Source organism: Aeromonas sp. s10 (genome assembly GCF_040907975.1).
GTDB lineage: Bacteria > Pseudomonadota > Gammaproteobacteria > Enterobacterales > Aeromonadaceae > Aeromonas > Aeromonas caviae.
Genome location: NZ_JBFOCV010000038.1, coordinates 56945 through 113852, shown reverse-complemented (window position 1 = coordinate 113852; position 56908 = coordinate 56945). Strand labels below are relative to the sequence as shown.

Here is a 56908-nt window from a genome sequence, read left to right as displayed (position 1 = left end):
AGTGGCACATGCGCCAGAATCCTGCCCGTTCCCGACGATAAAGCCCCGTTTTGCGGCGACAAGCCTCTCCTGCGAAACGGACGACGACCCAAAGGGAAATAGATCGAAATCAACATCCGACCTCCTCTTCTTGCCTAGAATGCCCCGGACGACGCAGCAGATGGCGGCTCACCGGTGGACGGCAAAACCCCAAAGCCTTGTCAGCACAGGCAAAGGCTCTTATTCTACTGCGACCAAAGAGTAAGGAATGGCAAGCTTGGCAACTTGCCTGGACGCCCAGTCCATAAAAATGACACTACAGAGGAAGTCTCATGATCATTGGCAAACCGCAAAGCGATCCCACCCTTGAGTGGTTCTTGTCGCATTGCCACATTCATAAGTATCCCGCCAAGAGCACCCTGATCCACGCCGGTGAAAAAGCGGAAACCCTCTACTACATCGTCAAGGGCACCGTCGCCGTCCTGATCAAGGATGACGAAGGCAAGGAGATGATCCTTTCCTACCTGAATCAGGGGGATTTCCTGGGCGAGATGGGGATGTTCGAAGAGAACGAGAATCCGGAGCGTTCCGCCTGGGTACGTGCCAAAGGCGCCTGTGAAGTCGCCGAGATCTCCTACAAGAAGTTCCGCCAGCTGATCCAGGTCAACCCGGACATCCTGATGCGCCTCTCCGGTCAAATGGCCAAGCGCCTGCAGCACACCAGCCAGAAGGTCGGCAACCTCGCCTTCCTGGACGTGACCGGCCGCATTGCCCAGACCCTGCTCAACCTGGCCAAACAGCCGGATGCCATGACCCACCCGGATGGCATGCAGATCAAGATCACCCGCCAGGAGATCGGCCAGATCGTCGGCTGCTCCCGTGAAACCGTCGGCCGCATCCTCAAGATGCTGGAAGAGCAGGAGCTCATCTCCGCCCACGGCAAGACCATAGTGGTGTTTGGTACCCGCTGACCGGGTTCCGCCGGCGGCGCCCGCACAGCGCCGTTGGATAAAAAGGCTGCCCATGGCAGCCTTTTCCGATCCTCTCCCCTATAATCCCGAGCGCCCCGCCGTCATGGCCTTCGCCAAGAGAACTCCTATGCACCTTCAATGCCCCCTTTGCCGCAGCCCCCTGCACCTTCATGCCGCCTCCCGCGGGGTCTATTGCGACAACAAGCACCACTTCGATCCCGCACCGGAAGGCTATCTGGACCTCATCCCCGGCAAGAAGAACCCCAAGGACAGCGACAGCCGGGCCCTGCTGCGCGCCAAGCGCCGCTTCCTGGAACAAGGCCACCAGCTGCCTCTGGTGGACGCCATGGCGAACCTGCTCGCTCCTCTTGGCGAGCGCGAGCTTGTCCACCTCGGCTGTGGCGAGGGGTACTACTGCCGTGCCCTGGCTGAGCGGCTGCCCGGCTGGCAGGTCGGCGGTTTCGATCTGGCCAAGAATGCCATCTTCGCTGCCAACAAGGCGCAACCGGAAGGCCAGTTCGTCATCGCCGACCCGGCGCGCGCCCCGCTGCTGCCTGGCACGGCCCAGGTGCTGCTGGTCAACGACCTCAAGGTCAAGACGGAACTCCTGGTCAGCTGGCTGGCGCCGGGCGGCTATCTGCTCCACGTGCAGCCAGGCCCTCGCCATCAGTGGCAATTGCGCGTCAGCCTCAATCCGGTGAGCATGGAACATCCCCTGAGTTGGCCCGCCCTCACCGGGCTTGTCAATGTTGCCCAGCAACGCGCCCAGTTCAGTACGGCGCTGGATCAGGGCCTGCGCGAGCACATTCTGGAGACCAGTCGCCTCGGCTGGCGTGCCAGCGGCGAGCAGCGTCACGCCTTCACCCATCAGGGGCCCGACGCCCTCGAGCAGGATCTGCTGCTCAGCCTGTGGCAAAAACCGCTGTGAACCGGTGACATACCATGAAAAAAGGCCCTGACGGACCTTTTTGACAAAGCGAGTGCGCCTTTCCCCTGACAGGGAAGAGACACCCGACCACGCAGCAAGACAAAAATGGGGCCCTCGGCCCCATTATTCATCACGGCAGATCAGTTGCAGCTCGCCGCGCCCTGATCGACCCAGACAGCGGCCTTGCCGGGCTCATCGCCCTTGGTCCAGTACTGAGCCTTCCACTTGCGGCCGTTGTGGCTGGTGACATCACCGCCGTTGTAGACCACTCCGGCATCCCAACCCAGTTGCACCTGGCTCACCAGTTTCCACTGATCGGCGGTGCGGCTCGGCTCGTTGCCCTGGGTCCAATACTTGGCCTGCCACACCAGTTGCTTGTGGCTCACCTTGTCATTGGTGTTGTAGACGGTACCAGCACTCCAGGCAGGATGGTTGGCCGCATCCGGATCGCTGGCCTCGCAGCCACCACCTGTACTGGCCGGCTTGACGGTCAGGCGGGTAACGGCTGTGGCATCCAGCGCCCCGTCGGTGACCACCAGGGTCAGATCGTAGGCCGTGTCACTGGTCACGTTCGAGCCCGTGACCACCAGGGTCGCGCTGTCCAGACCGGTGGCGCTGAGCCCGGCCGGCACTGTCCACTGATAGCTCAGGGCATCACCATTGGGGTCGGAAGCGGTGGCCTTGATGCTCACCTGCTTGCCGGCCTCGACGGTCGCACTGGACGGTACGCTGACCACGGGGGGCAGGTTCGGCTGCGGCGCCTTGTTGGTGACCACCACCTGATCCTTGGCCGAGAGCCCCTGATCGTCGGTCACGGTCAGCTCGAACACCAGATTGATGTCGCTGCTGACGGCATCCAGTACCGCACGGGCCTTGGCCTGGGTGGCATCCAGCAGGCTGGCCTGGGGTCCGGAGACCTGTTTCCAGCTGTAGGTCAGCGCCCCGTTTTCCGGATCATGGGAGGCGCTGCCGTTGAGGGTCACCTCGGCCGGACCGGTGGCACTCAGATCGCTGCCGGCATTGGCAACCGGCGGCTTGTTGACCGGCGGCAGCGTACCCTCGCCGTGGCCCAGCCCCTCGTGCATGGCGTTGAGGATGTCGCCGTTGTCCGCATCAATTTCCCAGGCGAACAGACCGCCGAGCTGGTTCGCCAGCACGTACTGCCCCTTGGCCTTGACCGAGCGGTCGTTGTCGAAGGTAATGAGGTCGCCACTGCTGGCCTTGAAGACATAGGGGGCCTCGGCCGACTCGTCATAGCCCTGCTCCCAGCCTGCGCCCATGCGGTTGTTGACGATGTCACGGTAATCCACCACGCCATTTTCCCAGGTACCGCTCACCGGTCCGGTGGCGGTGCCGGTGAAGGGGTTGCCGGCCTGGTAGTTCTTCACTCCGGTCCAGCCACGGCCATACATGGCCGCCCCTACCACAATCTTGCCCGGTGTCACCCCCTGACCCAGCAGCGCCTTGACGCCCTTGTCGGTGGTGTACTTGGTGGCCGGATCCCAGCTGGAGGCAAAGAGGTTGGTCTGGTGGGCCAGATTCGTCAGGTCGAAGGCGCCGCTGAAGTCGTAGCTCATCAGGAAGATGTGGTCCATGTACTGCTGGGCCGCCTGATAATCCACCTTGGCAATCTTGTCACCGCCGGCGCTGATGGCCGAGGTCAGCTCATACTGGCGGCCGGTCTCGGCTTCCAGTTCATCGAGCATGGCTCGCAACTCCTTCATCAGCACCACATAGGTAGCGCCGTCATTCGGGCCGCCCAGGCTGGGGTTGGCCCCCTGTCCGCCCGGGAACTCCCAGTCGATGTCCACGCCGTCGAAGAATTTCCAGGTCTGCAGGAACTCTTTGACCGAGGCGACGAAGGTATCGCGCTTGGTCTTGTCACCCAGGAAATAGAAGGGATCGGAGAGGGTCCATCCGCCGACAGACGGCAGGATCTTGAGGTCCGGGTGGGCCTGTTTGAGGGCCATCAGGTTACCGAAGTTGCCCTTGTAGGGCTCATCCCAGGCGCTGAGGTTGCCCTGGGACATCTGGATCGCCGCCCAGGGATCATGGATGGAGACCTTGAAGTCTTCGCGGCCCGCACAGGAGCGCTGCAACGCCTCGAAGCTGCCGGAGATCTCTTTGAGGCTGTCGTTGATGCCGTTGCCACCGCAGATGGGGGTGAAGCCGTAGAGGATATGGGTCAGGTTCTGGGCCGGGATCTTGTCCACGGTGAACTTGCGACCATAGACCCCCCACTCCACGTAGTAGGCCCCCACCACCTTGCCGGACTTGTTGGCGTAGGGCTTGTTGTTCTCCTTGAGGGGCGCATTGAGCGGCGCCAGGTGGCTGCCGTCGGTATCGGCGACCATCAGCTCCTTCTTGTCGGAGAGGGTGCAGCCATCGGCGTTGCACAGGGCCACCTGCATCTGGTAACGCCCCCCCTTGGTGACCTTGAAGTTGGCAGTACCCGCGGCGGAGGCCGGGCCTGACCACACCTCCTTGCCGTCGAGCAGTACCTTGGCGGTCTGTCCGACGTCACCGGACCAGAGGTTCCAGGTCACGCTGACGGGAGCGCCATCCTTGTGGACGGTCACCAGCTGGTTGTAGGCCGAAGCGGCCTGATTGACTTCAACGATGGCAAACTTGGTGGGGCCGGAGCCAATGGTGGGTTTGCCCGGGGCAGCGGCGAAGGCGGAGGTAGTGCAAAGCCCCCCGACCAGAAGCGCCAGCAGGGAAAGTTTTGGACTTAACATATTTGAACTTCCTTATTTCGTTATTGGAATTAACAACGAAAAAGGCAACGCAACCTGCCAGGTAACGCAGACAACATCGCAACCATGGCTTGGCCCATGGACGATACAACCTGTGGTGGCCCCGCTATCCTAGGTACGCAGACCCTTAGACCGGAAGCTTTGCGTCCCGGACTTTCATCCGGTTTGCCTTTTTGCACAACTTGATTTGCGACAAAAATAATCGCCGAATGACTATAGAGGAGAGTCGCCCGGGTGCCACCTGCCAAAAGTGACACCCAACAAGACTCAATTATCACCAAACTCGGCAAATGGCGACGAAAGAGGCGCCATCATCGGCGATCATGGCACCTGGATGGCATCCAGAAAATGTTCAGCCAATGCTCGATTCTGTGAGACCAGTCACTGAACCGGCATCAGCAGGCTGTTCATCAGGGCGCGCAGCTTGAGAGGTTTGACCGGTTTGCTCACGTAGCCGAAGCCGTGCTCACGGATCTGTGCCTGCAACTCGCTCTTGCGATCCGCACTGATGATGATGCCGCCGATACCGTTGCCGTGGGCCAGCCTGATCATGTGCAGCGCCTGCAACCCGGTCTTGCCGTCATCCAGGTGATAATCCGACAGCACCAGCGCAGGCAGGAAGCCGCCGTCGATGATCTCTTCCGCCTGCTCCAGGCTCTGGACACAGCGCACCTCGCAGCCCCAGCGTCCCAACAGCGAGGCCATGGCGATGAGGATATCCTCCTCGTTGTCGATGCAGAGGATCCTGACCCCTTCCAGCTGACTGTCTCGCAGGGCCGGGGTCGTCACCTGGCTGGGGATGACGGGCCGGGTCGCGAGGTTCAGGGTGATGGCAAAGACGGACCCCGCTCCGGGCCAGCTGCGCAGGGAGAGCTGATGACCCAGCACCAGCGAGATGCCGCGGGCGATGGCGAGCCCGAGGCCAAGCCCCTGCTCCCTGGCGGTGCGGGAGTGATCGAGGCGGGAAAACTCGTCGAAGATCGCCTCCTGCTTGCCCTCCGGGATGCCGGGGCCGTTGTCCCACACCTCGATGCGCACCTTATCCCCCATGCGGCGACAGCCGAGCAGCACCCGACCGCCGGGGTTGTAGCGAAATGCGTTGGTGAGGAAGTTCTGCAACACCCGCCGCAGCAAGCGCACATCGCTGTAGACCGCAAGGCGGCTCTCCACCACGGAGAACTGGATCCCCCCGGCCTGGGCCAGCACGCCGAATTCCGCCTTGAGATTGTCCAGCACATCGCTCAGGGCGAAATCGAGCTTCTTCGCCTTGAACTTGCCCGCCTCGAGGCGCGAGATGTCCAGCAGATCCGTGATGAGATCCTCGGTCGCCCCCAGGGCGTCGTCGATGTGGCGAGCGATGCGGGCCGGTTCGTCCTCCGGGGGCAGCATTTCCAGCAAGGAGGAGGTGAAGAGCTTGGCCGCGTTCAGTGGCTGGGTCAGGTCGTGGCTCACCGCCGCAAGGAACCGGCTCTTGGACTGGTTGGCCCGCTCCACCTGCTGGTTTACCAGCAGAAGTTGGCGGTTGAGTTCGGAGAGCTCGTGGGTGCGCTCGGCCACCCGCGCCTCCAGGTGCTCGTTCGCTTCCCGCAGCACCCGCTCCGCCGCCCTGAACGGGGTGATGTCGGTGAAGGTCATTACAAAGCCCCCCGCAGGCATGGGGTTGCCCTGCATCTCGATGACCCGGCCATCGGGACGCTCCCGCGCCGAGACATGGGGGCTGCCACGCTTCATGAAGGCAACCCGCCGCGCCACCTGGGCCTCGATGTCTCCCTGGCCGCACAGCCCCTGTCCGGCGTTGTAGCGGATGATCTCCTCGATGGAACGGCCCACCTGAATGAGACCGGGGGGATAGGAGAACAGCTCGATGTAGCGTCGGTTCCAGGCCACCAGCCTGAGCTCCCTGTCCACCACGGAGATCCCCTGCCCCATGTGTTCGATTGCCCCCTGCAACAGGCCGCGGTTGAAGCGGAACATGTCGGAGGCCTCGTCCACTATGGTGGCGATCTCCTCGAGCTGCATGTTGCGTCCCTGCAGGGCGGAGGCCAGCACCAGGCGGGCGGACGAGGTACCGAATACCCCCGCCAGCAGTCGCTCCGTGTGGGCGATGAGCTCGGCGGAGGCCTGCATCTGGGGCGCCAGGGTGCCTCCCCGCTCGCCGGCGAAGCGACCGAAGGCCCGCTTGACGCGGCTGGAACCGACGAAGCGGGCCGCCAGCATCTCCAGCTCCTTCACCGAGACCCGCGCCTGATAGAGCGCCGAGGTATCCCGGCTCGTCTTGCCGACGAAGTTGGCTGCCTGCAGCCGCTCGCTCACCGCCGCCCGTGACAGCAGGGAGCCCGCCACATAGCCGGCGAGGTTGAGTAGAAGACTCAGGAAGAGGCACCAGGCCCCCAGGCTCAGATCCCGCACCGCCGGCCAGTCTGGGGGCGCCAGCAGGGCTTCGAGGGGGGAGCCAGCCAGCAGTCCGCTCTCCGCCAGCAGGGTCACGAACCAGAGGCTGACCCCGAGGGCGAGCCCGAGATAGACGCCCTTGCGATTGCCATGACGCCAGTACAGGCCGAGCAGCAGGGCTGGCGCGAACTGGGCCACGGCCCCGAACGAAAGATAACCGATGCGCGACAGACTGGTGAGATCCCCGAGCCAGAGATAGAGCGCCCAGGCCGCCAGCAAAATCAGCAAGATGGCGCCCCGACGCACCTGCAGCAGCAACCGCATCAGGCGCTCGTCCCGCCCCTGTTGCCAGACCCGGCGCAGCAGGACCGGCAACACCAGATCGTTGCTCACCATGATGGCCAGGGCGATGGTGCAGACGATCACCATGCCGGTGGCCGCCGAGGTACCGCCGAGAAATGCCAGCATCGCCATGCCGTCGAATCCGAGGGACATAGGGAGGCTTATCACATAGGTGTCCGAGGCCATGTCTGCCCCGACCCACTGCTTGCCTGCCAGCGCCAGCGGCCAGATGAAGAGCCCCATCAGGAAGAGATAGAGGGGGAAGATCCAGCGGGCCCAGTGCAGATCCTGCCCCTGGTTGTTCTCCACCACGGTCACGTGAAACTGGCGCGGCAGGCAGATGACGGCGCACATGGCGATCAGGGTGTAGATGGCGAGCTCCAGCAGACTGCCCGGCGTCACCGCCACCACCGCATCGAGGAAGTCGCCCGCCACCAGGGTCCGCGCCTCGCTCGGTCTGGCGATGATGAGCCAGAGCGCAAAGCCCCCCACCGCCATGAAGGCGAGCAGCTTGACAACGGACTCGAAGGCGATGGCCACCACCATGCCCCTGTGGTGCTCGGTGGCATCCAGGTTGCGGGTGCCGAACAGAATGCTGAACAGGGCCAGCAGCAGGGTGACCCCCAGCGCCAGCTCCGCCATGTTGCTGGTGGGGCTGACCCCCGTGCTGTTGGCCATCAGCAGATCGAGCCCGGTGACGATCGCCTTGAGCTGCAGCACCAGATAGGGAAGTATCCCCATGACGGCGATGAGGCTGATCACCATGGCCAGGCGCTGGGACTTGCCATAACGGGCGGCAATGAAATCGGCGATGGAAGTGATGTGCTCACGCTTGGCCACCAGGATGAGGCGGGCCAGCAAGCGCCAGCCAAACAGGAACACCAGCATGGGGCCCAGGTAGATGGGCACTGGCGACCAGGGGGATTCGCTGGCCTGGCCCACTGTGCCGAAGAAGGTCCAGGAGGTGCAATAGACCGCCAGCGACAGGCTGTAGAGCAGAGGCTGCCCCTTGGGGCGACGGCGCTTGTTCTTGTCCGCCACATAGGCGATGAGGAACAGCAAGCCCAGATAGGCGAGCGACAACCCGATCAGCAGCCATCCTTGGTGCATCTCTCTACTTCCCTTTTCCAGATAAGTCGGAGGCCTGCCGCGCCAGAGACCGGCAGACCAGTGTCATCGGCCCTGTTCAGAGCTCTCTTCGCGCAGCCGCAACACAAAGACCGGCAGCACTACCAGCACCATGATAAAGAAGATGCCGCCCCCCAGCGGCTCGAACAGCACGCCGCAGATCGCCATCAGGGCCGCCACCGTCATGCCAAGGCCCAGGGCCGCATAGAGCGCCTGGGTGGGGATCTGCTGCTCCGCGGGCAACTGGCGGGTCATGAAGCGGATGGCGCCGAGGTGACTGACGCAGAAGGTGACCCCGTGCAGCAGCTGGCCGAGCACCAGCACCGCCAGGTCGGTAGAACTGCCGAGCAGCACCCAGCGCACCACGCAGCCAAGGGCCCCCACCAGAAACAGGGTCTGGGCGCCGAAGCGCTGGAGGAAGCGCTTGTCCGCGGCGAACATGGCGATCTCCGCCACCACTCCCAGAGCCCAGAGATACCCGATCAGGGTGCCGCTGTAGCCGGCGCTCTTCCAGTAGATGGCGCTGAAACCGTAGTAGGCCGCGTGGCTCCCCTGCAGCAGGGCGGTGATGAGCAGGAAGCGGCGCACCGGGGCCGACCTGAGCGTGACGAGCAGCGAGGCCTTGGCCCGCTCCCCTTGCAGCTCCCGGGGGGCGGGTCGCAGCGGCAGCAGGCTGAGCCCCAGCATGATCAGCAGCCCGGCCACCATGGTGTGCAGCACCCAGTCGCTGCCAAAGTTGCCCACCAGGGCCCCCACCAGGGTGGAGGCGACGATAAAAGCAAAGGAGCCGCACAGCCGCACCTTGCCGTAGTCGAGGTGGGTCTGAACCACCATGCGGGTGGCAAGCGCCTCTCCCATGGGCATCAGGGTCGGGTAGATGAAGTTGGCCGCGAGGGTCAGCACCACCAGCCACCAGAGGCTGTGGCCCAGATAGAAACCGAGGAAGGCCAGCAGACTCAGCAGACAGAGCAGCCGGGTGACGGGCAGCAACTGGCCGGCCCCCTTGACTCGCCCCATCACCATCAGGTTGCCGGCAAAGCGGATGGCCATGCCCACCCCCAGCAACAGCCCTATCTGTTCAGTACTCACCCCGATGCCTTCCAGCCAGAGCGACCAGAACGGCAGATAGGCGCCATAAACGAAGTAGAAGGCGCCAAAAAACAGGGCTAACCAGGAGAACGCGGGCATAGAGGCTCGGGCTGCATGACAAGGGGCACAAATGATAACCGATTTCGGGACGGGGATCCCCAGGCGGCATGACAGATAAAAACGATAAATATCAATAAAGTTGAACCTTTGTCACATCCCCCTGTCTATTGGGTAACACCGCTTCCTGATGAGTGTTGCAATCCTTCCACCCGCCCCTGGCGGGTTTCTTTTTTGCAGACGCCGACCTTCATGACAAAAGGGGCCCGAGGGCCCCTTTTCCTTCATGCTGGTCGACGACCATCAGAACACGTACTTGACCCGTGCACTGAGGTTGCGGCCAGGCTCGGTCTGCTTGCTGGTATCCGCGGTGGCGGCAAGGCCGGTGATGCTCTCGTAGCTCACGTACTCCTTGTCAAACAGGTTGAACACCCCCACGTTGAGCTGCAGGTCCTGCACCGGCTTGAACTGGGCATAGAGATCCACCACTCCCCAGCCTGCGCTCTTGATGTTGTCGTTGCCTCGCGCATCCTTGCCCACCTTGTCCATGTCGTCGGCAAAGCGCAATGCGGTGTTGATGTTCCAGTTCGGCTGCTCCAGACGCACCCCGACGCTGCCGTTCAGGGGGCTCAGGCTGTTGATGTAGTTGCCCTCGCCATCCTTGCCCTCGATGTAGGCCAGGTTGCCCCAGACGTTGACCAGCTCGTTCAACCAGTAGTCCGCCTTGGCCTCGGCCCCCTTGGTGGTCGCCTTGTCCAGGTTCTGGTACTGATAGAGGGCGGTACGGCCTTCGGTGCCCACGGCCGTCAGCTCGATGAAGTCGTCGAACTTGTTGTAGAAGGTGGCCACCTCATAGCTGAACCCGCCACGGCTGCCGCGCACCCCCAGATCGATGCCGTCGCTGCTCTCTGGCTTGAGGTTCGGGTTGGGCTCGATGCGATAGCCATACGCCTGGTGGTTCAGGGTGGAGAAGGCGTTGTCATACATGGGCGCCTTGAAGCCGTGGCTGTACTGGGCGAACAGGTTCGCCGCCTCGTGCGCCTTGAACACCAGCCCCAGCTTGGGAGAGAACTCCCCTTCGGAGATCTTCTTCATGTTCTCGCCCGTGTAGGCGGGATCCTCGTCCGGGGTCATCTTGTAGTAGTCGTAACGCACGCCCGGGGTCAGCACCCAACGCTCGCCGAACTTGATCTCGTCAAAGGCCCAGAGCGCACTGCGCTCGCTGGTGGTGGAGGGGAAGCTCAGCTCGTTGTAGCCGACGAAGTCACCCGGAACGGTCGGCCCCTTGAAGCGGGTGCGCTCGTTGTCGGTATGCTCGTATTCCAGGCCCCAGGCCAGACGCTGGCTGGCGAGCGCCTTGTTGAACTTCACCTGGGCGCCCAGGCTCTCCTGCTCGAAACCGTTGTGATCCAGGGAGTTCTTGGTCACATAGGGGTTGCCCGGCATGACCGGATACTTGGACGAAGCGTACTGATCCAGGGTCTGCTTGGCGCGGCTGTAGTAGATCTTGCTGTCCACGCGATCCGCCCAGGGGGCGTTCAGGGCGAGCCCATGATCCAGTACCAGGGAGAGGTTGTCGGTCTCCTTGTCGGTAATGGGCTGGTTGAAGACGGAGCCCGCCTTGGTCAGATCGATGGCATCCGGATCCTGCCCCTCGGTGAAGTAATCCACCGTCAGTTTCAGGAACTGATCATCGGAGAGATTCCACTTGCTCTTGAACAGCACGGCCTGGCTGACGATGTCGAACTCGTTCTTGTCGCCGTCATAATTCTGGGTGACACCGCCATCGCGCCAGGTGTAGCGCAGCAGGTTCTCGACTTCCCCGGTGCGCAGCGCCCCCGTGATGCCGGCCATTCTCTGGTGGCTGCTGGAGGCATAACCCGTGGTCGCATCCAGATAGCTGTCGCGGCCCTTGAGGAAGTCGCCTGCATCCTTGGTGGTGATGGCAATGACGCCTCCCAGAGCATCGGAACCGTAAGCGGCGGAGGCCGGCCCTTTGGCCACTTCCACCTGCTTGATCATGTCGGTGTCGAAGTAGGTCTGACCCACGCCGCCGTTCTTGTAGGCATCGTTCTGGCGCACACCGTCCTGCACCACCTTGACCCGGTTTTCGCTCATGCCGCGAATGGTGAAGGTCTGGGCATCTCCTGCTCCTCCCTGCACGCTCACCCCGGGCTCATAGCGGAACAGATCGGCGACGTTGCTGACGACCTGCTCTTCAATCTGCTCCGAGGTAATGACAGCGATGGGACCGGAAACATCTTCCAGCTTCTGTTCCATCCGTGAGCCGCTGACGACCATGACTTCATTGGCTTTCTTGTCTGCGGCGAAAGCGGGGGAGATCAGCCCGGCCGCCACGGCGAGGGCTATCAGGGAGGGGGTGTTGTTGTGCGCCACTGCAAAGTCCTTATTGAGAATTATTATCAAACGGAAGGCATATTACCCCGCCATAGACAAAGATCAATAATAAAGTTAATCATTCTCATTTCACTTTATCATCATTCCCCCTTACACTGGCGCCACTTTTTGCTCGCCATGCCGCCATCCCATGGTGCAGCCTTTTCCCATCCCCTGTTTCTTGAGTGAGTAACCATGATCCGACGACTCCCCCTGCTCGCCCTGCCCCTGCTGCTGGCCGCCTGCGCCACCACGTCGCAGAACACCCCACCCGAGACCCTCTATCACGCACGGCTCGATACGGCCCAGGGGCAGGCGCTGACCTTCGAGCAGGCGGTGGCGCGGGTGGCGGATGCCGACATCGTGCTGGTGGGGGAGCTTCACACTCACCCGGCCATCCATCTGTTGCAGGCACGTCTGCTGGCGGGGCTTGACGAGATGTCGCAAGCCGATGGCCGGGCCCTGGTACTCTCCATGGAGCAGTTCAGCCGCGTCGATCAGCCGGTGCTGGATGCCTACCTGGCCGGACGCATCGGCGAATCGGCCCTCATTCGAGATGGCCATGCCTGGCCCAACTACCAGAGTGATTACCGCCCTCTGGTGGAGTTCGCCAAGGCGCAGCACCTGCCAGTGATTGCCGCCAATGCCCCCAAACCTCTGGTGAGCTGCGTCGGTCAGGAGGGACCGGCCTGGCTCGACAAGCTGCCGGCCAATCGCCGCAGCCAGCTTGCCCGCGAGCTGACTCTGGGGGATGACGGCTACCGCCAGAAGTTCATGGCCTCCATGCACCATGGGGATGCGGACGGCAACGCCCGTCGCTTCGCCGCCCAGACCAGCTGGGACGACACCATGGCCGAAAGCATGGTGGATTATCTGGGCAAGCATCCCGGCAGGCGCATCATGCATATCGCAGGCAACTTCCACGTGGAGGGGGGACTCGGGATCGCCAGTCGCATCGCCAGCCGCAATCCGGCACTCAAGGTGGCACTCATCGTGCCGCAAACCGGTGACGAGACAGCCCCCGGGAGAGACGCCGATGTCAGGGTCCGCATCGCTCCCCTGCCGGAACGCTGGCTAAATGCAAAGGAAATGAAGCAAGATATGGGCGCACTGCATCAATCCCGAAGCCGTGACTGCAGCCAATGGTTGCAACCCTCAAAATAGCCCAAGGATTTCATATGGATGTGTTACTCGTCATCGACATGCAACAGGGGTTGTTCGATAACCCCCGCCATCAGGATGCCCAGGTCATCGCCAACATCAATCGTCTGGCCGATCGCGTGCGGGGCCAACACGGACGGGTCATCTATGTGCAACACGACGAACCGGGTTCCGAGCTGGAACCTGGCAGTGCGGGCTGGCAACTGCACGCCGATCTGGCCCCGTCTCCCCACGACAGCCGGGTGCGCAAGACCGCCTGTGACAGCTTCCTCGACACCGAGCTCGGCTTCCTGCTGGCAGAGCAGTCGGTAGACAGACTGCTTATCTGCGGCTGTGCCACCGACTTTTGCGTCGATACCACGTTGCGCAGCGCCGCCGCCAGGGGCTTTGACGCCTTTGCGGTGACCGACGCCCATACCACGGCGGACAGGCCGCACCTGAGTGCGGAGCAGATCATCCAGCACCACCACTTCATGTGGCGGCATCTGAGCCTGCCTCAAGGCAGAAGCGTGACCCTGCTCACGACTGATGAGCTGCTGGCCACCATTTAACCCGAGCGGGCGTGTTAAGCTGCCCGTCCTGATGTGAACACCCGATTGGAGTCTTGTGTGCGTCTACTCTCTGCCGTTGCCCTCACACTGCTGTTACCGGCGCTCACCGCCTGCTCCGGATTGCCGGGGGCAGCCCCCGATGGCCCGGCCCCCCTGTTCCACACCCATATCAGCGACGACGGGAGCAAGCGCTTCACCTTCGAGGCCGCCCCTCTCGACGTCCTGCCAACCCGGTTGCAGGAGGGAGATGACAACCGGCTGAGCCGCCGCGACAAGAGCCTGCTGGAACGCCGGGAAGCCCTGCAGGACGAGCAGCTCACCCAGATGCTGGCCACGCGCAAGTATTGCCGAAGCGGCTATATCGTCCTCAGCCAGACCTCCTGGAAGATCCGCGGGGAATGCAACGAAAGCGCCACCCAGGCCGATCGCGATGCCTTCCCCAACCTGGCAGGCTGGCAGGAGTAACCCGGGACATAACAACAAAACGGGCAGCCCAGGCTGCCCGTTTCTCATCTCGCTGATTGTCCCCTCAAACGGGTTCATCCGCCGGGCTGGTCAGCTCGGCGCCATTGTCGATGCGTTTGTGCCCTTCCACCAGGTGAACGAAGTCCACCAGCTCGTCGCCGGAGACACGGAACGCCTGACCGAATCCTTTGACGAACAGCCCCTGCTCGGGCTTGAGCCTAAACAGCACGAAGTCCTTGAGGTTGGAGAGCCCTTTGACTATCTCGCCGAAGCGCCCTTCCAGCGCCGCAACGGCCTTCTCCCAGCGTGCGTCGTCGCGCGCCACCACCTCGGCGACCGCATCGAAGGTCAGACGCTTGCGGGCAAACAGCTCGCGGGCCCCGGTTTCGTCCTCGATCAGCATCAGCGATACCTTGGGCACCTGTTGCAGGTTGCGGGCGTGGCGAGCTATCTCGGAGATGAGCACATAATATCCATCTTCCTGCAGCACGAAGGGGGCATAGCTGGCATTGGGGTTGCCTTCGCCATCCACAGTGGCGAGCTGCAGGGTACGGCAACCGTCGCGGAACTCGCGGATCTCCGGTTGCAGGCGGTTTTGCAGGCGCTCCTGACGTTCACTCATGCTTTCACTTCCTCTTGATACTGACGGCGCAGGGCCATGAAACGCTCCACCTGCTCAGGCAGCAGTTGACGCTGCTCGTCCCGGCCCAGGTAGATCTTGAAAATGCAGCGGCCACTGTGGCCGAAGAACTGGAAGGAGTGCCCTTCCTTGCCCATGAAGAGCTTGCTGACCAGGGCGATGCCCGCCACGTTGTCGAGCTTGAGGTGGCCGTGCAGTTCGCCGTCCCGCCCCATCAGGTTGTAGTAGCCGCGCGCGTTCTTGCCCTTGGGGAAGGGAGCCTTCACCTCGAAGATGGAGCCATTGGATTCGACGATGGTGGTCACCTGACCCCAGCTGGACAGGTCCGCCAGCAGGGCTTCGGCCTCCCCGGCCGGCACTTGCGTCATCAGGGCGGCAGGCAGATGGCGGACCACCTCCCACTCGCTGACGGCCAGCTCGGTGGCGAGGGTGGACGGGTGGGCGCTGGGGTCTTGCTCCAGCAGCGCCTGAATGCGTTGTGCAATGCTCATCGGTTCTCCCTGGATGATCTGGCGATGGTGCTCGGTGTCGCGGCGGATACTGTAATAAAGCGCCCCAAGTAACGCAATTGATAATCGCTTTCATTCTCAGTGCATTTTGATGGACGACTTGATATTCTCGGCGGCAACCCTATTTCATTCACCCTTCGGAGGTTCGCATGGGCCGTCGTTTTGCCCTCGCATTCAGCCTGCTCGGCTGTGCCTTTTCCCTCTCTTCCCCATCCGTCATGGCGGTGGAGCGTATCGTCAGCATAGGCCCGGCCACCACGGAACTCATCCTGGCACTGGGAGGCGAGCAGAGCCTGGTCGCCACCGATGTCAGCAGTCCGGAGCCCAGAGGCGTGCCCAAGGTCGGCTATCACCGCGCCCTCGCCGCCGAAGGGATCCTGAGCCTCTCTCCGACCCTGGTGGTCGGCAGCGACGAGATGGGCCCGAACAGCACGCTTGATCAGTTGCGCCGTGCCAACGTCAAGGTCGAGGTCATGGCCACAGCCCCTACGCTGGCCAACCTCAACGAGCGTATCGACACCCTGGCCCATCTCCTGGGTGACCAGGCGGCAGGGAGCAAGCTCAAGGAGGAAATTGCCGCCCAAAGCGACACCCTGGCGGCGCAGGCGAAGCAGAACAAGCCCCTCAAGGTCGCCTTCCTGCTGCTGCACAAGGGTCAACCCACCAGCATCGCTGGCGGCAACACCACCGCCAGCGCCCTCGTCACCCTGGCGGGCGGCGTCAATCCGGTGGCTGGGCTCCACGACTACAAGCCCGTCTCCACCGAATCCCTCATCGAGCTGCAACCTGATCTGGTGCTGGTGAGCGGCCGCGACTGGCAGCAGTATCAGGATCCCGACGCCGTCCTGAGCCAGGTGCCGGCCCTGTCAGCCACCCCTGCAGGCAAGAATAAAGCCATCCACGCCATCGACGGACATGCCCTGCAAGGGGGCCTCAGCCTTCGTTCCCTGCAACAGGCGAACCAGATCGCCCAGTGGATCAAGCAGGGTTCCTGATGCGCCTGCCTCTGCCCTGGCTGCTCGCCCTGACCGGCTGCGCGCTGGCGTTGCTGCTGATCGGGTCCCTCGCGACCGGCCCCATGTCCCTCTCCCTTGGCGAGAGCCTGCGCGCCCTGTTTGCCGGACCCCAGAGCGGGATTGAGGCTCACAAGTTATTGATCGTGCAGGAGATCCGTCTGCCACGAACCCTGCTCTGCATCGCCGTGGGGGGCATTCTCGGCCTCTGCGGCGCCGTCATGCAGGGACTGTTTCGCAACCCCCTGGCAGACCCCGGCATCATAGGGGTGTCGGGTGGGGCGGCACTCGGCGCGGCCCTGGCCATCGTGCTGCTCGCCCCGTTGGGCTCGCACCTGCAGAGCCTGCTCGGCCTGGGGTTGCTGCCCCTGCTCGCCTTTCTCGGCGGAGCCCTCACCACCACCCTCGTCTATCTGCTGGGTACCCGGGAAGGGGGCACCTCGGTCACCGTGATGCTGCTGGCCGGGGTGGCCATCACGGCGCTCTCCGGTGCCGTCATCGGACTGCTCACCTATCTCGCGGACGATCAGATGCTGCGCAACTTGAGCCTGTGGCAGATGGGCTCCCTGGCGGCAGGCAAGCCGGTCGATGTGACACTGGCGCTGCTGACCCTGGCCGCTTTGCTGCTGCTGTTCATGCGCGATGCCAATCCCCTCAACGCCCTGCTGCTGGGAGAGGGAGAGGCACGGCACCTGGGGGTGAACGTGCAGACGCTGAAGCGTCGCCTCATCCTGCTCACCGCTGCCGGTGTCGGCGTGGCGGTGGCCGTGGCGGGCATGATCGGCTTTGTCGGCCTGGTGGTTCCCCATCTGGTACGGCTGCTGGCCGGTCCCAACCATGTCCGCCTGTTGCCGCTGTCTGCCCTGCTGGGGGCTGGCCTGTTGCTGGGGGCCGACATGCTGGCGCGTACCCTGCTCGCACCGGCCGAGCTGCCGGTCGGCATCATCACCGCCCTGCTGGGTGCCCCCTTCTTCATCTGGCTCTTGGTCAAGAGCCGCCGAACCCTGTAACAGGAGATCGCCACCTTGCCCGGATCCCCCTCCCCCCTGCTCAGTTGCCGGGGCCTTCGCCTCAGTCGTGGCAACCGGCTTATCCTGGACAGCCTGGATCTCGACCTGCATGCCGGCAGCCTGACCGCCCTGCTCGGCCCCAACGGGGCGGGCAAAAGCTCACTGCTCAAGTGCCTGACCGGCGAGCTGGAACATGAAGGGGAGATCCACCTGTTCGGCCAGACCCGCAGGGGGTGGGCCGACAACGCTCTGGCCCACCGGGTCGGTGTGCTGCCGCAAAGCTCCTCCTTGAGCTTCCCCTTCCTGTGCGAAGAGGTGGTGGCCATGGGCCGGCTGCCCCACAGCGAGCCTGCCAGCCGGCGCGACGAGATAGTCCGCGCCGCCATGACCCACGCCGGGGTCGACCATCTGGCGAACCGCCTCTATCCCGGCCTTTCAGGCGGGGAGCGTCAACGGGTGCAGTTCGCCCGGGTGCTGGCCCAGATCTGGCAGGCACCGGAGGAACCGCAGCAAGCGCGGCTGCTGCTGCTGGACGAGCCCACCTCGGCGCTGGATCTCAAATACCAGCACCAGTTGCTCGCCATGGCCCGGGCGCTGGCCGGCCGCAACACCGCCGTGCTGGTGGTGTTGCACGATCTCAATCTGGCAGCCCGCTACGCCGATAGGCTGGTGATGCTGGAGCAGGGCAGGCTGATGGCTGACGGCAGCGCAGGCGAGGTGCTGACCCCGGCGCTCATCGCGCGCCTCTACGACTACCCCGCCCAGGTGATCCACCACCCCGAGAGCGGCGTCCCCATGGTGGTGTGACACCCCGGGGCAGATAGCAACAGAGCGCCATCAGGCGCTCTGTCTTTTTGCGGTATCCAGCCCTGGGCTGACCAGCAGGGCAATCCCCACGGGCACATCAGGCTATCTGGTAGCGCCCCGGCTTGTGATTGAGTGTCAACACCAGGTTACAGATGATGGCTGCCACCACGGAAAGCGCCAGCAGCCAGGGGGAGACCACGAAGAAAGAGGCGACGACGATGGCGCAATCCAGCCCCATTTGCAACTTGCCTGCCCGCACACCCCATCTGTCCTGAATGAAGAGCGCCAGGATGTTGAAGCCCCCCAGGCTCGCCTTGTGGCGGAACATGATGAGCAGCCCCATGCCGATCAGGGTGCCGCCTATCAATGCTGCATAGACGGGTTCGATCTTGCCGATTTGCAGCACGGCGTTGAGGTGATCCGTCATGAAGGAGACGGTGGCCACGGCGGCAAAGGTATTGAGGGTGAAGCGCGGCCCCAGTCTGAGCCAGGCCAGGGCATAGAAAGGCAGGTTCATGGCGAAGAACAGCAGGCCGAAGCTGATGCCGGTCACCTGTTGCAGCAGCAGCGCCAGGCCGGCGGTGCCACCGGTGAGCAGGCCGACCTGATGGAACAGGAAGATGCCGAGGGAAACGAAGCCTGCTGCGGTCAGCAAGGCGAGCACATCCTCATACAGTGGATGCGCAGAGCGTGAAGTGTTGTCCATAACCAGGTATCCAGTCGCGAAGCAAGAGAGTGTTGGCCGCCCATCGGGCGGAGCGAGCCCCGTGAACCGGGGCTTCGTTATGCCGACAGTCTCCATTTTGAGTGAGATGGATCACAAGTCCCGTCCTTCACGCGCCAAAATGGTGCGCGTCATCCAGGCGTTACAATCCTTGCACCAAAATGTCCCACGCTCACCGCCGGCATGATGCTGAAAAACCTGAAACGGGGCGCTGCCCCCGCACCCGAATCGTTCTAGAATGAGTCGCTTGTCACTGCCAGCGGAACAACAGCGGATGAGAGTCACCGTATTCGGAATAGGTTATGTCGGGTTGGTTCAGGCCGCCGTACTGGCGGAGATGGGTCACAAGGTGATCTGTGTGGATGTGGATGCCGACAAGGTCGCGGCCCTGAAAGCGGGACACATTCCCCTCTTCGAGCCCGGCCTCGCCCCTCTGGTGCTGCGCAATCATCAGGCCGGCCGCCTGATCTTCACTACAGACCCGGCACGGGCGGTGGAGTTTGCCGAGCTTATCTTCATCGCGGTCGGAACGCCGCCGGACGAGGACGGATCCGCCGACCTCCATCAGGTAATGACGGTGGCGGACACCATAGGCCGCCTGATGCAAGGGGGCAAGGTGGTGGTCAACAAGAGCACTGTCCCTGTCGGCACCGCCAGCCGGGTACGGCGACACATTGCGGAGCGCCTCGCCGACCGTGGTCTCGATCTTCCGCTCGACGTGGTCTCCAACCCCGAATTTCTCAAGGAGGGCGCCGCCGTCGCCGACTGCCTGCGGCCGGATCGCATCATCATCGGCACCGACTCCGATCACGCCTTCTCCCTGCTGGAGGAGCTCTACGCCCCCTTCAACCGCAAGCGAGACCGCCTCCTGCGGATGGATGCACGCAGCGCCGAACTGACCAAGTACGCCGCCAACGCCATGCTGGCGACCCGCATCTCCTTCATGAACGAGATGGCCACCCTGGCCGAAGCCCTGGGCGCCGACATCGAGGAAGTGCGCAAGGGCATTGGTGCCGATCCGCGCATCGGCCACCACTTCATCTACCCGGGCTGCGGTTATGGCGGATCCTGCTTCCCCAAGGATGTCAGGGCGCTGATCCACACCGCGAAGGAGGCGGGGTGCGAGACCCCCCTGCTGCGCTCGGTGGAGCAGGTCAACGAGGCGCAGAAGCACAGGCTCATGACCCGGCTGCACCACCATTTTGGTGCCAGTCTGTCGGGGCGCACCTTCGCGTTATGGGGACTCGCCTTCAAACCCAATACCGACGACATGCGCGAAGCCCCGAGCAGGGTGCTGATGGAGGCGATCTGGGCGGCAGGAGGCCAGGTGCAGGCATTCGACCCCGAGGCCATGACCGAGGCCGCCCGCCTCTATGGCCAGCGGGCAGATTTGATCCTGTGCGACACCCAGGAAGCCGCCCTTCAGGGGGCTGATGCCCTGCTCGTCTGCACAGAGTGGCAACAGTTCCGCGCACCGGATTTCGACCTGCTTCGCCAGACCCTGAAGCAGGCCATCATCTTCGACGGCCGCAACCTCTATGATCCGGCCCGTCTGCGCCAGCGCGGTTTCACCTACTATGCCATCGGCCGTGGCGATAGCCTGACCCATCAGGAGGAGCGATGAAGTACCTCATCACCGGCGCCGCCGGGTTTATCGGATTTCATGTGGCGCGCAGGCTCTGTGGCGACGGCCATCAGGTGGTGGGGATAGACAACCTCAACGACTACTACGCGGTGAGTCTCAAGGAGGCGCGCCTCGCCCTGCTCACGCCTCTGCCCGGCTTTCGCTTCGAACGCACCGATCTCGCGGACCGCGCGGCCATGGCTTCGCTCTTTGCCCGCGAGCAGTTTGACCGGGTGATCCATCTGGGGGCCCAGGCCGGGGTGCGCTACTCCCTGGACAACCCCTTCGCCTATGCCGACAGCAACCTCACCGGCCACCTCACCGTGCTGGAGGGGTGTCGCCAGACCCGGGTGCAGCACCTGATCTATGCCTCCTCCAGCTCGGTCTACGGGCTGAACGAACAGATGCCGTTCAAGCCGTCCCATGGGGCGAATCATCCCGTCTCTCTCTATGCGGCGAGCAAGAAGGCGGGAGAGCTGATGGCCCACTCCTACTCCCATCTCTACGGTCTGCCCACCACCGGGCTGCGCTTTTTCACCGTCTACGGCCCCTGGGGTCGGCCCGACATGGCCCTGTTCAAGTTCGTGCACGCCATCCTGAACGGCGACCCCATCGACCTCTACAACCAGGGCCAGCTCAGCCGGGATTTCACCCATGTCGACGACATCGTCGAGGGGATATTGCGCATCTCAGACATCCCCCCTGCGGGCGATGCCCACTGGCAGGGGGCCCCGGACGCCAGCCCGGCCCCCTATCGCCTCTTCAACATCGGCAACGGCAGCCCGGTCAGGCTGCTGGACTTCGTGGATGCCATCGAGGCGGCCCTCGGCAAACGGGCCATCCGCAACATGCTGCCCATGCAGCCCGGCGACGTGCTCGCCACCTGGGCCGACACCCGCTCGTTGTTTGACGCCACGGGCTATCGCCCCCGTGTCGGGCTCAAGGAAGGGGTTGACGGCTTTGTCCGCTGGTATCGGGACTACTACCGGGTCTGAGCCAGGCGAGGTGGCAGGGTCGCCTGGCTCAGACCCTGCGCTCAGGATGAAGGGGTATAGCTGAAGGGCACCATGGTGGGGGAGAGCCCACGACAGGCGGGTTTGAGTGCGTGCGGGCCTGCCAGCAGCCAGTCGGTACGGTGACGGTTGCCGAGGTTTTCCATCTTCGCGGGGTCAAAACACCTCACCATCAGGTCGGCGCTCCCCAGTACCCAGCGCCCGGGGGCAGCCTCTATCCAGGCGGCAGCTTCCCGGGCCTGCTCCCCGTCTCCCATCAGATAAGGGTAATGTTTCACTGGTTGCAGGCTAAACAGCAGATGCTGCTCCTTGAAGCCCGCCAGCAGCAGTTCATCCCCCGCGGGCACCCTCTGCGCCGCCAATGCCATGACTCCCTGAGGGGTTCGCACCTCGTTGAGGCGCACGCTTATCCAGCAGGAGTAGATCAGCCACCCCACCGCCAGGGAGCAGAGAATGGCGGTCAGTGGCGCCCGGCGAAGCCAGGCATTGATCAGCAGCAAGGATCCCCCCAGCACCAGCAGGGGAAGCCAGGGATCCGGCCCCAGTTCCCCCAGACGGCTGGCCACTCTGTCGCTACATGCCAGCACCAGAGCCCCCACCAGCCCTACCCCTCCCAGCAACCAGCCGAGCCCGGCCAGTAGTCGCCCCGGCCAGACCCGGACCAGCAGGGTGCCGATGAAGGGTGCGGTCAGGAGCGCCAGGGCGGGCGTACCGGGCGTGATGTAGACGCCCCGCTTGCCTGGCGAGCAGGAGAAAAACAGCACCACCAGCATCAGATAACCCAGCAGCAGCAGGATACGCCTGTCCTGCGCCCGAATGGCGCGCCGCCAGGCCACCACCAGCCAGGGCAGCAGCAGGGAGAGCGGCAGCCAGAACGGCGGGATCACCGAGGTAAGGTAGTACCAGAAGGGTTTGACGTGGTGCCAGGCGCTGGTATAACGAGTCACCGTCTGGCGCAGCAATATGTTGTCTCTGTAGGCCAGCAGGAGGGGATCCCCGCTTCGGGTCACGGCCTCCAGCATGGGGACCAGCCAGAGGCTCATCGCCAGGGCCATGGCCAGCGGCCCGAGCAGGGCCTTCAGCCAGGCTGACAAAGGCGCGGCGCGGATTTGTGCCCTGTGGGTCCAGAGCGCGGGAAGCAGCACCAGCAGGGCCAGTACTCCCACCCCCTTGGTGATGACACCAAGCCCCGCGGCAAACCAGCCGAGCCAGTACCAGCGCCACCCTCCCTCGCAGAGCAGGAAGCGCAGAAAACCATAGAGACCGAGGGTGATGAAGGCCGTCGCCAGGGCATCGATCTGCGCCGTCTTGGCCTGCAGGGTGAACTGGACGGTGAACAACAGCAACAGCCCGGCCATAAAGCCGACCGCTGGGTTCCATAACCGACGCCCCAGGTCCCACACAAGCAAGATGGTCAGCAACCCCGCCAGCAGGGAAGGCAGCAGAAAGGCCACCTTGATGGAGCCAGTCAACACATAACCGATCGCGATCCCCCACATAAACAGCGGCGGCTTGTCCGGATAGAGCTCCCCGCCGCGCATGGGGAAGAGCCACTGGCCACTCTCCACCATCTCCTTGGCGATCAGGGCAAAGCGCGGCTCGTCCGCCGGCCAGGGGTCCCGCAGACCCAGCCCGGCCCCCAGCACCACCAGCGCGATCAGCAGCAACCAGCCAAGGGACGTCTGATTGAGCAGGGTGCGATCACTCACCATGACGAGCCTCCCCGGTCACTCCCTTGTCACGCCGCCAGCCCCGATGCTGGATATCGAGATAGAGGCTGTAGAGCGCGGTGAAGGTGGGGAAGAGGTTTTGCAGCACGCCGACGGAGTCCTGCTTGGGAGAGAAGGTGAAGTAGCTGAGCGTCATCAGGCTGCCGAGCACGCTCATGTACCAGAACAGGCGCGGGATGACGGGTCGCCCCGCCCGCCTGGACGCCAGAAACTGCACCAGCCAGCGTCCGCCGAACATCAGCGCCCCCGTGTAGCCGATCAGCTTCCAGCCGGTGACGTGCACCCCGGTCCAGTCCAGCCAGTCGATGGGGGCAGACAGCCAGGCGTCCATCACTCCAGCATCTCCCGGATTTCAACCACCTTGGAGCGGCGCTGCAACCACCAGACCCCGACCACGTCCACCAGCCCGACCCAGAGCCGGTTCCAGACCCCGTATTTGGAGATGCCCGCCTGGCGTGGCCTGTGGTTGACCGGCCAGGGCGCCATGCGCCCCCCTTGAGCCTGGATCAGCGCGGGGATGTAGCGGTGCATGTGATTGAAGGCAGGCAGTTTCAGATACCAGTCGCGACGCACGACCTTGAGCCCGCAGCCGGTATCCGGAATGCCGTCGCGCAGCAGCAGGTCGCGAAAGCCGTTGGCCAGCGTTGAAGAGAGACGTTTGACCCAGTCGTCGCGGCGGTTGACCCTGTGGCCGATGAGGCCCACCTGGTATGGATCGCTCTGGTAGCGGCGCATCGCCTCCTCCAGCATGGCGGGGATGTCGGCGGGATCGTTCTGACCATCGCCGTCGAGTACCACCAGCCAGTCGCCACGCCCGTGGCGCACCCCGCTCAGCACCGCCATGCTCTGGCCCACGGCATGGACATGGCACAGCACCCTCAGCCTGGTGAAACGCGTCTGCAAATCGCGCAGCACCACATGACTTCCGTCCACACTGCCATCGTCCACATAGATAAGTTCGTACTCGAACCTGCCCCCAAGGGCGGCATCTATTTCGCCGACGAGCGGGGCCAGATTGTCCCGCTCATCCTTGGCAGGCACCACGACAGAGATATCGACCGATTCGACCATATGCACATCCTGCCCTCATCCGAGGCGCTATCGATTCACCCGGCAGACCCGACGACATTGCATCGATGGCCTGGCTGACATCATGCAAATACAAGGCGTTAGAAAACAACTGTGTCAGCATATTGAACCTCAATTAACAAATCTGTCAAAGCAGTCACTGACCCGGGAGCCATACCGCTTCTCCCCTGCACCAAAAGTTCCATACCGTTTTCATCTCTGTTGCTCACCCACATAACCAGATGTTCCATCTGCTGGCTGGCGTCCCTCCCCGGATCGGGCCTATATGTTGCGGATACCAAAGACGAGGTTTCCATGAAAAAACGACTCTGGGGCTGGGGACTCCTGATACTGCTGGCCACCACTTCCCACGCAGATCCCTTTCGCCAGGCCCCCAAGGCCATGAGCGCACTGCGCCAGGGCGCCGCCATGGAACAGGGCAATCCGAGGCAGGCCATCGCCCACTACTGCACCGCCGCCAACCTTGGCAACCCGGAAGCCTATTACCGCATCGGCCGCCTGCTGGCCCGCGGCCCCCAGGGGATCCGCAATGCCCGCAGCGCCAACGCCTACCTGGCCATGGCCATGCGCCTTGGCAACCAGCAGGCCGCCCGTTACTACAACGAGCGGGTCGGCAATGCCCCCCTGGGTACCTGCGGCATCGGAGGCGGTGGCGGAGCCCCCTGGGTGCGCCCCAGTACCCCCTTCGATCAGGAGCGCTACCTGGCCAGACAGTCACAGGCCAAGCAAAAGCTGGCCGTCATGATCCGCCAGGCCGCCCAGCGTCACAAAGTGGACCCCCAGCTCGCCCTGGCCATCGCCATCGCCGAATCCAATCTGAACAGCACCGCCGTCTCCCCCAAGCAGGCACAGGGCGTCATGCAGCTCATTCCCGAAACCCAGGCTCGCTTCGGCGTGACTCGGCCGTTCGATGCCCAGCAGAACATCCGTGGTGCCATGATCTACCTGAAGTGGCTGGAGAAGCAGTTCGGTCCGGACTGGGTGAGGATCAGCGCCGCCTACAACGCCGGGGAGCAGGCCGTGCTGCGCCACGGCGGTGTGCCGCCCTATCAGGAAACCCAGGAGTATGTGCAGCGGGTGCTCTACTACTCGGGGCAGGATCCTGACAAACCGGCCCGCCGCAGCTCACCGCGCTGAGCTTGCCCGGTTGCCCCTCTTCCCTCGCGCCTGTCGGCCGTCCCGGCCTGCGGCGCCCGGCTTTGCCGCCCCTCTCCCATTGGTTTACAATCGACGGGTTTTTTGGAACCGGGTTGACGGCCCGTCGACCCGGCCCCACCACGACATCAGTTTGTTAATGCCAAGACATTAAACTGCTGAAAGGAAGAGAATTAGCCAATGGCTCAATTTATTTACACCATGAACAGGGTTGGCAAGGTCGTGCCGCCCAAGCGTCATATTCTCAAGAACATCTCCCTCTCCTTCTTCCCGGGGGCCAAGATAGGCGTGCTGGGTCTGAACGGCGCCGGGAAATCGACCCTGCTGCGCATCATGGCGGGCATCGACACCGAGATCGAAGGGGAAGCCCGTCCGCAGCCCGGCATCAAGATCGGCTACCTGCCCCAGGAGCCGAAGCTGGATCCGGAGCAGACCGTGCGCGAAGCGGTGGAAGAGGCAGTCGGCGAGGTGAAACGCGCCATGGCGCGCCTGGACGAGGTCTATGCGGCCTACGCGGATCCGGATGCGGATTTTGACAAGCTGGCCCGCGAGCAGGGCGAGCTGGAAGCCATCATCGCCGCCCAGGGCGGTCACAACATGGAGAACCAGCTGGAGCGTGCGGCCGACGCCCTGCGCCTGCCGGCCTGGGATGCCCAGATCAAGCACCTCTCCGGGGGTGAGCGCCGCCGGGTAGCCCTGTGCCGCCTGCTGCTGGAAAAACCGGACATGCTGCTGCTGGACGAGCCGACCAACCACCTGGATGCGGAATCCGTGGCCTGGCTGGAGCGCTTCCTGCACGACTACGAAGGCACCGTCGTGGCCATCACCCACGACCGCTACTTCCTCGACAACGTGGCGGGCTGGATCCTGGAGCTGGACCGCGGCGAAGGCATCCCCTGGGAGGGCAACTACTCCTCCTGGCTGGAGCAAAAAGATGCCCGTCTGGCCCAGGAAGCGAGTTCCGAAGCCGCCCGTCGCAAGTCCATCGAGAAGGAACTGGAGTGGGTTCGTCAGAACCCGAAAGGCCGTCAGGCCAAATCCAAGGCTCGTATGGCTCGCTTCGAAGAGCTCAACACCAACGACTACCAGAAGCGCAACGAGACCAACGAGCTGTTCATTCCGCCCGGACCGCGCCTGGGCGACAAGGTGGTGGAGGTGGCCAACCTCTGCAAGTCCTATGGCGACCGCCAGCTGATCGACGATCTCTCCTTCTCCATTCCGAAGGGTGCCATCGTCGGCATCATCGGTCCGAACGGTGCCGGTAAATCGACCCTGTTCCGCATGATGTCGGGTCAGGAACAACCGGATTCCGGTTCCATCACCCTGGGTGACACCGTGGTGCTGGCCTCCGTGGATCAGTTCCGCGACAGCATGAACGACAAGAAGACGGTGTTCGAGGAAGTCGCCGACGGCCAGGACATCCTGCGCATCGGCAACTACGAGTTCCCGAGCCGCGCCTACATCGGCCGCTTCAACTTCAAGGGTTCCGACCAGCAGAAGCGGGTCGGCGAGCTCTCCGGTGGTGAACGTGGCCGTCTGCACCTGGCCAAGCTGCTGCAGACCGGCGGCAACGTGCTGCTGCTGGATGAACCGACCAACGATCTGGACATCGAAACCCTGCGCGCCCTCGAGAACGCCCTGCTGGAGTTCCCGGGTTGCGCCATGGTCATCTCCCACGACCGCTGGTTCCTCGACCGCATCGCCACCCACATTCTGGACTACCAGGACGAGGGCAAGATCGAGTTCTTTGAAGGCAACTTCACCGAATACGAAGAGTGGAAGAAGAAGACCTACGGTGCCGAGGCTATCCAGCCGCGCCGCGCCAAGTACAAGCGCATTGCCAAGTAAGGCGAGGCAACAGCCGCGCCGCCAGGCATGACGTCACAAGGGGAGCCGGGGCTCCCCTTTTTTGCCTCTTCTGACTTACAATCTCCACCTATTCCCCAGCGATAGCGACCCATGACCCAAGCCTCCACCACCAGACTCACCATCCAGATCCGGCTCGAACCCGGCTGCCTGGGGCCGGATGGCAAGCAGCACATCGATACCTTCTGCGCGGCCGCCAATCGGATCCTCGCCGCCATCGAACCTCGACGGGTGCACTGGGTGCTGCTGCCCCGCCATGACAAGCAACTGGCCGAGCAGGCCTACTTCCTTGATGGCCGCCCCTTGAGTGAAACCCAGGCCACCCTGCTGCTGCAACGCATGGGGTTGGCCCTCGATCCCTTGCTGGAGCAGAGCGATGCCGTGCTGAGCCAGCTTATCGAACGCTACCAGAAAAACCGTTGATCCCGATGTGGAAACGGGGCTCTATTGGTCCCCTTTCTCCTGCCTCCGGGAGAAAACGTTTGAATTTTTACTCTATTCATTGATCCGCCTCGCACATCCGGGGTTTGTAAACCTGGCCGCCTGTGTGAAAATGTGCGCGCTGTCACGGTATCAGGACGAGTCTGGTCACTTCACCGCCAGAATCAGGGTCCGTCGCCCCGCATGGATGGGCCGGGCCCCCTGCTGCCTATTTCACGTCACCCATTGGAATCCAACATGAATCAACCACATCACGCTACCGGGCAGACCGCCAGCCCGGCTGCCGGGCAGGGATTGCTCGAGCGCCTGTTTGCCCTGCGCGGTCATGGCACCACGGCCCGCACCGAGGTGATCGCCGGCATCACCACCTTCCTGACCATGGTCTACATCGTCTTCGTCAACCCGCAGATCCTCTCTGCGGCAGGCATGGACACCCAGGCCGTGTTCGTTACCACCTGCCTCATCGCCGGCATCGGCAGCATCCTGATGGGTCTGCTGGCCAACCTGCCCATCGCCCTGGCTCCCGCCATGGGCCTCAACGCCTTCTTCGCCTTCGTGGTGGTGGCCGGCATGGGCTACTCCTGGCAAGTGGGCATGGGCACCATCTTCTGGGGTGCGCTGGGCCTGCTGATCCTGACCCTGCTGCGGGTACGCTACTGGCTCATCGCCAACATTCCCCTGACACTTCGGGTCGGCATCACCGCCGGCATCGGTCTGCTCATCGCCCTGCTGGGCCTGCACAATGCCGGCATCGTGGTCGCGAGCCCCGCCACCATGGTGACCGTGGGCAACCTCACCTCCCTGCCCTGCCTGCTGGGGCTGCTCGGCTTCTTCCTCATCTGCATCTTCTCCGCCCGCGGCGTCCACTCCGCCGTGCTCATCGCCATCGTGGTGACCACCACCCTGGGCTGGCTGTTCGGCGACGTCACCTTCAAGGGCTTCGTCTCCGTGCCGCCGAGCATTGCACCAGTCTTCGGCCAGCTGGACCTGATGGGATCGCTGGACATCAGCCTCGCCGGGATCATCTTCTCCTTCATGCTGGTCAACCTGTTCGACTCTTCCGGCACCCTGATCGGCGTGACCAACCGCGCCAAGCTGGCCGATGACAAGGGGCACTTCCCGCGCATGAAGCAGGCCCTGGTGGTGGACAGCGTCAGCTCCGTCGGCGGCGCCTTCATGGGGACCTCGTCCGTGACGGCCTACATCGAGAGCAGCTCCGGCGTCGCCGTCGGCGGTCGCACCGGCCTGACCGCCATCGTGGTGGGCATCCTGTTCCTGCTGGCCATCTTCTTCTCTCCGGTCGCCGCCATGGTACCGGCGTATGCCGCAGCGGGGGCTCTCATCTACGTGGGCGTGCTGATGTGCTCCGAGCTGACCCGGGTAAAGTGGGAAGACCTGACCGAAGCGGTGCCGGCCTTCATGACCGCGGTGATGATGCCGTTCAGCTTCTCCATCACCGAGGGGATCGCCGTGGGCTTCATCTCCTACTGCGTGATGAAGGCGGGCACCGGCCGCTGGCGCGAGATCAACCCCTGCGTGCTGGTGGTAGCCCTGCTCTTCGTCCTCAAGTTTGTCTGGGTCGATGCCCACTGATTTTTCTTCCATGAAAAGAAAACCAGACTCTGAAAACAAAAATGCCCGTCATCGACGGGCATTTTTTTATGGCGGGCTCAGGGCTCAGCGAATACCGCGGGCCTCACGGATCCACTCCCAGGCCTGCTGGATCTCCTGGGTCTTCTCCTTGGCCATCTCCATCATCTCGGGGGGCAATCCCTTGGCGGCCAGCTTGTCAGGGTGATGCTTGCTCATCTCCTTGCGATAGGCACGCTTGATCTCCTGATCGCTGTCGCTCTCGTTCACCCCAAGCAACTGATAGGCATCCTTGAGGCGATCCCGGGAGGGGGGCTCCTGGCGGTATTGCTGCCCCTGGCCACTGCCCTGCTGTTGCTGGCGGTGGAAGAAGTTCATCTGGGCCTCGGCCATGGCCAGAATGCGGGCAAGCTCGATGCGACTGAACCCCAGCTCGTCGGCGATGGTTTGTAGGATGGCCCGCTCGCTCGCCTCCACCTGACCGTCGGCGAAGGCGGCCTGCAGCTGGACCTCGAGGAAGAAGCGCAGGATGTCGCGCTGCCCCAGGCTCGCCTGGCGAAACTCCGCCAGGGTCTCGCGCAGGGGGAAGTCCGCCTCCTTGCCAAGGCGGAACGACTCCTGAGCCCGTACCCGCTGCTCTCCGGCCAGCCGCATCCTGTCCATCAGGTTGGAGGCGACCCGTATTTCGTGCTCGGTGACCTGGCCGCTCGCCTTGGCGATGTGGCCCATGACGGCGAAGGTGGCATGGAAAAAGACGGCCTGCTGCTGCTGGCTGGGCGCCCGCTGGAAGGCCCCGCGGATCCCCATGCCCCGATCGAAGCGATGGCCGATCCACAGGCCCAGCAGGGCACCGAAGATGTTGCCGAGCAGAAAACCGAAGAAGGTGCCAAGCACCTTGCCCCAAATACGCATGGTTCAAGACCTCGTGATGTTAATGGGTGCCGGCGAGCAGTTGCTCGTCCAGCTCGCGCAGCCGATCCACTGTGCCGATGTCGCGCCACTCGCCTGCCAGCAGGCTGCCACCCACCCGTCCCTGCGCCATCCAGTCGCGCAGCAGGGGGGCCAGCTTGCGCGCCCCGCAGGGCAAGCCGGCAAAGGCGGCGGGGTGATAGAGGCCGACACCGCTGAAGGTGAGGGCCGGGGTGTCCAGCACCCGACCCGCTTGCAGGGAGAAGTCCCCTTGCGGGTGCTGGGGAGGGTTGGGCACCAGCCAGAGGTGGGCGAGATCCTCCCCAAGCGGCTGGTTCACCAGAGCGCGATAATCCAGGTCGAGCCAGGTATCGCCGTTGATCACCAGAAAGGGTTCGCTGCCCAGCAGGGGCAGCGCCTGCACGATGCCGCCGGCGGTCTCAAGCGCGCTCTCTTCGGCCGACCAGTGGATGGATACCCCGAGCGCACTGCCATCGCCGAGGGCCGCCACCAGCTTGTGTCCGAGCCAGGCGTGGTTGATGACAAGTGTGGTCACGCCGGCTGCCTTGAGTTTTTCGATATGGTGCACGATGAGCGGCTTGCCCCCCGCCGCCAGCAGCGGCTTGGGCAGCAGATCGGTGAGCGGACGCATCCGCTCGCCGCGCCCGGCGGCCAGGATCATCGCCTTCATGGTGTCACCCCGGTGCGCGCCAATCCGGGCAGCACCACCTGCTCCAGCCACTGGCCGAAGCGGGCCAGCACCGGATAGGCGGCGCCATGGCTGCGACAGACATCGACCACATAGCCCAGGGTGCGGGGAATGTCCTTGAGGTAGCCGGCCTTGCCATCGCGGTGATAGAGGCGGGTGAAGAGACCCGCCGCCTTGAGATGGCGCTGCATGCCGGTGAGATCGGCTGCGCGACGAAACGCGGCATAGTCCAGATTGCCGAGCAGGCCGGCCCCTTGCAGGGTGTCGAAGCCAAGTCGCATGCACTGCTCGATCACCGCGTCCGGCCAGCGCACGTAGCAATCTTTGAGCAGGGAAACCAGGTCATAGCTCAGCGGCCCGATGACCATGTCCTGGAAGTCGATAAGGGCGAGGTCGCTCTCCTTCGGGTTCATCCCGCCGCACACCATCAGGTTGCGGCTGTGGAAATCCCGGTGCATCACTCCTTGTGGTTGGGCCAGGTTGCTCGCCGTGAGGCAGGCGAAGGTCTCCGCCAGCAACTGCTGCTCTTCATCGCTCAGGGTCAGTTGCAGGTGATGTCCCAGCAACCACTCGGGGAAGATGGCATTTTCGCGGGCCATGAAGGCCTCATCGAAGGGCTCGAGCTCGAGCGCCACGGTGCCGAGCCTTGGCAGCAGGGCGATGGCCTTGCCATACCAGGCCAGTACGCTCGCTTCGTTCAGGCAGCCGATAAGCTGGGTATCCCCCAGGTCCGTCACCGCCAGCAATCCCTGCTCGTAGTCGACCCCCTTTACCTCGGGGGCCAGCAGCCCCGCATCGTGCAGGGCGGCCGCATTGCGAACGAATTCATGATTTTTTTCGGTTTTCGGATTAGCATCCACCCACACCAGACCGCCGCCCCGGAAGTAGCGGCGGAAACTGGCGTCACCGGAAATAAGCGTCAACGAGAGGTTGGCGTCACCGGAAATCCGGCGAGCCCATTGCAAAAGCAGGGAAGCGCGATCGTGCATGAGTCGGGAACCAAATTGGAAAGCAGCACTTGGCTGTTAGCCCTGGCCGCAATAATGCTTTATCATTGCCGGCTAACATAAAGCAATGACATGCAATGTCAACTCGATGGATCCTGACATAAAATGCATGCCCTGAATCCACCGTTTTTACTACGGATTGCGCGAGCCTTTCACATGACAAAATGGACACTGGGATACTCCTGTCCCATCGCCCTGACCATCAGCCTTGTTCCTGCCCTGAGCCCGCTCATGGCCCAGGCAGCGCCACTCAATGCGCCACCCGCAACCGGGATCCTCGACAGCCTCTGCTATGACTATGTCCCCAAGATAGAGAAGCCCACTGCGGGCCAGGACGCCAATGCCCAGCCCGTCGAGGTGGATGCCGATCGCCTGGAGGCCAAGCAGGGCGGTACCGCCGTCTACGAGGGTGACGTCAAGGTGCGTCAGGGCGTGCGCAAGTTCGACTCCGACTATGCCCAGCTCGACCAGAAGAGCCGGGATGTCATCGCCATCGGCAACATCTATTACAACGATGGCCAGATCACGGTCACCAGCGACAAGACCCTGAAATCCAACCTGGACACCAAGAACTCCGAGCTGGAAGAGGGCAAATATCAGGTCCATGGCTCACCGGTGCGCGGCTTCGCCGAAAAGGTGACCATGACCAACAACAACCAGAACATCACTCTGGAAGGGGCCCAGTACACCACCTGCCCACCGGGCCAGGAGGCCTGGACCCTGAAGGCCGGCAGCATCGACATCGATCAGTCCGAGGTATTCGGGGAGGCCTGGAACGCCAGCCTCTGGCTCTATGACTATCCGGTCTTCTACTTCCCATATATCAACTTCCCCATCAAGGATGAGCGCAAGACCGGTCTGCTCTACCCGGGCTATACCCAAAGCTCCAAGAACGGCATGGACATCACCCAGCCGTTCTACTGGAACATCGCCCCCAACTACGATGCCACCATCACCTCCCGCTTCATGGACAGACGGGGCCTGATGGAACAGGTCGAGTTCCGCTACATGCCGGACCCGGCCCACGTGGGGAGCCTCTACTTCGAGAACCTCGCGGACGACAAGCAGTACGACGAGACGGCCAGCCTCAATCAGCATCTCTCTGACGGTCACCGCTACCTGCTCAGCGCCCGCCACACCTCCATGTTCATGGACAACGCCATGCGGGTGTCGGTGGACTACACCAAGGTACGGGACCAGGACTACAACTACTTCAACGACTTCACCCCCAAGGTGGGGACCCAGGTCGACAACCAGTTGCAGCAATCCCTGAAGGCAGGTTACTACCAGCAGAACTGGAACCTCGATGCCGAGGTACGGACCTACCAGATCCTGCTGGCCAGCGCCCAGCAGCCCCACGAGCTGATGCCGCGCATCAACCACAACTACTACCAGCAGGGCAGCTGGTACGATCTGGCCTGGAATACCGAGCTGACCAACTTCGGCTACAACAACGATCAGGCCATCGAGCAGAACAAGGGTGAAGCCTACACCGGCACCCGGGTCTACACGGCCCCCACCCTGACCATCCCCCTCGTTGACGAGGCGGGCTACTTCCTCGACAGCCAATACAAGCTGATGTACACCCGCTACGACCAGACGGTGCCTGACCAGATGAGCAGCACCTTCACCAATCGTTTCACCCCGAGAGAGGGCGGCGACGTCACCCTGGAAGAGGGGACCATCACCCGGGTACTGCCCTCGTTCCGTCTCAAGGGCGGCATGACCTTCGAGCGGGATCAGCAGTGGTTTGGCGAGGGTGCCAACCAGACCCTGGAGCCTGAATTCCAGTACCTCTATGTGCCCTACAAGGATCAGGGCAACATCGGTGTCTATGACTCCACCACCATGCGCCAGGACTACTACAGCCTCTTCAGCGATCGCCGCTTCGCCGGTCTGGACCGCATCAGCGACTCCAACCGGCTCTCCTTGGGGGTCACCACCCGTATTTATGATCCGGCCGGGGATGAACGAATCCGGTTGGCCGTTGCCCAAGCCTTCGACTTCGTTGCGCCCAGGGTCAAGCTTTACAGCAGCGATGAGCTGAGCACCAATACCCGCTCCCCGCTGTCGTTCGAGGGTGACGCCAAGATCAACGAGCAGTGGTATGCCCATGCGGGGGCACAATATGATATGGAACAGCGCCAGATAAGCTCTGCCAACAGCGCCCTGGAATACCGTCACGAGAAGTTGATCAGCCAGTTGAACCACCGCTTCGTGCGGGATGCCAACTACGACCTCGACCACAAGGGCCAGGTGACGGATCTCAACCAGATCGGCCTGCTGCTGACCACCCCGCTGGACGATCGCTGGCACCTTTATGGCGGCTACTATCAGGAGCTCAACCAGAACGTCAAAGTGGACCGCAAGGTGGGTCTGAAATACGACTCCTGCTGCTGGAGCATCAACTTCAACCTGGAATGGGTCAACACGCCAGACAACGTGAACCTGACCCCGACGTCCGAGCGCAGCCTCGGCATTCAATTTGAAATGAAAGGATTGGGTAGCGTGGGTACCGGCTCCAAGGGCACTTCCCTGGACACCGAAGCACTGCCTTACATTCGTCCGTTTAACCTGCGAGACCAGTAACCGGTCTGGCAAACGCCTTGAGAGATGGATATGAAGAAGACGTTGATTTCCCTGCTGACCGCAGGCCTGTTCGGAGTCATGAGCCAGGGTGCCCTCGCCGCCCCCGAGCTGATGGACAAGGTGCTGGCCGTGGTCAACAAGGATGTGGTGCTGGCCAGTCAGCAGGAGGCCCTGGTGCAAAAGGTCAAGGCCTCTGCCCAGGAGAGCGGCCAGTCCCTGCCCGATGACGTCACCCTGCGCAAGCAGGCACTGGATCGCCTGATCCAGGAGAGCCTGCAACTGCAACTGGCGGAGCGCCAGGGGCTCAAGATCAGTGACACCCAGCTGGAACAGGCCATCCAGAGCATTGCCGCCGACAACAAGATGAACCTGGAGCAACTGCGCGCCCAACTGGAGCGGGAAGGCCTGACCTACGCCCAGTACCGTGAGGAGGTGCGCCGCGAGATCCTGATGAACGAGGTGCGCCGCAGCCAGGTCCGCCGTCGCATCAACATCTCCGATCAGGAGGTCAAACAGGTGGTCGAGGCCCTGAGCAAACAGGGCCAGCAGCAGACGTCATATCATATCGGCCATATCCAGGTCGCGCTGCCGGACAACCCGAATGCCGAGCAGCTCAACGCTGCCAAGGCCAAGATCGAGCGCATTCTGGCGTCCCTGAAAGAGGGGGCCGACTTCCGCAAGCTGGCCATTGCCGAGAGTAACGGTCCCAAGGCGCTGGAAGGGGGTGACTGGGGCTGGTTGAGCCCGCAGGAGATGCCCACCCTGATGGCGGAAGCCGTGCAAGGGGCCGGCAAGGGTGACATCGTCGGCCCGCTGCGCTCCGGCGCCGGTCTGCACATCATCAAGATCTTCGACACCAAGGGTCAGCAACAGGTCATGCAGACAGAGGTCAAGGCGCGCCACATCCTGATCAAGCCCTCCATCATCCTGAGCGAGGAGAAGGCCAAGGGCACCCTGGACGGCATCCTGCACGACATCAAGAGCGGCAAGGCCAGCTTTGCCAGCATGGCAGAGAAATACTCCGAGGATCCGGGCTCTGCGGTGCAGGGTGGTGAGCTGGGCTGGTCTGATCCCAACGTCTATGTGCCGGAATTCCGCGACATGCTGGGGCGCCTGCAACCGGGCCAGATCAGCGAACCCTTCCGCACCAGCCACGGCTGGCACATCGTGCAGCTCGAGGATCGCCGCAGCCAGGACGCCACCGGCAAGGCCCAGGAGCAACGCGCCTACCAGCTCATCTTCAACCGCCGCTTCGCCGAAGAGTCCCAGGCCTGGCTGGATGAGCTGCGCGACGAAGCCTACATCCAGATCGAACCCAATTGATGGGCGACAAGCAGATGAACAAGGCGCATCCAGCGCACGCCGAGGCACAGCTGAGCTGCCACCGGCTTGCCATCACCCCGGGTGAACCGGCTGGCATAGGCCCGGATCTGGTACTGCAGATTGCCCAGCGGGCCTGGCCCCATCAGCTGGTGGTGATCGCCGATCCCGCCCTGTTGCGCGAACGGGCCGCCCTGCTGGGGCTGCCCGTCGAGCTTGAACCCTATGACGAAAGCGCCCCCACCCGTCCGCAGCGGGCGGGGACTCTGACCGTCTGCCCCGTGCCGCTCGGCGCCCCCGTGGTGCCAGGCAAGCTGGATGAGGGCAACGGCGCCTATGTGCTGGCCACCTTGCAGCGCGCCTGCGACGGCAACCTGAGCGGCGAATTTGCCGCCGTGGTGACCGGGCCGGTGCACAAGGGGATCATCAACCAGGCTGGCGTCTCGTTCAGCGGTCACACCGAGTTCTTCGCCCAGCAGTCCGACACCGCCGATGTGGTGATGCTGCTGGCCACCGAAGGGCTGAGAGTGGCCCTAGCGACCACCCATATTCCCCTTGCCTATGTGGCCAAGGCCATCACCGAGGATCGCCTTGGCAAGGTGATCCGCATCCTGGATGCGGATCTCAAGCGCAAATTCGGCATCGAACACCCCCGGATCTATGTCTGCGGCCTCAATCCCCATGCTGGGGAAGGGGGTCATCTGGGCCGTGAAGAGATCGATGTCATCGAACCCGCCCTGGCCGCCCTGCGCCAGGAAGGGATCGATCTGGTCGGCCCGCTGCCGGCCGATACCCTGTTCCAGGACAAATACCTCAAGGATGCGGATGCGGTACTCGCCATGTACCACGATCAGGGGCTGCCCGTGCTCAAGTACAAGGGCTTTGGCAACTCGGTCAACATCACCCTCGGACTTCCCTTCATCCGTACCTCGGTGGACCACGGCACAGCGCTGGATCTGGCAGGCAAGAACCTGGCAGACCCCGGCAGCCTCACCACCGCGATCAACCACGCCATCCAGATGGTAGAGAAAAAAAGATATGAGCAGTAAGGTGCACATGGGCCACACGGCCCGTAAGCGTTTCGGTCAGAACTTCTTGCACGACCGGTATGTGATCGACCAGATAGTGGCCGCCATCAACCCGCAACCGGGTCAGAATCTGGTGGAGATAGGCCCGGGTCTGGCCGCGCTCACCGAGCCGGTCGCCGCCCAGATGGACAAGATGACCGTGGTCGAGCTGGACCGGGATCTTGCCGCACGTCTGCGCGAACACCCGACCCTCAAGGAGAAGCTGACCGTCATCGAAGCCGATGCCATGCGCTTTGACTTCAGCACCCTGATGGGGGAAGGCAAGGGGCCGCTGCGCATCTTCGGCAACCTGCCCTACAACATCTCCACCCCGCTCATCTTCCACCTGTGCGAATTTTCCGACCGGGTGGAGGACATGCACTTCATGCTGCAAAAGGAAGTGGTGCTGCGTCTGGCCGCCGGCCCGGGCAGCAAGGCCTATGGCCGTCTGAGCGTGATGACCCAGTACTACTGTCAGGTAGTGCCGGTGCTGGAAGTTGGCCCGGGCGCCTTCAAGCCGGCGCCGAAGGTGGATTCCGCCGTGGTGCGTCTGATCCCGCACAAGAACCCGACTATCGTCGCGAAAGACATTCGTTGCTTGAACCGGGTCTGCACCGAGGGATTCGGCCAGCGTCGCAAGACCATTCGCAACAGCTTCTCCAACTTCATCACCGACGCCCAGCTGACCGAGCTTGGCATCGATGGCAACCTGCGCCCGGAGAATCTCTCCCTCGAGCAGTTCGTCACGATCGCCAACTGGCTGGCCGACCAGCAACAGGCCTGATCCCATGACCCAAGCCCGGATAGTGGTCCGCCCCCACCCCAGCTATGTGGCGGGAACCGCAGATCCCTACCATTTTCTCTATCGCATCGAGATTGAGAACCTGGGTCCGGGCACGGTGCAACTGCTGCATCGACGCTGGCTCATTACGGATGCCAATGGCAAGATGCTGGAAGTGGAAGGTCCCGGCGTGGTCGGTGAACAACCCCTGATCGCCCCCGGCGAGACCTTTTCCTACCAGAGTGGCGTTCCCCTCGCCACACCGCTTGGCGTGATGGAAGGCAGCTACATCCTGCAGGATGAATCGGGGCAACAATTCGAAGCCCCCATCGCCCCCTTCACGCTGGCCGTCCCCAACATAATCAACTGAGGTTTCATGGCGAACTGTTTCGTCGGTGATATCCAGGGCTGCTACGACGATTTGCGCCGTCTGCTGGATCTTGCCGAGTTCGACTTCGATAACGACACGCTCTGGCTGTGCGGCGATCTCGTCGCCCGGGGGCCGGACTCCCTCAACACCCTGCGTTTCGTCAAATCACTGGGACAGCAGGCCGTCACCGTGCTCGGCAACCACGACCTGCACCTGCTGGCGGTGGCCCACGGGGTCGCCCCGCTCAAGAAGAAAGACAAGCTGCAGGCGCTGATGGAGGCGCCGGATCGGGACGAGCTGCTGGAGTGGCTGCGTCACCGTCCCCTGCTGGCAGAACACCCCGACCTGCCCATCATGATGGTGCATGCGGGCCTCTCCCCCGCCTGGGACGCCCACACCGCCCGCAGTTGTGCCCGGGAGGTGGAGAGCCTGCTGCGCGGGGATCAGTACAGCTGGCTGCTGCACAACATGTATGGCGATCAGCCCGACAGCTGGAACGACAACCTGCTGGGCATAGAGCGTTACCGCTACATCATCAACAGCTTCACCCGGATGCGCTTTTGCTACTTCGACGGGCGCCTCGACTTCAAATGCAAGAAGGGCCCCACCGAATCGACCCCGGGCCTGCGCCCCTGGTTCGAGCAGCGCGAGCACCATGTGGATGACCCCATCCTGGTCTTCGGCCACTGGGCGGCCCTGATGGGCAACACCGGCAAATCCGATATCAAGGGACTCGACACCGGGTGCGTCTGGGGCAACAGCCTCACCCTGTGGCGCTACGAGGACGACGCCCTGATCGCCACCCCCTGCCCGGCCTATGCCAAGTAGAGCGGCTCTCTGCGGAACAAGGGAATGATCCGCCGTTGAGAGGAGAGCAATGCCCTCTCCTGCGAAATGGAGCTGAAAACAGAACGGGCCCGGCAATGCCGGGCCCGTTTTTTCATGATGAGCGGATCAGAGCCTGCGCCCCAGCCGTTTCTCGACCTGGCGCCGCTCCCATTCCGGGCCAAACAGCTTGAAGGGCTGGAACAGGTTGATGGCGTGGGAAGCCAGCCCCAGCCCCCATCCCAGCATGGGCCACCAGGCCCAGATATAGTCCGGGTTGCTCAGGTAGTTGATGACAAACAGCCCCCCTATCACCAGCACATAGCTCATGAGGTGGCCGTAGAAGCCCCTGAGCCCCTCCACGAACTTCATCGCCTCCCGCTCATCCCGCGCCACCTGCACGCGTCCCCGATCTTCGCCCTCATTCCCTTTCATCTCGCTCTCCTGCAGTTGGGTCACATCGAGCTCGAAGACGGCGGCCAGGGCCTTGAGGGATTCCAGTCCGGGTTGCTGGCCCTGCTCTATTCGCTGAATGGTGCGAACGCTCAGGCCAGTGAGGGTCGCCAGCTGTTCCTGGGACCATCCCCGTTGCAATCTCAACTTCCTGACGATCATCTTGCGCTCCTTGTGGTGATTGACAGGGCCAGCATAGGGAAAGGGGATGAGAGGCGACACGACAGATGGCCGACACTCACCTGACTTCCTTTAAAAATCAAGATCTTACTACCGCGCAATCGTGGCTTTTTCGCCCGAGCAGCCAGGCTTGGCGTGCCGCTGGCGACCAGACGTCACGGGGGGTTACAACCCCTGCATCAGCTCGGCACCAATCTCGAAGGAGCGCAGGCGCGCCTGATGATCGACGATGGGGCCGTTGAACATCAGCTCGTCCGCTCCGGTCTCTGCCAGCAGAGCCTTGAGGCCGTGGCGTACCCGATCCGGCTCCCCCACCAGGGAGCGAGCCAGGGTCTGCTCCATCGCCATCAATTCGCGGGGAGACCACTCATCCCCCAGCGTCTGCACCGGCAGTGGCAGCTTGCCGGCATCCCCCCGGTAGAGACGCAGGAACTGCTGCTGCAGGGTGGTGAACAGGAAGCGGGCCTCACGGTCGGTGTCGGCGGCGATCAGATTCACGCACACCACCGCATGGGGTTTGGGCCAGCGGGCAGAGGGGCGGTATTGGGTACGGTAGATCTCCAGCGCCTGCAGCAACATGGCGGGAGCGAAGTGGGAAGCAAAGCCGAACGGCAACCCCATGGCCGCAGCCAGTTGGGCACTGTAGAGGCTGGAGCCCAGCAGCCAGATGGGCACATGGAGTCCCTGACCCGGCACCGCCTGCACGGCACCGACCTCGTCGCCAAAATAACTCATCAGTTCGCGTACATCCGCCGGGAAATCATCCACCTCGCCGCTACGCTGGCGGCGCAGCGCCTGCATGGTGCGCTGATCGCTGCCAGGGGCGCGGCCCAGGCCGAGATCGATGCGATCCGGATAGAGGGAACTCAGCGTACCGAACTGCTCCGCAATGACCAGGGGGGAGTGGTTCGGCAACATGATGCCGCCAGCCCCGAGCCGCAACGTCGTGGTGCCCCCGGCCAGGTGGCCAATCAGCACCGCTGTGGCGGCGCTGGCAATGCCCGGCATGTTGTGGTGCTCCGCCAGCCAGTAGCGATGGTAACCCCAGCGCTCCGCATGGCGAGCCAGATCCAGCGAGTGGCGAAACGACTCGGCCGGCAGACCACCTTCGGGAACGGGCACCAGATCCAGCACGGAATAGGGGACGACAGACATGGGACACTCCATTGGTTCACAGGGCGTTTATCAGGGGAGCAATGTAGCACGAGATATCTGAACGAATCATCTCACCACAGGAGCAAGGACGCAGCGCGAAGGCCGGCTGTTGATTTGGGGCTGAAGAGCGCAAGATCGAGTCCTAGGCTTTTTGTCATCCAGCAAGCACACTGTTAGGTGACCAATACGGCGATCGCCAGGGGACAAGGATCCGTCCATGACAAACGCAAGTCTCAGTCGCAGACCCTTTTACGTACACATTGCCACCCTTTTCATCCTGCTCTTCTCCTTGCTGGGGGGCGCCCTCATCGTGCTGCAGTTCCAGCAGGGCATGCAGCAGGGGCTGGAGCACGAACGTCAGAGCTTCCAGCAATACCGGGAGCAGCTTGCCCTCGCCATCAAGCTGAACCAGCGACCGGCCCGCATGTCCCTGAATCTGCTGCGCAGCGGCCAGCTGTCCGCCATGACAGGGCTGGAGACGCGGCTAGCCTTCCTGCCCCAGCTGGCGGAAGTGCTGGCCAACAGCACCAGTTACGGTGCCATCTATGCCGGTTACGAGGACGGCGATTTCTTTCTGGTACGCAAGCTGACCGAACGGGCGAGAGGGGCGCTGGAGGCGCCTCCGCCCGAGAGCCGCCTGCTGGTCCAGAGCCTGCATCAGGGACAGGGAGAGTTCCTCTATTTCGACCAGCGGCTGCGGCTGCTGGAGCGGCGCCCCATGCCGGATTACCGTTTCGATCCGCGAGATCGGGGCTGGTACAAGGAGGCGCGCTGGAGCACGGGCATCATAGTGACCCACCCTTATCTCTTCTTCACTACCCGGGAGCCAGGCATGACACTGGCGGTGGAGAGCGATGATCGCCGGGCGGTGATCGGGCTCGATGCGGGCGTGGAGGGACTCTCTTCCCTCATCGGCGAGTTGCCCCTGCCCGGTCACAGCCAGCTGGTGCTGTTTGACGAGGTCGGGACCCTGCTGGCCACGGATCCCGAGCGCCTTCCAAGCTTCGAGCAACTGAGCCGCCTGCCCATGCTGTCGGCCCTCAATCACCCCATTCTCACCAGGCTGCAACAGGAGATGGCTGCTCGGCCTGCTCTGCTGCATCACCCCGCCGAGCTGACCCTGGCAACGGTTCAGGGTCAGGAGTGGCTGGTCAACCTCTCCTCCCTCGGGGAAGAGTCTCCGTTTTATCTCGCCCTCCTGGTGCCCACCGAGGTGCTCACCGCCCCGGCGCGCCAGGATGCGCTGCACAATCTCGCCTGGGCCCTTGCCGGTCTGCTGCTCCTGCTGCCCGTCATCTGGCTGGCTGCCCGGCGCACTGCCGCCCCCTTGCTGGTATTGACCGGGGAGGCTGAGCGGATCCAGCACTTCGACTTTGGCGAAAGCCCGGGGCCGGATTCGGCGATCCGCGAAATTGACGACCTCGCCCGCGCCATGTCCAGCATGCGCCTGACCCTCGGCAATTTCATGAACATGGGCCGGGCGCTGGCGGCAGAGCATCGCTTCGATTCGTTGCTCAGCCGCATCCTGCACGAGACGGTGGCGGCAGCCCAGGCCGAGGGCGGCTGCCTCTTCCTGGCCCAGGAGAGCGAGATGCAGGCCGTTCATGCCATCTGGCAGGGGCAGCCGCTGGCGTGCGAACAGGTACAGTGGCAGGCTGCGCTGCTCGGCGGTCTCTACCACACGGAGCGCCTCTGCCTGCCCCTCGACGAGGCACAGTGGGCCCGCTACCTCACCGACTGGGGCCCCTTCCCCGGTGCCTGCCAACTGCTGGTCGAGCCCCTTCACAACCACCGTCAGGAGCTGATCGGCTGCCTGCTGCTGATCCTGCCAGACTGCTCGGCCCGCGAACTGGCCTCGCGCATCAGCCTCATCGAGGCACTGGCGGGCACCTCCTCCTCCGCCATCGAAAACCAGCGCCTGCTGGAGGAGCAGAAGCAACTGCTGGAAGCCTTCATCGAGCTCATCGCCGGTGCCATCGATGCCAAGAGCCCCTACACCGGCGGCCACTGCCAGCGGGTGCCGGAACTGGCCAGGATGCTGACCCAGGCTGCCTGCTCACAGCAGACGGGGCCCTTTGCCGATTTCCGGCTCAACGAAGAGGAGTGGGAGGCCATCCATATCGCGAGCTGGCTGCACGACTGCGGCAAGGTCACCACCCCGGAGTTCGTGGTGGACAAGGCGACCAAGCTCGAGACCATCTACGACAGGATCCACGAGATCCGCACCCGCTTCGAGGTGCTCAAGCGGGATGCCCACATCGAGGCACTCTGCGCCCTGCTGCCCCCATCCGGGCAGCAGGCCGCCCTCGAGGCCCTGCTCCCCCTCTGGCACACCCTGGATCAGGAGTTTGCCTTCGTGGCCGAGTGCAATCTGGGGGGCGAGTGGATGGCGCCGGAGAAGCTCGCCAGGCTGGATGCCATTGCCAGCCGCACCTGGTTGCGCACTCTGGACGATCGGCTCGGTATCAGTCAGGAGGAACGCAAGCGCCACCAGGAGGCACCCTCTCCCCTCCCCTGCCGAGAGTCGCTGCTCGCCGACAAGGCGGTCCATCTCATCCCTCGCCCCGAGCACGACAATCTCGCCCGACACAACCCATGGGGCTTCAAGGTGCGGGTGCCCACCCACCTCTACAACCGGGGGGAACGCTACAACCTCGCCATCGGCCGTGGCACCCTCACCGAAGAGGAGCGCTACAAGATCAACGATCACATCATCCAGACCATACGCATGCTGGAGAAGCTCCCCTTCCCCCGCCATTTGCGCAAGGTGCCGGAGATTGCGGGGGGCCATCACGAGCGGATGGACGGCACGGGCTATCCGCGCCAGTTGCAAGGGGGGCAGATGAGCATTCCAGCCCGCATCATGGCCATTGCAGACATCTTCGAGGCGCTGACGGCGAGCGATCGCCCCTACAAGTCTGGCAAAACGGTCTCCCAGTCCCTGGCCATCATGGTGAAGATGGTGCAGGAACAGCACATAGACCCGGCCCTGTTTGCCCTCTTCATCGAGAGCGGCATCTGGCGGGACTACGCCAGACGCTTCCTCGCCCCCGAGCAGCTGGACGAGGTAGAATGCCAGGCCCTGCTGGCAGGATCACACTGACCTTCCGCTGGCACTCGCCCATAAAAAAAACGGTCAACCCGGGTTGACCGTTTTTCGTTCCACTGCGCCCCTTAGAACAGCAGGTGCGCCACACCGGCAATCACCGGCAGGGTGACCAGGGTGCGCAGCAGGAAGATGACGAACAGCTCCCACAACTTGACCGGGATCTTGCTGCCCAGCAACAGAGCGCCCACTTCCGACATGTAGATGAGCTGGGTGACCGACATGGCGGCGATCACGAAGCGGGTGATGTCGCTCTCGATAGTGGAGGCCAGCACCGCCGGGATGAACATGTCGGCGAAGCCCACCATGATGGTCTTGGAAGCGGCTTCCGCCTCCGGCAGTTGCAGCAGCTCGAGCAAAGGCACGAAGGGCGCCCCCAGCCAGTTGAACACCGGGGTGTGCTCCGCCAGCATCAGGGCACAGGTCCCGACGGCCATCACCACCGGCAGCACGCCAAATACCATGTCCAGGGCGTTTTTCACCCCTTCACGCGCCACGGCGCCGAGATCCGTCATGCTGTCGGCCTTGGTCAGGGCACGATGGTAGCCGTAGCTCAGCACGCTGTGCTGATGGGGGATGGCCTCCTGCTTGCGGCACAGGGGAGTACCGTCGCTGTAGACATCCTTCTTCCAGGAGAGCGGCGGCAGGCGCGGTACCACGATGGCGGCCACCACACCGGCCAGGCAGACGGTCAGGTAGAAGGGGACGAACATGTGCTCCAGCTTCACCTGGGAGATCACCACCAGACAGAAGGTGATGGAGACGGCGGAGAAGGTGGTACCGATGACGGCCGCTTCCCGCTGGGTGTAAAACTTGCCTTCATACTGCTTGCTGGTCAGCAGGATCCCGACGCTGCCATCACCGAGCCAGGAGGCGAAGCAGTCCACCGCAGAACGACCCGGCAGACGGAACACCGGACGCATGATGCGGGTCATCATGGTACCGACAAACTCCAGCAGACCAAAATCCAGCAGCAAGGGCAGCAGCAGGCCCGCAAAGATGAAGACGGAGAACAGTACCGGCAGCAGATCATGCAGCACCAGGCCGCCGGTCGCCCCTGAGCGCAGCACCTCGGGACCGGCTTCAAAGAAGGTCAACAGCACGAAGACCCCGCCCAGCACCCGCACGCAGGCCCAGAAGGGGGATACGTTGAACAGGCTGTTGAGGAAGGGACGGCGCACCAGGATCGCCGGTTTGAACAGCCAGGCGATCAGGGTCATCAGCATGGTGGTGGTGATGATGGCGCTGACCATGGCCACCAGATGATCGGCAAACACCGTTTGAACCAGCTTCGCCAGCACGGCGACGGGAATGGTGACATTGCCGTCATAGATGACCGGGGTCATGAACAGCAGGATCCCGATCAGTGACGGGATCAAAAACATCAGCACGTTGCGGCGAGTACGGATTGCCGGTGCTTCCAGGGTCTTTTCCAACATATAAACAGCCTTAAATGTGACTTTTCCTTCAGCCGGGCCGCCTGCATACTCATGCCCTCGCCCGGAAAACGGGCGCAAGAATAACCCAAAAAACTGCACAAACAAGCCGTTAATTGATCATTTCAAGCATAAATATTTTATCAGGCGAACCATCCATAAGAACAAACCAAAACAGTCATGCATATCGATTCAATTTGAATGGTTAGCATAATGTTTCATGCAGGTTACATTCAGGTGCGCAGTATAATCCGCAGCCACTGTCAGGCAATAAGAGACATGAAAAATATATCTATAGGGTGATCCCGTCGATCCTCCCATAAAAAAACCGGAGCCTGTCTGGCTCCGGTCTTGTCACGAACATGATGCTCAATCGCGAACGTAAATGACTTCGACGCCGTCGTCGTCCTCATCATCCCAGTCGTCATCGTCCAGACCATCATCGAAGGCCTTGGACGCCGCCAGGGCATCGGCTTCCGCCTTGGCCAGCTGGTTCTTGTGATAGTCGTCCCACTTGAACTCCACCTTCTCGATGGCGTCTCTGGCATCTTCCGCCAGCTGACGGGGCATGGTGTCCAGCAGATCCAGGATGTCGTAGCACACCTTCTTGGTGCCTTCCTTGCTGATGGCGGTGATGGCGTAGACCGGACCTTCGTGGTTGAGGGCTGCCTTGACTCTGTCCATCACTTCCTGAGCCTCTTCTTCCAGGATCAGGTCCATCTTGTTGAACACCAGCCAGCGCGGCTTGCCCGCCAGCTCGGGGCTGTATTTTTCCAGCTCCCGGACGATGGTCACGGCATTCTCGGCAGGATCGGAGCCATCCACCGGGCAGATGTCCACCAGGTGGATCAGGACGCGGCAACGCTCCAGGTGCTTGAGGAAGCGGATACCCAGGCCTGCTCCCTCGGCAGCCCCTTCGATGAGGCCGGGAATGTCGGCAATGACGAAGGAGCGGGAGTTTTCACCGCGTACCACACCCAGATTCGGTACCAGGGTGGTGAAGGGGTAGTCTGCCACTTTCGGACGGGCCGCAGAAACGGCGCGAATGAAGGTGGACTTGCCTGCGTTGGGCAGACCCAGCATGCCGACATCTGCCAGCAGCAGCAGCTCCAGCCTCAGGGTACGCACTTCACCCGGGGTGCCGTTGCTCTTCTGGCGCGGCGCCCGGTTGACCGAGCTCTTGAAGCGGGTGTTGCCAAGGCCGTGGAAGCCGCCCTTGGCAACCAGCAGCTTCTGATCGTGACTGGTCAAATCCCCCAGCAGTTCGCCGGTGTCTTCATCGGTGGCGCGGGTGCCGACCGGTACTCGCAGGATCTTGTCCTTGCCGCGACGACCGGTACAGTTGGCACTCTGGCCGTTCTCGCCACGCTCGGCGGCGTGGAAGCGCTCGAAACGGTAGTCGATCAGGGTGTTCAGGTTTTCATCGGCCACCAGATACACGTCGCCACCATCACCGCCGTCACCGCCGTCCGGGCCGCCGTTCGGGATGTACTTCTCGCGGCGGAAGCTCACACAACCGTTACCACCGTCACCGGCATCGACTCGAATCTGGACTTCATCAACAAACTTCATAGGTAACCGTCACCTTAATTCGAAAAACCGATACGCAATTATAGTGATACGGGCCCCTTCGGGCGAGGCGCATCTGGCCGATGAGGGCTGTCAGCGCCGGCTCATCCGCGTGCCGTTTTTTCGTCAAACTCATCAGAAAAACAAAAGCCCCGCCAGGTTGGCGGGGCTTCGGATCCTTGCGGTCCGTAATTACTCAGCAACGATGCTGACGTACTTACGATTCTGCGGACCTTTAACTTCGAACTGCACTTTACCGTTCGCGGTAGCGAACAGAGTGTGGTCCTTGCCCAGACCAACGTTCTCACCAGCGTGGAACTTGGTGCCGCGCTGACGAACGATGATGCTGCCAGCCAGAACTGTTTCGCCGCCGAAACGCTTCACGCCCAGGCGTTTAGCTTCAGAATCGCGACCGTTGCGGGATGAACCGCCAGCTTTTTTGTGTGCCATCTATCGGACTCCTCTAATTAAGCGCTGATGCCAGTGATTTTGACTTCAGTGAACCACTGACGGTGGCCCGCTTGCTTACGGTGGTGCTTACGACGACGGAACTTGACGATAGTCACTTTCTCGCCACGGCCGTGAGCCACAACTTCAGCCACAACCTTGCCACCTTCAACGAAAGGAGCACCTACTTTGAAAGTGTCGCCTGCAGCAACCATCAGCACTTCGTTGAAGTCGATGGTAGCGCCAGTCTCAACGTTCAGCTTTTCCAGACGAACGATTTGACCTTCGGCCACACGGTGTTGTTTTCCGCCGCTTTGGAATACCGCGTACATTTGATTAACTCCGTAAAGGCGTGTCTTTTGCTCAAGGCCAGACACGCACAAAAACCTATAACAATGGGCGGGCATTCTACGCAGAACGATTTGCCGAGGCAAGGCCAATTTAGCAAAAAGTTTATTTTGTGCGCATATCTGCCCCCGTGAATAAACGCCTAACTGTAACCCATTGTGAAATCGTGTAGAATCCCCGCCATTGCTAAAAACGCAGTAAATGCTGCCGTCACGTTACGAGACTTATGGACCAACAGACTATCCGTGCGCTCTGTGCCGCCGACATGACGGCGGTCAATGAACTGATCCTGGCGAGACTCCAGTCCGATGTCAGCCTGATCAACCAGCTGGGTTTCTATATTGTCAGTGCGGGCGGAAAACGGATGCGCCCCATGCTGACCGTGATGGCCGCACGCGCACTGGGCTATGAGGGTGAAGATCACCTGAAACTGGCCGCCATCATCGAGTTCATTCACACCTCCACCCTGCTGCACGACGACGTGGTCGACGAATCCGACCTGCGCCGCGGCCGGGAAACCGCCAACGCCCTGTTTGGCAACGCCGCCAGCGTTCTGGTGGGTGACTACCTCTATAGCCGCTCCTTCCAGATGATGAGCGAACTCTCCAACCTGAAGGTGATGGAGATCCTCTCCGATGCCACCAACACCATCGCCGAAGGAGAAGTGCTGCAGCTGATGAACTGCAACGATCCGGATACCACGGAAGAGAGCTACATGACGGTCATCTACTGCAAGACCGCCAAGCTGTTTGAAGCCGCGACCCGACTCGCCGCCGTGCTGACCCATCAGCCCGAGCCCGTCGAGCAGGCCATGACCGACTACGGCAAGTACCTGGGTACCGCGTTCCAGATCATCGACGACGTGATGGACTACTGCTCCCAGAGCGAGGAGATGGGCAAGAACGTGGGTGACGATCTGGCCGAAGGCAAGCCGACCCTGCCGCTGTTGCGTGCCATGGAAGTGGGTACCCCGGAAGAGCGTCAACTGGTGCGCGATGCCATAGAGCACCGCAACGGTATGGATCACCTGGAGCGTATTCTGGGCATCCTGGATCGCACCGGAGCTCTCGAATACTCCCGCCAGCGGGCTCGGGAAGAGGCTGACAAGGCCATCGCCGCCCTCGCCATCTTGCCGGACTCCCGGCACAAGCAAGCGCTGGAGACCCTGGCCCACATGGCGGTGCAGCGCAGCGCCTGATGCCAGCCGGCGGACAATAAAAAAGAGGCCAGAGGGCCTCTTTTTTATTGTCCGAATTCCCCGTGCCACTGTCGTATCAACACAGGCTCTAACGGGCCAACGCCCACAAGATGACACCACCTGCCACCACCAGACAGCCGCCGATGCGGCGCAGCTGTTCCGGCGGCAACTCCCCGAGCAGGCGCAGCATCTGCTGCCATGCCCTGGGAGCGAGCAAGGGCCCCAATCCTTCGAAGAGCAGCAGCAACCCCAGCCCCATCAACATGGATGTCAGCATCACCTCTCCCTATCCCTGTTCCCCTGCCGGTCTGTGGCCAGCAAACAAAAGGGCCTGAATCATCAGGCCCTTGGGTCATATCAACACATGTTTACTGCTTGTTGCCGTGCGGCGACTTGAGGTAGCGGAAGAACTCGCTGTCCGGTTTCAGGACCATGAGGTCGTTGCCACCGGCGAAGCTCTTGCGATAGGCCTCCATGCTGCGCACGAAACTGAAGAACTCCGGGTCCTTCTTGTAGCTGTCGGCATAGATCCTGGCGGCTTCGGCATCCCCTTCACCACGCAGTTGACGGGCATTACTCTCGGCGTCGGCGATCATCACGGTCACCTTGCGGTCGATGTCGGCACGCAGGATCTCGGCCTGCTCGCGGCCCTGTGAACGGTGTTCACGGGCAACCGCGGTCCGCTCGGCACGCATCCGCTGATAGATGGAACTGGAAACTTCCACCGGCAGGTTGATCTGCTTGATGCGCACATCCACCACCTTGATGCCGAGCTCGGAGGAGCGCGCCATCTTCATCAGGGCATCTTCCATCACGGTACTGCGCTCGCCGGAGACGATGTCCTTGATGGTGCGGTTACCGATCTCGGAACGCAGGCCGTTGTTGATCTTGCGCTTGAGCAGGTCTTCAGCCTGGATCTTGTTGCCACCACCGGTCGCCAGGTAGTACTTGGAGAAGTCCTCGATCTTCCACTTCACGTAGGAGTCGATGATGAGGTCCTTCTTCTCGGACGTAACGAAGCGATCCGCCTGGCCTTCCAGAGTCTGGATGCGGGCATCCATCTTGCGTACCTGGTCGATGAGCGGCACCTTGAAGTGCAGACCCGGCTCGTACAGGCGCGGTTCACCGGAGTCGACCCGTTTCACCTTGCCAAACTGCACCACGATCCCCTTCTGTCCTTCATCGACGATGAAGATGGAAGAGAAGCAGACCATGGCGGCCACAGCGATGACACCAATAGCTAGCTTTTTCATCTATCAGTTTCTCCCTGTGCTGAAACGATCACCGCCACGCAGCGGGGTCGGAGTGGAGTTGGCCCCTTCGTTGGACGGCTGGGCCGCCTCGACTGCCGGGGTGCCCGCAGGACGTGCCGGTTGCACGGCATTCGCCTTGCCGGAGAGCTTGTCCAGCGGCAGGTAGATCATGCTGTTGTTGCCAGCCGGCATGTCCACCAGGACCTTGTTGGCCTGCTGATAGAGCTCTTCCATGGTTTCCAGGTAGATACGATCGCGGGTCAGCTCCGGGGCAGCCTGATACTGGGGCAGCAGCTCGTTGAAGCGAGCGACCTCACCCTTGGCCTTCAGCACGATCTGGGACTTGTAGGCTTCGGCTTCCTGCTCCAGGCGCTTGACCTGGCCGCGGGCCTTGGGCTCCACTTCACGGGCATAGGCTTCCGCCTCACGAATGAAGCGCTGTTCATCTTCCTGAGCGGAGATGGCGTCATCGAAGGCGTCCTTCACCTCTTCCGGCGGACGAGCCGGCAGGAAGTTGACGTCCACGATCTGCAGACCCATGTGGTAGGGCTCGATGATGCTGTCGATCACCTGCCAGGTCTCCTGGCGCACCTTCTCACGACCCGTGGTCAGCACGTCGTCCATCTTGGTGTGACCCACCACATAGCGCAGGGCGCTGTCGGTCGCCTGGCTCAGGCTCTCGTCGGCATTGGTCACGCTGAACAGGTACTGCTCGGGATCGACCACGCGATACTGCACGTCCATCTCGACCCGCACCACGTTCTCGTCCTGGGTCAGCATGAAGCCGGAGGCCGGCAGAGAGCGCACGGACTCCACATCCACCGGGATCACCCGATCGATGAAGGTCGGCTTCCAGCGCAGGCCCGGATCCACGTTGTGGGAGTACTCGCCAAAGCGCAGCACCACGCCCCGCTCGGCTTCGCGAATGGTGTAGAAGCCGCTGACGACCCACACCACCACGGCCACCACCAGGGCGATGGAGAGGCCAAACTTGCCCACGTCACCACCACCGGATTTGCCACCACCGAGCAGACCGCCGAAACGACGACTCACCTTGCGCAGCATCTCGTCCAGATCAGGGGGGCCCTGATTCTTGCCGTTGTTCCCCCAGGGGTCACGGTCTTTGCCATTGTTACCAGGCTCATTCCAAGCCATCAGCGTCTCCATTAATACATGCGGATGGATATCATCTCTATCGGGCCATCTCTCGTCGATGAAACCTGTAAACATTCATCGTCATCGACGAATCAATGCCTGATAAAGCGTTGTAAACTCTCACCTTCTTGTTTCATGAGGCGGTTCCAGTCGGCCAGTTGCAGGCGGACTTCCAGGACGAAATCCCCCTCCTCGCTGAAACCTTCCTGCTCGATGCCCTTCAGCCGATAGAGCGCACTGCGCAATCTGGCGGCCGACGGCGGCAACTGCAGGGTGTGATGGACCATGGAACCGGCCAGCAGTTCGGTCAGGGCCAGGAAGAGGTATTCGCTGCCTTCACCGGTCTGGGCCGACAGCCAGACTCGCACCGGGCGACCCGCCTCGTCACGCTCCAGGCCGGCAGGACGATCGCTCAGCTTGTCGATCTTGTTGCAGATCATCAGCTGGGGGCGATCATCCGCCTCGATCTCGGCCAGCACTTGCTGGACCGAGTCGATATTCTCCTGCATCTGTTCGTCGGCGCAGTCCACCACGTGCAGCAGCAGATCCGCTTCGCGGGTCTCCTGCAGCGTCGCCTTGAAGGCCGCGACCAGATCATGGGGCAAGTGCCGAATAAATCCAACTGTATCCGCCAGGATCACATCACCCACATCCTGGATCACCAATTTACGCAGGGTGGGGTCCAGGGTTGCGAACAATTGGTCGGCAGCATACACGCTGGCATCTGTAAGTTGGTTGAACAAAGTGGATTTTCCGGCGTTGGTATACCCCACCAGAGAAACGGTCGGCACTTCGTTGCGGTTGCGGGCACGGCGCCCCTGCTCCCGCTGCTTGGCCACCTTGTCGAGGCGGCGCAAAATGGCCTTGATGCGCTCACGCAGCAGGCGTCGGTCGGTTTCGAGCTGGGTTTCACCCGGGCCGCGCAGACCGATCCCCCCCTTTTGTCGCTCAAGGTGGGTCCAGCCTCGCACCAGACGAGTGGAAAGATGGCGCAACTGGGCAAGTTCGACCTGCAACTTGCCTTCGTGAGTACGGGCACGCTGGGCGAAGATATCGAGGATAAGGCCAGTCCTGTCCACGACCCGGCACTGGAACAGACGCTCCAGGTTGCGCTCCTGGGCAGGGGTCAGGGCATGGTTGAAGATGACCACGTCGGCGTCCAGCATCTGGACCTGGGACGCGATCTCTTCCGCCTTGCCGCTGCCGACAAAAAATTTGGCGCTGGGTGCGCTGCGACTGGTGGTGATCACCCCCAGTGCATTGACCCCGGCCGAGCTCACCAGCATCTTGAGCTCGTCCAGATCCTCCCGCTCGCCCTCATCGCTGAAGTTGACATGTACCAGAACGGCCTGTTCACCAGCTTCGTAACGGTCAAACAAGCGCTTGCTCCTTGACAGGTATCATGATGGATCTGAGTTGGCGAGTGAACTCGCCGCAGGATATCACGCCTCGGCTTCACCCTGCTCTTCACCGGCGGCGCCCGGGGCGTGCTGGTGATGGTTGACGGCACGGGCCGGCACCACGGTGGAAATGGCGTGCTTGTAGACCATCTGGCTCACGGTGTTCTTCAGCAGAATGACAAACTGGTCAAACGATTCGATCTGACCCTGCAGTTTGATGCCGTTCACCAAATAGATAGAAACAGGAATACGCTCACGGCGCAGCGCATTCAAAAACGGGTCTTGGAGAGATTGCCCCTTAGCCATCTTTCTTTTCCTTATAGTTTGTTGTTTTTAAACACCGGATATTCAATATAACAACCTGATTATACAGGAGTGTCAAGCCGGACCAGCTTGGGCGACGACCCTGGCCAGATTGCCAGACTCACCAGATTCCAACCAGGTCACATCAGGCCAACCGCGCAACCAGGTCATCTGACGCTTGGCCAACTGGCGGGTGGCAACAATGCCGCGATAACGCATCTCATCATACTCCACTTCCCCCGCCAGGTAGTCCCACATTTGGCGGTATCCCACGCAGCGAATGGAGGGAAGATCCGGGGTGAGATCCCCCCGCTCGTAAAGCGCCCTGACCTCCTGCTCGAAGCCGCTGCCCAGCATCTTGTCAAACCGCTGTTCGATGCGCTGGTGCAGCACGGCCCGATCCCTCGGCGCGATGGCAAACTGCAGCGCCCGGTAGGGCAGCCCCTCTCCCTGTACCTGGGTCAGCTCGGTGAGGGTCTTGCCGCTGATGCGGTAAACCTCGAGCGCCCGGCACAGGCGCTGGGGATCGTTGGGGTGGATGCGGGCACCGGCCACCGGGTCGATGCGCACCAGTTCGTCATGGAGCGCCTGCCAGCCGAGGCGGGCAGCCTCTTCCTCGATGCCGGCCCGAATGGCGGGATCGGCGGAAGGCAGCGGAGAAAGCCCCTCCAGCAGCGCCTTGAAATAGAGCATGGTGCCGCCCACCAGCAGCGGAATGCGACCACGGTCGGCGATCTCTTTCATCTCCCGCAGGGCATCCTTGCAAAAATCCGCCGCCGAATAACTCATGGCGGGATCCAGGATGTCGATCAGCCGGTGCGGGGCCTGCGCCAGCTCGGCTGGCGTCGGCTTGGCGGTGCCTATGTCCATGCCGCGATAGATTAGCGCGGAGTCCACGCTGATGATGTCGCAGGGCAGGGCCTGGCACAGTTCAATGGCGAGATCCGTCTTGCCGGAGGCCGTCGGCCCCATCAGAAAAATTGCAGTCGGCAAGTCAGCCACGTTAAACACTCCCTTCGGCCGCCCCTTCACGGGCGAACCGGCATAAAACTGGTCATATGGATGCAACAGACGACGAGACGCCGTCAGTTGCCATCGGCAAACTCGGCCAGCACGTTCGCCAGCGGCAACGGACGCACCATGCGAACGTCTGCCAGTTGGTCACTGAAATCGGCAACAAGTTCCGTCAACAACCGGGTGGCAGTGGCAAAATCGTATATTTTTTCGGCACTTATGCCTTGCTCCACCAACCACTGGCATAGTACTCCAGCCTGCGCATCGGCATCACTGTCAGATCCGCTCTCGACCAGCTGCAACAATTCGGGTAAGAGGCGGGCCAGATCGGTCTGGCGCAGCAGGGCAGGCACCCGAGTCAGGATCATGGTGTCGCGTCCCCCGCTTTTCAACTCCAGCCCCATGCGTTTGAGCAGACGTTCCCGCTCCTCCACCAGGGCGACCAGGTTTTTCGGCAGCTTGAAGGAGACCGGCAGCAACAGAGGCTGGGCCGCCAGCCCCTGGCCCCAGGCATCCAGCAGCCAGTGGCGCAACAACAGACGCTCGGCACGTACCAGGGAGAGCAGCGCCAGTTGCCCCTGACGCTCCATCAGCAGATAGGCCTGCTCGACCAGGCTCAGGGCACGCCACACCCCCGTTCGGGCAGGCGTCTCGACGGCACCGCTCTCGGCTACGGGCCGGGATGCCGGCATCGCCACCTCGGGCAGGGTGGTGAGCAAGGCGCCCATGCCTCGCATGGCGGCCCGGCTCGGGGGTTCGGGAGGCTGGTAGTGTCCTCCCCTGCCACCACTGCCTTCCCGCACGCCGTCGCCATCTCGCGCAGGGGCAGGAGCCCGATAGCCGTGTTCGGCACCGTACCACTCGGTGCGCGGCGCCTGACCCGGATAGGTGACCTCCGGGCTGCCCGGCAGCTCGACCTGGGTCTCGGCCAGGGGGGCATCGGTGGCGCTCCCTGCCCCGTCCTGGCGCAGTGCGGTAAACAGCGCCTGGAAGATGAAATCGTGGATGAGACGCGCCTGATGGAAACGCACTTCGTGCTTGGCCGGATGGACGTTGACATCCACCTGGCGGGGATCCAGCTCGATATAGAGCACATAGGCCGCGAAGCGATCGGCGGGCAGCAGCTCGTCATAGGCCTGGCGAATGGCGTGATTGATGAGCTTGTCCCGCATCATGCGGCCATTGACATAGGTGTATTGCAGGTCGTTCTGCGGCCTGGCTCCTGCCGGGGTGGCCAGCCAGCCCCACAACCGCACGTCGCTGTGTTCGCTCGATACCGCCAGGGCATGGTGCATGAAGGGGGAACCGCAGACGGCGGCGAGGCGGCGCTCCTGCTCCGCCACCGTGTTGGCCGCCTTGTACTGGCGCACCACCTTGCCGTTGTGGCGCAGGATCAGGGTAGCGTCGAAGCGGGAGAGCGCGATGCGGCGCACCAGTTCGTCGATATGGGCAAATTCGGTCTTTTCGCTGCGCATGAACTTGCGCCGCGCCGGGGTGTTGAAGAAGAGATCCACCACCTCCACCGTGGTGCCCACCGGGTGGGCTGCCGGCTTGACGGTGACGCTCATCTCACGCCCTTCCGCCTGGGCCTGCCAGGCCTCGCTCTGCTCTGCCGTGCGGGAGGTGAAGGTGAGGCGGGAGACGGAGCTGATGGAGGCGAGCGCCTCCCCGCGAAAGCCCAGGCTGTTGATCCCTTCCAGATCGTCCAGGGTCGCCACCTTGGAGGTGGCGTGGCGCGACAGCGCCAGCACCAGCTCATCCCTGGCGACACCGCAGCCGTTGTCACGAATGCGGATAAGCTTGGCGCCTCCCTTGTCGATGTCGATCTCGACCCGGTCAGCCCCCGCATCCAGGCTGTTTTCCACCAGTTCCTTCACCACGGAGGAGGGCCGCTCCACGACCTCACCGGCAGCAATCTGGTTGGCCAGAATCGGCGGCAATATACGGATTGGCATCGCTTGCTCCTGCAGATGAAAAAGGGGAAGAGGTGGACCTGGCGCCATCAACGCTCACCGCCCCTCCCTGCCATCGGCAGAGAAGGGCAGCGTTCTTCAGCCCGCGCTATTTTCGCGGAATATAGAGCACCTGCCCTATCTGGATGTCCCGTGACTTGAGCTTGTTGATCTCCACCAGTCGCGCCTGACTCACCCCATGTTTCTCGGCGAGACGGGAGAGACTCTGGCCACGGGTGACCACGTGGCGGATCATGTTGGACTTGTCGTTGCTCTGCACGCTGGCTACCGGCGCACTCGGCTCCTGGGCTGCGACCTTGTAAGGTTTGATCACGCCGGCACCGGAGGCGCTGCCGACGCTGCTGACCGGGGCGCCGCCCTCACCAACGCGATAGGGCTCGCTCGCCGGCATCCGGTTGGTCACGACCTGCTGCGTTGGCTGGGCAACCGGCTTGCTGACGGCGACCGGCTTGCTGGCAGGCGCCTGACGCGGCGGGGCGGCAACCTGGCCCTTGCCGGTGAGCATGGGCCCCTTGGTCGGATGGCTGCGGTAATAGTTGCGGATCCCCTCGAAGATGGCCCGGGCCAGCTGATCCTGATAGCTGGCGGTGGCCAGCAGCTTCTCCTCGGCGTGGTTCGAGATAAAGCCCGTCTCCACCAGTACCGAGGGTATGTCCGGCGCCTTCAGCACCGCCAGGCTCGCATGTTCCGGCGCCTTCTTGTGCAATCTGGCCACCCGGCCGAGCGAGCGTAGGATCTGGCGGCTGACGTCATAGCCTTCGGCCCTGGACTTGTCCATGGAGAGATCCAGGAAGGTCTGCGCCAGATAGGGGTTGGGATCAGACTCGGCCAATACCTTGCCAACGCCCCCCAGCAGCTCCCCCTGCTTCTCCTGCTTCTCGAGCCAGCTACCCATCTCGCGGTTGGCGCGGTTGG

General features: G+C 62.6%; 49 protein-coding genes and 1 riboswitch (1 of these 50 only partly in view). Of the genes, 22 read left to right on the top strand and 27 right to left on the bottom strand.

The window, feature by feature from the left end:
- Positions 1–311: 311 nt before the first annotated feature.
- Together crp and AB5Y59_RS13605 are read left to right on the top strand one after the other, a co-directional pair.
- Positions 312–950 carry a cAMP-activated global transcriptional regulator CRP gene (crp, locus tag AB5Y59_RS13610; protein WP_010673237.1) on the top strand — a complete coding sequence of 213 codons (639 nt, stop codon included), beginning with the start codon at positions 312–314 and terminating at the stop codon, positions 948–950.
- 127 nt (positions 951–1077) lie between these two features.
- Positions 1078–1878 carry a putative RNA methyltransferase gene (locus AB5Y59_RS13605; RefSeq protein WP_041211190.1) on the top strand — a complete coding sequence of 267 codons (801 nt, stop codon included), beginning with the start codon at positions 1078–1080 and terminating at the stop codon, positions 1876–1878.
- 140 nt (positions 1879–2018) lie between these two features.
- On the opposite strand, the gene AB5Y59_RS13600 is transcribed toward AB5Y59_RS13605, so the two are convergent.
- The 4 genes from AB5Y59_RS13600 to AB5Y59_RS13585 form a co-directional block, all read right to left on the bottom strand.
- The gene (locus AB5Y59_RS13600) at positions 2019–4616 is read right to left on the bottom strand and encodes a glycosyl hydrolase family 18 protein (RefSeq protein WP_323950985.1); all 2598 of its coding nucleotides are present in this window, start codon (positions 4614–4616) and stop codon (positions 2019–2021) included.
- A 111-nt stretch (positions 4617–4727) separates the two neighbouring features.
- Positions 4728–4814, bottom strand: a riboswitch (cyclic di-GMP riboswitch).
- A 201-nt stretch (positions 4815–5015) separates the two neighbouring features.
- The gene (locus AB5Y59_RS13595; protein ID WP_368212139.1) at positions 5016–8477 is read right to left on the bottom strand and encodes a NahK/ErcS family hybrid sensor histidine kinase/response regulator; all 3462 of its coding nucleotides are present in this window, start codon (positions 8475–8477) and stop codon (positions 5016–5018) included.
- Between the two features lie 63 nt (positions 8478–8540).
- A complete protein-coding gene (locus AB5Y59_RS13590) occupies positions 8541–9683 on the bottom strand; it encodes a 3-phenylpropionate MFS transporter (protein ID WP_182935860.1) in 1143 nt (380 codons plus the stop codon).
- A gap of 261 nt (positions 9684–9944) precedes the next feature.
- Positions 9945–12038, bottom strand: a complete 2094-nt coding sequence (locus AB5Y59_RS13585; protein ID WP_113069751.1) for a TonB-dependent hemoglobin/transferrin/lactoferrin family receptor — start codon at positions 12036–12038, stop codon at positions 9945–9947.
- Positions 12039–12233: 195 nt separating this feature from the next.
- Between AB5Y59_RS13585 and AB5Y59_RS13580 the strand changes: the two genes are divergently transcribed.
- The 3 genes from AB5Y59_RS13580 to AB5Y59_RS13570 are packed head-to-tail and all read left to right on the top strand — an operon-like array spanning position 12234 to position 14215.
- Complete coding sequence (locus tag AB5Y59_RS13580; RefSeq protein WP_368212137.1) at positions 12234–13202, top strand: ChaN family lipoprotein; 969 nt, start codon at positions 12234–12236, stop codon at positions 13200–13202.
- Positions 13203–13216: 14 nt separating this feature from the next.
- The gene (locus AB5Y59_RS13575; protein ID WP_052815191.1) at positions 13217–13750 is read left to right on the top strand and encodes a cysteine hydrolase family protein; all 534 of its coding nucleotides are present in this window, start codon (positions 13217–13219) and stop codon (positions 13748–13750) included.
- Between the two features lie 57 nt (positions 13751–13807).
- Positions 13808–14215 (top strand): hypothetical protein, encoded by a 408-nt coding sequence (locus AB5Y59_RS13570; RefSeq protein WP_201896623.1) that lies wholly within the window; start codon positions 13808–13810, stop codon positions 14213–14215.
- A gap of 64 nt (positions 14216–14279) precedes the next feature.
- On the opposite strand, the gene hutZ is transcribed toward AB5Y59_RS13570, so the two are convergent.
- Complete coding sequence (gene hutZ / locus AB5Y59_RS13565; protein ID WP_010673228.1) at positions 14280–14837, bottom strand: heme utilization protein HutZ; 558 nt, start codon at positions 14835–14837, stop codon at positions 14280–14282.
- Positions 14834–15346, bottom strand: a complete 513-nt coding sequence (gene hutX / locus AB5Y59_RS13560) for a heme utilization cystosolic carrier protein HutX (protein WP_368212135.1) — start codon at positions 15344–15346, stop codon at positions 14834–14836. Before hutX ends, hutZ begins: the two co-directional genes overlap by 4 nt.
- A 167-nt stretch (positions 15347–15513) precedes the next feature.
- Between hutX and AB5Y59_RS13555 the strand changes: the two genes are divergently transcribed.
- Genes AB5Y59_RS13555 through AB5Y59_RS13545 form a run of 3 tightly spaced genes read left to right on the top strand, consistent with a single transcriptional unit; the run spans position 15514 to position 18194 of the window.
- Positions 15514–16359: a hemin ABC transporter substrate-binding protein gene (locus AB5Y59_RS13555; protein WP_266140096.1), complete on the top strand. Its 846-nt coding sequence runs from the start codon at positions 15514–15516 to the stop codon at positions 16357–16359.
- Positions 16356–17387, top strand: coding sequence for an iron ABC transporter permease (locus AB5Y59_RS13550; protein WP_266140133.1), 1032 nt, complete (start codon positions 16356–16358; stop codon positions 17385–17387). Before AB5Y59_RS13555 ends, AB5Y59_RS13550 begins: the two co-directional genes overlap by 4 nt.
- 15 nt (positions 17388–17402) lie before the next feature.
- Entirely contained in the window at positions 17403–18194 is a 792-nt protein-coding gene (locus AB5Y59_RS13545; protein WP_042016790.1) for a heme ABC transporter ATP-binding protein, read from the top strand.
- A gap of 97 nt (positions 18195–18291) precedes the next feature.
- Here the strand turns inward: AB5Y59_RS13545 and AB5Y59_RS13540 are convergent, their stop codons facing one another.
- Complete coding sequence (locus AB5Y59_RS13540; protein WP_124243950.1) at positions 18292–18900, bottom strand: YitT family protein; 609 nt, start codon at positions 18898–18900, stop codon at positions 18292–18294.
- A gap of 292 nt (positions 18901–19192) precedes the next feature.
- Between AB5Y59_RS13540 and AB5Y59_RS13535 the strand changes: the two genes are divergently transcribed.
- Positions 19193–20542 (top strand): UDP-glucose/GDP-mannose dehydrogenase family protein, encoded by a 1350-nt coding sequence (locus tag AB5Y59_RS13535; RefSeq protein WP_261999092.1) that lies wholly within the window; start codon positions 19193–19195, stop codon positions 20540–20542.
- A complete protein-coding gene (locus AB5Y59_RS13530) occupies positions 20539–21537 on the top strand; it encodes an NAD-dependent epimerase (protein ID WP_266140095.1) in 999 nt (332 codons plus the stop codon). The genes AB5Y59_RS13535 and AB5Y59_RS13530 overlap by 4 nt, the downstream gene beginning before the upstream one ends.
- Before the next feature lie 41 nt (positions 21538–21578).
- On the opposite strand, the gene AB5Y59_RS13525 is transcribed toward AB5Y59_RS13530, so the two are convergent.
- From AB5Y59_RS13525 to AB5Y59_RS13515, 3 genes are read right to left on the bottom strand one after another with little or no spacing between them, the layout of a single operon-like run.
- Positions 21579–23267: a glycosyltransferase family 39 protein gene (locus AB5Y59_RS13525; protein WP_263309111.1), complete on the bottom strand. Its 1689-nt coding sequence runs from the start codon at positions 23265–23267 to the stop codon at positions 21579–21581.
- A complete protein-coding gene (locus tag AB5Y59_RS13520) occupies positions 23257–23616 on the bottom strand; it encodes a lipid-A-disaccharide synthase N-terminal domain-containing protein (protein WP_045523761.1) in 360 nt (119 codons plus the stop codon). The genes AB5Y59_RS13525 and AB5Y59_RS13520 overlap by 11 nt, the downstream gene beginning before the upstream one ends.
- Positions 23616–24356, bottom strand: a complete 741-nt coding sequence (locus AB5Y59_RS13515; RefSeq protein ID WP_103244355.1) for a glycosyltransferase family 2 protein — start codon at positions 24354–24356, stop codon at positions 23616–23618. Before AB5Y59_RS13515 ends, AB5Y59_RS13520 begins: the two co-directional genes overlap by 1 nt.
- A 312-nt stretch (positions 24357–24668) precedes the next feature.
- Here AB5Y59_RS13515 and AB5Y59_RS13510 point away from each other — a divergent pair, with 312 nt between their 5' ends.
- From AB5Y59_RS13510 to AB5Y59_RS13495, 4 genes are all read left to right on the top strand, one after another.
- Positions 24669–25511, top strand: coding sequence for a lytic transglycosylase domain-containing protein (locus AB5Y59_RS13510; RefSeq protein WP_010673217.1), 843 nt, complete (start codon positions 24669–24671; stop codon positions 25509–25511).
- Between the two features lie 198 nt (positions 25512–25709).
- Complete coding sequence (ettA, locus tag AB5Y59_RS13505; RefSeq protein WP_069651826.1) at positions 25710–27377, top strand: energy-dependent translational throttle protein EttA; 1668 nt, start codon at positions 25710–25712, stop codon at positions 27375–27377.
- 111 nt (positions 27378–27488) lie between these two features.
- Positions 27489–27818, top strand: coding sequence for a hypothetical protein (locus tag AB5Y59_RS13500; RefSeq protein WP_039040029.1), 330 nt, complete (start codon positions 27489–27491; stop codon positions 27816–27818).
- Positions 27819–28073: 255 nt separating this feature from the next.
- Positions 28074–29429 carry an NCS2 family permease gene (locus AB5Y59_RS13495; protein WP_045523766.1) on the top strand — a complete coding sequence of 452 codons (1356 nt, stop codon included), beginning with the start codon at positions 28074–28076 and terminating at the stop codon, positions 29427–29429.
- An 84-nt stretch (positions 29430–29513) separates the two neighbouring features.
- Here the strand turns inward: AB5Y59_RS13495 and djlA are convergent, their stop codons facing one another.
- Genes djlA through AB5Y59_RS13480 form a run of 3 tightly spaced genes read right to left on the bottom strand, consistent with a single transcriptional unit; the run spans position 29514 to position 32033 of the window.
- Complete coding sequence (gene djlA / locus AB5Y59_RS13490) at positions 29514–30338, bottom strand: co-chaperone DjlA (protein WP_319892043.1); 825 nt, start codon at positions 30336–30338, stop codon at positions 29514–29516.
- Between the two features lie 19 nt (positions 30339–30357).
- On the bottom strand, positions 30358–31026 hold the full coding sequence (gene murU, locus AB5Y59_RS13485) for an N-acetylmuramate alpha-1-phosphate uridylyltransferase MurU (protein ID WP_336577868.1): 669 nt from the start codon (positions 31024–31026) through the stop codon (positions 30358–30360).
- Complete coding sequence (locus AB5Y59_RS13480) at positions 31023–32033, bottom strand: phosphotransferase (protein WP_319907632.1); 1011 nt, start codon at positions 32031–32033, stop codon at positions 31023–31025. The genes murU and AB5Y59_RS13480 overlap by 4 nt, the downstream gene beginning before the upstream one ends.
- 174 nt (positions 32034–32207) lie before the next feature.
- Here AB5Y59_RS13480 and lptD point away from each other — a divergent pair, with 174 nt between their 5' ends.
- From lptD to AB5Y59_RS13450, 6 genes are read left to right on the top strand one after another with little or no spacing between them, the layout of a single operon-like run.
- Positions 32208–34640 carry an LPS assembly protein LptD gene (lptD, locus tag AB5Y59_RS13475; RefSeq protein WP_368212131.1) on the top strand — a complete coding sequence of 811 codons (2433 nt, stop codon included), beginning with the start codon at positions 32208–32210 and terminating at the stop codon, positions 34638–34640.
- A gap of 30 nt (positions 34641–34670) precedes the next feature.
- Positions 34671–35963 carry a peptidylprolyl isomerase SurA gene (gene surA / locus AB5Y59_RS13470; protein ID WP_010673209.1) on the top strand — a complete coding sequence of 431 codons (1293 nt, stop codon included), beginning with the start codon at positions 34671–34673 and terminating at the stop codon, positions 35961–35963.
- A 50-nt stretch (positions 35964–36013) separates the two neighbouring features.
- On the top strand, positions 36014–37009 hold the full coding sequence (pdxA, locus tag AB5Y59_RS13465; protein ID WP_039040071.1) for a 4-hydroxythreonine-4-phosphate dehydrogenase PdxA: 996 nt from the start codon (positions 36014–36016) through the stop codon (positions 37007–37009).
- A complete protein-coding gene (gene rsmA / locus AB5Y59_RS13460) occupies positions 36999–37811 on the top strand; it encodes a 16S rRNA (adenine(1518)-N(6)/adenine(1519)-N(6))-dimethyltransferase RsmA (RefSeq protein ID WP_368212129.1) in 813 nt (270 codons plus the stop codon). The genes pdxA and rsmA overlap by 11 nt, the downstream gene beginning before the upstream one ends.
- 4 nt (positions 37812–37815) lie before the next feature.
- A complete protein-coding gene (gene apaG, locus AB5Y59_RS13455) occupies positions 37816–38178 on the top strand; it encodes a Co2+/Mg2+ efflux protein ApaG (RefSeq protein ID WP_010673206.1) in 363 nt (120 codons plus the stop codon).
- Positions 38179–38184: 6 nt separating this feature from the next.
- On the top strand, positions 38185–39006 hold the full coding sequence (locus tag AB5Y59_RS13450) for a symmetrical bis(5'-nucleosyl)-tetraphosphatase (protein WP_039040022.1): 822 nt from the start codon (positions 38185–38187) through the stop codon (positions 39004–39006).
- A 126-nt stretch (positions 39007–39132) separates the two neighbouring features.
- Here the strand turns inward: AB5Y59_RS13450 and AB5Y59_RS13445 are convergent, their stop codons facing one another.
- Positions 39133–39618 carry a 2TM domain-containing protein gene (locus AB5Y59_RS13445; protein ID WP_041211140.1) on the bottom strand — a complete coding sequence of 162 codons (486 nt, stop codon included), beginning with the start codon at positions 39616–39618 and terminating at the stop codon, positions 39133–39135.
- Between the two features lie 183 nt (positions 39619–39801).
- A complete protein-coding gene (locus AB5Y59_RS13440; protein ID WP_010673203.1) occupies positions 39802–40791 on the bottom strand; it encodes a luciferase-like monooxygenase in 990 nt (329 codons plus the stop codon).
- A gap of 217 nt (positions 40792–41008) precedes the next feature.
- Here AB5Y59_RS13440 and AB5Y59_RS13435 point away from each other — a divergent pair, with 217 nt between their 5' ends.
- A complete protein-coding gene (locus AB5Y59_RS13435; RefSeq protein ID WP_045523773.1) occupies positions 41009–43894 on the top strand; it encodes an HD domain-containing phosphohydrolase in 2886 nt (961 codons plus the stop codon).
- Between the two features lie 71 nt (positions 43895–43965).
- Here the strand turns inward: AB5Y59_RS13435 and AB5Y59_RS13430 are convergent, their stop codons facing one another.
- The 4 genes from AB5Y59_RS13430 to rplU form a co-directional block, all read right to left on the bottom strand.
- Positions 43966–45336, bottom strand: coding sequence for a YjiH family protein (locus AB5Y59_RS13430; protein WP_201984548.1), 1371 nt, complete (start codon positions 45334–45336; stop codon positions 43966–43968).
- A 366-nt stretch (positions 45337–45702) separates the two neighbouring features.
- Complete coding sequence (cgtA, locus tag AB5Y59_RS13425) at positions 45703–46905, bottom strand: Obg family GTPase CgtA (RefSeq protein WP_010673200.1); 1203 nt, start codon at positions 46903–46905, stop codon at positions 45703–45705.
- Between the two features lie 189 nt (positions 46906–47094).
- A complete protein-coding gene (gene rpmA, locus AB5Y59_RS13420) occupies positions 47095–47352 on the bottom strand; it encodes a 50S ribosomal protein L27 (RefSeq protein ID WP_010673199.1) in 258 nt (85 codons plus the stop codon).
- 17 nt (positions 47353–47369) lie between these two features.
- Positions 47370–47681 carry a 50S ribosomal protein L21 gene (gene rplU / locus AB5Y59_RS13415; protein ID WP_005304210.1) on the bottom strand — a complete coding sequence of 104 codons (312 nt, stop codon included), beginning with the start codon at positions 47679–47681 and terminating at the stop codon, positions 47370–47372.
- Between the two features lie 242 nt (positions 47682–47923).
- Between rplU and ispB the strand changes: the two genes are divergently transcribed.
- A complete protein-coding gene (gene ispB, locus AB5Y59_RS13410; protein WP_010673198.1) occupies positions 47924–48895 on the top strand; it encodes an octaprenyl diphosphate synthase in 972 nt (323 codons plus the stop codon).
- A gap of 88 nt (positions 48896–48983) precedes the next feature.
- On the opposite strand, the gene AB5Y59_RS13405 is transcribed toward ispB, so the two are convergent.
- The 8 genes from AB5Y59_RS13405 to AB5Y59_RS13370 all read right to left on the bottom strand — a co-directional run.
- Positions 48984–49172 (bottom strand): DUF2065 family protein, encoded by a 189-nt coding sequence (locus AB5Y59_RS13405; protein WP_010673197.1) that lies wholly within the window; start codon positions 49170–49172, stop codon positions 48984–48986.
- Between the two features lie 91 nt (positions 49173–49263).
- Complete coding sequence (hflC, locus tag AB5Y59_RS13400) at positions 49264–50148, bottom strand: protease modulator HflC (RefSeq protein WP_010673196.1); 885 nt, start codon at positions 50146–50148, stop codon at positions 49264–49266.
- Positions 50149–50151: 3 nt separating this feature from the next.
- Complete coding sequence (gene hflK, locus AB5Y59_RS13395; RefSeq protein WP_286700524.1) at positions 50152–51303, bottom strand: FtsH protease activity modulator HflK; 1152 nt, start codon at positions 51301–51303, stop codon at positions 50152–50154.
- 92 nt (positions 51304–51395) lie between these two features.
- Positions 51396–52682 (bottom strand): ribosome rescue GTPase HflX, encoded by a 1287-nt coding sequence (gene hflX / locus AB5Y59_RS13390; protein WP_043758245.1) that lies wholly within the window; start codon positions 52680–52682, stop codon positions 51396–51398.
- A 63-nt stretch (positions 52683–52745) separates the two neighbouring features.
- Positions 52746–53009: an RNA chaperone Hfq gene (hfq, locus tag AB5Y59_RS13385; RefSeq protein WP_011704864.1), complete on the bottom strand. Its 264-nt coding sequence runs from the start codon at positions 53007–53009 to the stop codon at positions 52746–52748.
- A gap of 72 nt (positions 53010–53081) precedes the next feature.
- Positions 53082–53999 (bottom strand): tRNA (adenosine(37)-N6)-dimethylallyltransferase MiaA, encoded by a 918-nt coding sequence (gene miaA / locus AB5Y59_RS13380; protein WP_080770083.1) that lies wholly within the window; start codon positions 53997–53999, stop codon positions 53082–53084.
- 92 nt (positions 54000–54091) lie between these two features.
- A complete protein-coding gene (gene mutL / locus AB5Y59_RS13375) occupies positions 54092–55975 on the bottom strand; it encodes a DNA mismatch repair endonuclease MutL (RefSeq protein ID WP_368212127.1) in 1884 nt (627 codons plus the stop codon).
- Between the two features lie 106 nt (positions 55976–56081).
- On the bottom strand, positions 56082–56908 hold the 3' portion of the coding sequence (locus tag AB5Y59_RS13370) for an N-acetylmuramoyl-L-alanine amidase (protein ID WP_041211134.1). The gene runs 724 nt beyond the window's last position; the window shows 827 of its 1551 coding nt (coding positions 725–1551); its start codon lies beyond the right edge, outside the window; its stop codon occupies positions 56082–56084.

What these genes read in the sequence shown, in the direction of transcription:
- crp (WP_010673237.1), top strand. Translation starts at nt 312, where the DNA reads ATGATCATTGGCAAACCGCAAAGCGATCCCACCCTTGAGTGGTTCTTG.
- AB5Y59_RS13605 (WP_041211190.1), top strand. Translation starts at nt 1,078, where the DNA reads ATGCACCTTCAATGCCCCCTTTGCCGCAGCCCCCTGCACCTTCATGCC.
- AB5Y59_RS13600 (WP_323950985.1), bottom strand. Translation starts at nt 4,616, where the DNA reads ATGTTAAGTCCAAAACTTTCCCTGCTGGCGCTTCTGGTCGGGGGGCTT.
- AB5Y59_RS13595 (WP_368212139.1), bottom strand. Translation starts at nt 8,477, where the DNA reads ATGCACCAAGGATGGCTGCTGATCGGGTTGTCGCTCGCCTATCTGGGC.
- AB5Y59_RS13590 (WP_182935860.1), bottom strand. Translation starts at nt 9,683, where the DNA reads ATGCCCGCGTTCTCCTGGTTAGCCCTGTTTTTTGGCGCCTTCTACTTC.
- AB5Y59_RS13580 (WP_368212137.1), top strand. Translation starts at nt 12,234, where the DNA reads ATGATCCGACGACTCCCCCTGCTCGCCCTGCCCCTGCTGCTGGCCGCC.
- AB5Y59_RS13575 (WP_052815191.1), top strand. Translation starts at nt 13,217, where the DNA reads ATGGATGTGTTACTCGTCATCGACATGCAACAGGGGTTGTTCGATAAC.
- hutZ (WP_010673228.1), bottom strand. Translation starts at nt 14,837, where the DNA reads ATGAGTGAACGTCAGGAGCGCCTGCAAAACCGCCTGCAACCGGAGATC.
- hutX (WP_368212135.1), bottom strand. Translation starts at nt 15,346, where the DNA reads ATGAGCATTGCACAACGCATTCAGGCGCTGCTGGAGCAAGACCCCAGC.
- AB5Y59_RS13555 (WP_266140096.1), top strand. Translation starts at nt 15,514, where the DNA reads ATGGGCCGTCGTTTTGCCCTCGCATTCAGCCTGCTCGGCTGTGCCTTT.
- AB5Y59_RS13540 (WP_124243950.1), bottom strand. Translation starts at nt 18,900, where the DNA reads ATGGACAACACTTCACGCTCTGCGCATCCACTGTATGAGGATGTGCTC.
- AB5Y59_RS13535 (WP_261999092.1), top strand. Translation starts at nt 19,193, where the DNA reads ATGAGAGTCACCGTATTCGGAATAGGTTATGTCGGGTTGGTTCAGGCC.
- AB5Y59_RS13530 (WP_266140095.1), top strand. Translation starts at nt 20,539, where the DNA reads ATGAAGTACCTCATCACCGGCGCCGCCGGGTTTATCGGATTTCATGTG.
- AB5Y59_RS13525 (WP_263309111.1), bottom strand. Translation starts at nt 23,267, where the DNA reads ATGGTGAGTGATCGCACCCTGCTCAATCAGACGTCCCTTGGCTGGTTG.
- AB5Y59_RS13520 (WP_045523761.1), bottom strand. Translation starts at nt 23,616, where the DNA reads ATGGACGCCTGGCTGTCTGCCCCCATCGACTGGCTGGACTGGACCGGG.
- AB5Y59_RS13515 (WP_103244355.1), bottom strand. Translation starts at nt 24,356, where the DNA reads ATGGTCGAATCGGTCGATATCTCTGTCGTGGTGCCTGCCAAGGATGAG.
- AB5Y59_RS13510 (WP_010673217.1), top strand. Translation starts at nt 24,669, where the DNA reads ATGAAAAAACGACTCTGGGGCTGGGGACTCCTGATACTGCTGGCCACC.
- ettA (WP_069651826.1), top strand. Translation starts at nt 25,710, where the DNA reads ATGGCTCAATTTATTTACACCATGAACAGGGTTGGCAAGGTCGTGCCG.
- AB5Y59_RS13500 (WP_039040029.1), top strand. Translation starts at nt 27,489, where the DNA reads ATGACCCAAGCCTCCACCACCAGACTCACCATCCAGATCCGGCTCGAA.
- AB5Y59_RS13495 (WP_045523766.1), top strand. Translation starts at nt 28,074, where the DNA reads ATGAATCAACCACATCACGCTACCGGGCAGACCGCCAGCCCGGCTGCC.
- djlA (WP_319892043.1), bottom strand. Translation starts at nt 30,338, where the DNA reads ATGCGTATTTGGGGCAAGGTGCTTGGCACCTTCTTCGGTTTTCTGCTC.
- murU (WP_336577868.1), bottom strand. Translation starts at nt 31,026, where the DNA reads ATGAAGGCGATGATCCTGGCCGCCGGGCGCGGCGAGCGGATGCGTCCG.
- AB5Y59_RS13480 (WP_319907632.1), bottom strand. Translation starts at nt 32,033, where the DNA reads ATGCACGATCGCGCTTCCCTGCTTTTGCAATGGGCTCGCCGGATTTCC.
- lptD (WP_368212131.1), top strand. Translation starts at nt 32,208, where the DNA reads ATGACAAAATGGACACTGGGATACTCCTGTCCCATCGCCCTGACCATC.
- surA (WP_010673209.1), top strand. Translation starts at nt 34,671, where the DNA reads ATGAAGAAGACGTTGATTTCCCTGCTGACCGCAGGCCTGTTCGGAGTC.
- rsmA (WP_368212129.1), top strand. Translation starts at nt 36,999, where the DNA reads ATGAGCAGTAAGGTGCACATGGGCCACACGGCCCGTAAGCGTTTCGGT.
- apaG (WP_010673206.1), top strand. Translation starts at nt 37,816, where the DNA reads ATGACCCAAGCCCGGATAGTGGTCCGCCCCCACCCCAGCTATGTGGCG.
- AB5Y59_RS13450 (WP_039040022.1), top strand. Translation starts at nt 38,185, where the DNA reads ATGGCGAACTGTTTCGTCGGTGATATCCAGGGCTGCTACGACGATTTG.
- AB5Y59_RS13445 (WP_041211140.1), bottom strand. Translation starts at nt 39,618, where the DNA reads ATGATCGTCAGGAAGTTGAGATTGCAACGGGGATGGTCCCAGGAACAG.
- AB5Y59_RS13440 (WP_010673203.1), bottom strand. Translation starts at nt 40,791, where the DNA reads ATGTCTGTCGTCCCCTATTCCGTGCTGGATCTGGTGCCCGTTCCCGAA.
- AB5Y59_RS13435 (WP_045523773.1), top strand. Translation starts at nt 41,009, where the DNA reads ATGACAAACGCAAGTCTCAGTCGCAGACCCTTTTACGTACACATTGCC.
- AB5Y59_RS13430 (WP_201984548.1), bottom strand. Translation starts at nt 45,336, where the DNA reads ATGTTGGAAAAGACCCTGGAAGCACCGGCAATCCGTACTCGCCGCAAC.
- cgtA (WP_010673200.1), bottom strand. Translation starts at nt 46,905, where the DNA reads ATGAAGTTTGTTGATGAAGTCCAGATTCGAGTCGATGCCGGTGACGGT.
- rpmA (WP_010673199.1), bottom strand. Translation starts at nt 47,352, where the DNA reads ATGGCACACAAAAAAGCTGGCGGTTCATCCCGCAACGGTCGCGATTCT.
- rplU (WP_005304210.1), bottom strand. Translation starts at nt 47,681, where the DNA reads ATGTACGCGGTATTCCAAAGCGGCGGAAAACAACACCGTGTGGCCGAA.
- ispB (WP_010673198.1), top strand. Translation starts at nt 47,924, where the DNA reads ATGGACCAACAGACTATCCGTGCGCTCTGTGCCGCCGACATGACGGCG.
- AB5Y59_RS13405 (WP_010673197.1), bottom strand. Translation starts at nt 49,172, where the DNA reads ATGCTGACATCCATGTTGATGGGGCTGGGGTTGCTGCTGCTCTTCGAA.
- hflC (WP_010673196.1), bottom strand. Translation starts at nt 50,148, where the DNA reads ATGAAAAAGCTAGCTATTGGTGTCATCGCTGTGGCCGCCATGGTCTGC.
- hflK (WP_286700524.1), bottom strand. Translation starts at nt 51,303, where the DNA reads ATGGCTTGGAATGAGCCTGGTAACAATGGCAAAGACCGTGACCCCTGG.
- hfq (WP_011704864.1), bottom strand. Translation starts at nt 53,009, where the DNA reads ATGGCTAAGGGGCAATCTCTCCAAGACCCGTTTTTGAATGCGCTGCGC.
- mutL (WP_368212127.1), bottom strand. Translation starts at nt 55,975, where the DNA reads ATGCCAATCCGTATATTGCCGCCGATTCTGGCCAACCAGATTGCTGCC.